This is a genomic window from Alistipes sp. An116, from assembly GCF_002161005.1.
Lineage (GTDB): Bacteria > Bacteroidota > Bacteroidia > Bacteroidales > Rikenellaceae > Alistipes > Alistipes megaguti.
In genome coordinates, this window is the sequence record NZ_NFLR01000003.1 from 115,343 (window position 1) to 173,013 (window position 57,671).

The following is a 57,671-nucleotide window of genomic DNA, read 5'->3' on the forward strand; positions in this document are numbered from 1 at the left end:
CAGTTCGCCGCTGAGCTGGCTGCGTTCTGCAAAGCCTACAACCTCGATGGCGTGGCTTTCGACGACGAGTATGCGGAAAAACTGGGCGACGATTTCGACTATGCGAGTCATCCCCTCCTCGCTCCGAACGACTGGAGCCGTCTTTCCCGCCTGCTCTACGAGACTAAACTGGCCATGCCCGACAAGACCATCATCGGCTATCAGGTCGGCAAACTGGACAAGCGTCTCGTATCGATCGACGGCGTTGAGATGGGCGAGTGTCTGGATATCGTCGTCCCGGATTATGGCCGCACGCCTTATGTCTATCCGGGCATGACCAAGATGGATTGCGCCGGAGGTTCTTATGAACTGATGTTGGGCAAGGGCAGCACAAGCGGCAGTGGATACGGTTACACCATGTATTTCGGCCTTGCTCCTCGCTATTATTCGTCCAACAATCAGCTTTCGCGCTTCGGCAAGGGTTCTCCCACCCACTTCTACAAGAACAACGACTTGACGCGATATCCCATATCGCAGTTGTCCGATTATGTCAAGGAATTCAATTAACGACCAAGCATCGCTTTATGAAAAAGATATTTATGGCATTCGCCGCTTGGGCATGCGTGCTGAGCGGCTGTTCAGACGATGACAATGCGCAAACCGCGCCTGAAGTTGTCGACTCGATAAACATTTCGACGGAGACGATTTCCGCCGGCCCGGAGGGCGCCGATGACTGCGCTGTTGTCGTGACCAGCTCTGCCGACTGGCGGCTGACCGGACATTGCGACTGGGCTGAGCCGTCGGCCGTCGCCGGCAAAAGCGGCGATGAAGTAGTCTTTACCATCGAACCTAACGAAACCGGCGTCCGGCGCGAGGCGACGTTCAAGTTCTTCACCGGGTCGGTCATAGTGCCTCTCAAGGTGATCTCCGAACCTACCTATGTACTCGAACTGCTCTCCAAGAAAGCCGAGACCTTCAAGACCAATTCGTCGACCTATCAGGTGATTCTGAATACCAACGTGCCGGAACTGTCGCATGACATTGTGTTCGAGGACGCCGAGGAAGGTGCTGAACCTTGGATCACCTATATCGAACGCCGCGAGGGATACGGCAAGACCACGCTCAACTTCGCTATCGCTGAAAACAAGGGATACATGGCCCGTAAGGCCCGGCTAACGATCGACAGCGAAGAGACGGAGACCCCGATTGAGATCACTTTCGAACAGTCGATGGTTGAGTATTGCAACGTGGTGGCTGAAGATGCCTATTCGTTCGATTTGACCGAGCGGACGTTTAAGATCCGCATCGAGACCAGTGTCGAGTACGAATTTGAACAGGGAAAGCGCAGTGACTGGATTACGGCTGGCGAACCGGAACTTATATCGGATGAAAAAGGGCTGCGCACCGAAGAGTTGACCATTCACCTCGATGCCGCCGAGTCTTCGCGTAAAGGTACTTTCCAGATTCGTCAGAAAGACCAGATCTGGGGCGATCCGCTGGCCGAGATCACGGTGCAACAGCGCGACCCCAATGCTGTATATGCGGATATCGAAGACGATAACTTCCGGACTTGGCTCCTTGACTATGAGTGGATTGAGGAAGAGGAAGACGGTCTGTATGTCGTGACCAAAACGGGTAAGACAGAGACCACGATAGAAAACAACAAGCCGAACCGATATTACAAGTGGGAGTCGCTTAAAGGTATCGAGGCGTTCCCGCAGATTGAGGAGATTCATGTGAACAAGCATAATTTCAAGACGCTCGATATCTCAATGCTGTACAAGGTGCGCGTACTCGAATGCGAGCAGAACTCCCAACTTTCCACGATCATTTTGGGCCAAAATCCGATCTCGGAGTTCAGTGTTTATACCGGTGATACGATCGACGACTATGATTTCACCGTGCTGACTATCTCTGGCGAGAAGGTCGAAACAATCGACGTCGGCCTTGAGGATCCGGACTACGACGGACCTTATGATGATCTGGAAACGCTCGACGTTTCGGGGTGCCCTGCTTTGAAAACTCTGAACTGTATTCGTGGTGATAAACTGACGAAGTTAATCCTTAAACAGGGACAGGCGATCCCGAATCTCAAGAAAAAAGATACTACGATCATCGAGTATAAATAAGAGATTTTTATGTCCATGCAATCGCACAAACATACTCTGTGCGATTGCATGGACTTTTATACGTTTAGCTTGTCAATTTATGGGATGGCTCTCCCTTGCGCCGGGTTCCCTCGCTCTACTTCGCGATGGGTAGACCTGCCATTTGCCGGCTCGTTTCTTCACCACACGGTTGAATTGCGTGCAGAGGTCTGTCGTCTCGTAACTCCGTGCTCCCTTCTTGCGACAGGACGCTCCATTCGGGCCGTTGGGCTTCGTAGCCCTTTTTCACTTGAAGCGGCATGTCGTCTGCCGGGAGACCCTCCGTCGCACACTCATCGGGGAGCCTGCAGGTTTCGAGACCGCCCTGTGCCGCTCATGACGGCACAGGTACCGTAAAGGATCGTTCTCAAGGTTTGATGCGAGGCGTCGTCAGACGTGTTATTTTTCCAGAAGATTCAGTGCCTCCTGGACCACCAGACGCTCGTTGCCCGGCGTGTAGCCCGTGTGGGTGTAGATTGTTTCGCCGTTCTTGATAATCATCACGAACGGAATCGAGGTCAGGTTGAGCGCCTTGAACAGCACCTTATTCTGGTCGAGCAGCACCTCGTAGGGCCAACGTTTGCCCTTCACCAGCGAGCGAACCTTGGCCGTGGCTCGCGAATCGTCGGTCGAGACGGTTATGATGCGGACCTTGTCCTTCCACATCTCCTCGATGTCGTACAGGGCATCCAGCTCGGACTGGCACGGCTTGCACCACGTGGCCCAGAACGAAACAATCACCACGTCGTCCTTCAGCACATCCTTCATCAAAACCTCCGTACCATCCAATTGCTTCAATGTCAGGTTCCCCGGAATGTTCTGGCCCATGGCCAGGCTTGCGGCCAGAATCAGCACGCATGTGAACAGAATCTTTTTCATGGTTGTTTTGTTTGTCTTTGAGATTATTGATTTCGATTCGAATCTTTTCGAGACGCAGCCGTTCGAGTTCGGCGAAGAGTGCCGTGGCCGAACCTCTGCCGTCGGATAGTTGTGTGTAGAGCCTTTCGAGGGCCTCGACTGTGGCGGAGAGCTCTGGATGGGTGTCAACCTGCCGTTCGAGTTCGACAAGAAAGCTGTCCTGCATGGTAAAGGCCTCCTCGCCGTGCTCCTTCAGTGTCTGACGGAACAACTCCGGAACTCCGGCAAGGAGCTCGGGCGTCGTGACTGCCAGTACCTCTTTCCAGATCCAGCTCTGGCGCCGAGCCATTTCGCTCGGTGAGGCCGTCAGTCCGTTGTCCCGCAGCAGGGGAATCGAGAAGCGTCCTTTCGCATCGGTGATCATTCCGCGGATGATCCACTCCAATATTTCGTTTTGAAGCGGCATCCCACGTGATTGCCGGGCCATTTGTGCGTAGAGTTGTTGCGTTTCGGCCAGCATGGCCTCATAGAGCGCCACGGCCGGAATCTCCGTATCGCTTCCGGTGAGATGGGAAGCCTCCTCGCTCATGAAGCGATTCCACATCCTCATGCGCTTCCGAAGGTCGCGAAACTCCCGGGCCAGACGCTTCTCCGTCATGGGCTCCGGGGTCGGCCTGAGCTGTTTCGGAGCACTCCCGAAGGCCTCCTCCAACGTCTCTTTGATGTTATCTATCAGGCAGTTGTGGCGCCGGGCCTGTGCGTCGGACAGCAACTGCCGCAAGGTGCGGTAGGAATCCGAATGTCGGAGGCTGTGGCGCAGGGCTTCCTGCTCCCAACTCCCGGCTCCGAGGTTGATACGGACGAATGTCGGCATATTCCGTGCCGGGATACGTTGCGTATGGACGGTAAGCCGATCCGCCGAGGCGTCGTAGGAGATTCCATACGGCGTTGTAAGTGGGATCACCTCTTCACCGGGTACCGTCTGCAACGGCATTCGCCGGTGGTGTCGGTTGTATTCGGCTACGGCCTGTTGCAGCACATCGGCATACTCCTCTGGGAGGGTCGAGCCCACGACTACTTCGATCGGGGACTCTTTTCCGACTTTCGGTCTGTCGGATCCGATCTCCTCTCCGGTATTGCCGGCTGTCAGATAGAAACTGATTTCGAGCGGCAGCGCCCCCGAAGACATCAGGATTTCCGTGCTACGCTCCGGGGATTCCACGTGGTACCAGACGCTGATCCGCACGAGTGTTCCCCCGGCAGTTGGCTCAACTCCCAACAGCGATTCATGCCCGTAGCGTTGGTTGCGCAGGATTCCTTCGCTGCATTCGTACCACGGCCCCGAATTATAGAGGCATTCGTGGATGTCGACCAACAGCCGTTCCGATCCGGCAATCCGTGCCAGAGGCAGGGGAGTCGTCCCGAACTTCCGATTCCGGAGCGTGTCTGCAATCCGCACCCGGGCCATGCCCGTTGCCGGATCCGCTTCCAACAGGAATGGCGGCAGGTTCGGCAGCACACGATTCCGCATGCCGGCACCCCGGTCGAGTTGGACCGTAAGCCGGAGTTCGCACGTCGGGATTTCAATCCAGATCCCGTCTCCCGAGGCGTAGACCGGCAATCGACCTCCGCAGAGCTGTTGCAGGGTGTCCGCTGTGATTTCCCGTAGTGTCGGGGCTTTCGCTTGTCGCTCTCCGACGGCAAGAGTCCGGTGCGGAACCATCCCCAGCAGGGACAGCAGTGCCGCATATCGTAGAATGGTCCGTTTCATGCTGCCTCCGTATTTTCATCCCGGGAGGCGATCCGTTCGCACACTCCGTTCCAATAGGGATTGTTCGACATCGCGAGGTGGTGCCGGAGTTGTTCCATCCGTTGCCGGCACTTTACTCGCAAGGTGATACTACGCGCAGGGTCGCCGGAAAAACAGTCAAGAGCCGTCAGGTAGGATTCGGCCATGACTCGACGCTCCTTCGTCGGTACTGCATCGAAGGCTTCACCCAGAAAGAGCCTTTCGAGATCCGCCAGATAGGCCTCCACCGTATAGTCTCCGCCTGTCAGAGCCATCTCCTCCACCAACGCAAGCCTGTCGAGCAGCGACTCCGCCAGACCTTCCCGCAACTCGGCCTCGAGAGCCGGTTTTATCCAGGCCGGAGGCATCACCACATAACGGGCGAAGAATGTGAGTGCTTTGCGTTGCTCGTCGGCATCCACCGGACGGTAGATTTCCGCCGGACGGTCGAATACGCGCCGACGTCCGCCGATATGCTGTGACACCTGTCCTGCATAGTTTTTGAACTGTGCTCTGACCGCCTGAAGGATCAGCGTCGTGTCGCACATGCCGGGGCGCGGAGTCGCCATTGATTCCAGAGCCCGCTGCAGATGGCGCATTCCCAGTTCGATCGTCTCCAACGGGCGCCGGCCGATATCCTCGGCCATCACTTGTGGGTCACGGATGTTGTGCTGCGGCATGTAGCGATAGCGGCGATCGGCATACATTGCCGTGCCCCGTCGTGACAACGAGTCGGCTACCGTACGTTCGTCGCAATCCGGCCAGCAGCGGTAGCCCCATTCAATGGCCGCCCGGTCGTAGGACCCCAGTCGCGGGATCAGGTCCTCGGCGGCAATGCCGTCCTCGGGTTGTGCCGCGTGGTTCAGACGCAGATAATCCATGATCGACGTCCCGGAGGCCTCGCGATGCATCAGTTCGGCATCGCGGAGCTGTTCCGTTCCGAAAAGCGTGCTGCCGTAGAAGTTGTGTTCCAGCCCCAGTACATGACCAATCTCATGAGTGAGTACCCATTCGAACATCTTCTCTTCCATCTCCGGGCTCATCGGATACACGTCACCCATCTGTGCGATGTGCCATCTCTGCATGAGGTTGAATGAGGATCCGAAGATCCGGATCAAGACACACAGCACCTCGCCGTTGCGAAGATCCGTTTGGGTATGACCGTAGGCGTTCTCGTTCGGAGAAGGCGTAAACTTGATCCACGACAGACGTCCGTTGTCGGGCGTACACGTCGGATCGTCGGCATCGGCCTCCCGCACTTCGATTGCATCGCGGAACCCCGCCGCTTCGAGGATTTGTGCCCAATTGGCCGCAGCCCGGCGAGTCGTCTCCTTCCAGCGCTCGGGGAAATCCTGGTCGAAATAGAGTATGATCTTTTGTCGGGGAACCACTTTTTCGCCTCGGATGTAGCGATCCTTGTCTTCCGGTGCCGGTTCTAGATGCCATCGTTTGACGATTCCCGAAACGATGAGTTCGCAGCCGTTGGCCGCCACGCTGCGGCCCGGGATCTTGAAGTAACCGACCCGCCGGTCGAAGTAACGCGCCGTCATTTTCTCAAGGGGCAACAGCGACAGACTGGCGCCGATCTGCCAGCGCGTCGTGTCGATCGTACGTCCCGGGAACGGTAGCGAGGTGTACGTGCGGGTCGAACGGACGATCATTCCGCCGGGAATCTGACGGATCTCGCTGAATCCTGGATCGCGGTCGATGCACATGCCCAGTTTAAGCATGAACGAGGCGGACTGTAACCCGAAAAGCTGGTCGTCGGTCAACAACGGGTCGACATTGATCGTTACGCTGCCGGCGTCGTTCCGGAGTATCGGCAGCCAGTTGCGCGTATTCCAAGTGCGGGCTTCGTTGTAGAGGCGGGCCACAGACGTCCCGTCGTCGGGAAGCTCCATCCCGACGGCCTGTTCCAGACGGACCATTCCGTTGTCTTCGACAAAGCGGAGGATCATCGGTCCGAAGCGGTCGCCCTCATAGCCGTATTTCGTATCCTTGTCCATCTTGCCCGCCGTGTTGAGCAGCGTTACGAAAAGACTCATGGCACGGCCCAGGACCGAATCGGGAAGTTCCCAGCGATACCCCGTCTCCGAGTGGTAGAGCCTTCCCAGCCCCTCCGTCCCTGTTATTGCGATACCACCGGTCACAGACTCTCCGGAAGATGGCGCGGACGTTGTTGCCGCCATCATTTGAAGCGGCAACAACGTTCCGAGCAACAGTTGTAATATCCGGTTTGTCATGTCAGATTTCATCCCGGAACGAGAAGAGCATGTCCACGACATTCTTGAATCCACCGTTGAATTTGTAGATGACGGGCTCCTTGGTCTCAGCGTTGATCTCGACCTCACCGGCTGCCGTCAGGTGGATCTCCACGAGCGTCGCATTGCCGTCGCCATCCTCCTGGAGTACCCCCAGGTGACGGATGATCTCCTTCGTCGAAACCGCTTCGGACGAACTGTTTACGTCATAGGCTATATCCTCGTTGTCCGATTTGAGTTTCATCATCTTGATGGCTCCCTCTTCGGGGTCGGTCTCGTAAACCACCTCCACGGCCGGAGTGGCCTGCGTGAGGTCCACCCGATAGATCGTGTTGCCGGCAGCGTAGAAGAACATCCGCTCGAAGTAGCTCGATGTGGTCACCTGCCATTTGCCATCCGTGCCGACCGTGGGCGTACCCTTGCCCGTAACCTCCCATTTGGCGTTGCAGACGGCCATGTTCTCGATGTAGATGTTGGTCAGGGCGTCCGGACAGAACTCGAAGACCGAAATCTGCTGGCCGACGTGACCAATGGCCATGATCGTCAGGTTATGGTCGCCCGAGGCACAACCCATGTAGTCAAGGACGAAGCCGCCCGGAACGTCGGTCTCCGGATTGAAGGCGTTGGGCACCGATCCCGCTTCGATCGACTCGATCTTTGCGCTGCGGTTCACGTCGTTCTCATCCAGGTAGCGGTCATCCTGCGATCCGGCTCCGTTGGCGATCGACTTGCGCGTGTTATAACCTTCGCCGAGGGCCGTATTCGCGTAGCTCAGAAACCGATTGCCTCGGCCGTCGTAGATCAGGCAGTGCGAGGTCGAAGCAAAGCCGATACCCTTGACTTCGTAATTGTCCCCGCCGCCCAGCTTGTCAGAAAGCTCGATCGGGTACATCAGAGCCAGTTCATCCGGAAGGGCATACCATAGTTTTCCGTTGTCCACGATGGTGAAGTTCTTGCGGTTGCCCTTCATGATCTGCGGATTGCCTGTCAGATTGCCCTTGACCTTCTTCTCATAGAGCAGACGCCAGTAGTTGTAGTTGTGGTTTTCGAGTGTTGCACCTTTCAGAATGTAGGGTTCCTGATTGCTCGTGAAGACCCCCAGAAGGATCTCATAATTCGGGTTCAACTCCGTGACGGCCGTCGTGCGCAGGAAGTTATGCATGCCCAGCCCTACGGGCGATCCGATCAACGAGCTCCCCGTTTCCCGCTTGTAGACGTCCGTCGTCATCTCGCGGGCATATCCTTCGCCGTCCACACACCCCAGGACGGCCTGCCCGTCGACATTCTGCAACAGGAACCAGCTCTGGTTGAACTTGAAGATCGGCTTTACGGTGATCTCTTCGTAGGTGATGATGTCTAATGTCGTGTCGGTGACCGCCAGGCGCAGTACGATGGGCTGTGTGTCCGACGACGTGACCGTTAACGTGTAGGTGGGGTCGTGTCCTACGACCTCCCACGACAGCGTACCCGTTTGACGCTTCCATTCATAGGCGAGGTTCTCCGTACCCGTAGTGATCGTCTGCGTGATCGTCGGGGAGATCACCACGGTGTTCGTCATCCCTTCCTTCGGAGTCGTGTAGCTGTATTCGCTCGTCGTGATGACGATATCGTTGATCTCATGGTAGTCGTAGTTGCCTTTGTCTTCGTAGCACGAACCCAGCAACAGCGACATGCCGATTGGAATCATTAAGGATTGAAATCTCATTTTCATGGTTGATTCGGTTTATTGCAGCGGGAAGCTGATTTCGATTTCGCTCTCGTCATCGTCGCCGTACAGCGGGTCGTGGTCCTCCCTGTACTTGTTGTATTCCCGGCGGAGTGTGAGTTGGCTGTCCTGACTCTTGGCGATACCGTCGAGCGTCGTCTTGAAGGTCTCCATCATGAAGAAGTATTTCGATGTGCTGTAGGAACCCCACCAGGCACTGTCCCAGTTCGCAGGATAGATGTTGAGCGTCACGTTCAGCGAGCAGATCAGATTCTCCTCGCGTCCCAATCCAAACTGATGGGCTGGATTTGACGTTTCGGAGCTCACCTTCATGATTCCGCTTTTGGTGACATTCCGGGTTGACACCTGCTCTTTCGTCGGGCAGGTCACCCAGACCGTAGCTTCGCTCTGGGCGGCCGACACCGGGAAGGTGTAGGGGTTCTCGAAGCGCACTTTCACCTCGAAGGGAGTCGTCTTCGAGGGGGTGCCCTGCATGCAGAAGGTCAGCGGTTCGGTCAGCAGGCGGCCGATGAGCTGGGCCGTTATCTTGCACTCCTTTTCGGGGGTCTTCTCGTCGGCGATGTAGGCATTCAGATAGTCTTGGTCGTTGAACGTGCAGGAGGCTACCGTCACATACTCCAGACGCGGAGCCTCGTCGTAGAACGCAATGTCGTTCTCCTTGCAGCCGACTGCCGCAAGGAGCAGGACTGCGGCCGTTGTTATCGTTTTGATATTCATTTCCTTAGTTGTTGTTTCCGAATGTGTACTCGTTGTCGGGGAGCGGCATCTGATAGTGCGTCGTCATGTCGTCCTGAGGTGTCGGGCAATTCGAGAAGGTTTTGAAATTCAGCCGCTTGTAGAAGAAGAACAGCTGGCCTTCGCCGTAGAACTCCTTCACGTACTCCTTCATCAGTTCGTTGATGCGCACGGTTTGGCCCGTCACCTGACCGTAGATCTGGCGCGTGTCGATCTGGTCGAAATTCCGGGTTTGAGTCGAGTTGTTCTGACCCGTGCGCGTGACGATCACGGCATTCAGGTACGAAGCGGCGGTTGTGGCATCCGGTTCGCACTCGGCAGCGATGTAGTACATCTCGGCCAAGCGGATCAACGGCTGCGAGTTCAGGCCTGAGTAGTTGTCGCGCGATGACGACCCGTTCTGACTGTACTTCTGGCTGACCTTCTTTATGCGGCCGTTGTCCGAGACGTTGCGGAAGGTCTGGAACCGACGGTCGCTTGCGCCGCCGCTCGTGGTTTCATACCACGTCTCGACGGTGGCCTGGTAGGCGCTCAGGATGTTCGAACTGCTGGCATCCACGAAGATCGGATCGACAATCTGGTAGTAGTCGTAGATGTAGAGTGCGAAGATCTGTTCGGTCGGCATGATCGGCGAGACCGTAATCGAACTGTAGGTTGCCAGAGAAAACTTGCCGCTTTCGATCACGGATCTGGCATATTGCAGCGCCAGGGCCTTGCTTTCGGCATCGCCCTTGTAGCAGTAGGCGCGGGCCAGCATGGCGCGGACGGCCCAGACGTTCATGCGCATCTGGCGCATCTCCGTGAAGGCGTCGACCGTATCGTCGTAATTGAAGATTTCGCTGTCGTGGCCGTCGAGCAGCTTCTCGGCCTCGAGCAGGTCGGCAATGCAGAGATCCAGCACCTCGCGGGCCGGGAGAATCGGCGTGGCCTCGTTGTTGAAGGCCGTGCGGTAGGGAATGGCCTTGTCGTCGGGGTTCTGCGAATAGATCGGGCCGAACAGGCGCAACAGGTCGAAGTGCAGGAAGGCCCGCAGACCCAACGCTTCACCCTTCATCGTCTCGTAGTAGTTCGGCGTGGTGATGACGTCCCGCTTGGCATCGACGAAGTAGAGGAAGTTGTTGATGTTGGCGATGATGTTGTACATCTTCGAGTAGATCGTGTTGACGGTGGTCTGATAGGTACCGTCGTAGGCGTAGAGTGTCGTCCAGTCATAGATCTCCGGGGCACTCTCGTAGCGTCCTGCGAGCATGTCGAGGTACGAATAGGTCAGATTCTGGGCATATAGGTTCTCGGTCCCCATGAGCAGATAGAACCCCGTCAGGGCATCCTTGAATCCCGTTTCGCGGGCAAAGAGGTCGTCCTGCTCCACCGAGGTCTTCGGTTGTACGTCGAGCCACTCCGCGCAGGAGGTCGATCCCGCCAGAAGCGTTGTCAGAATCAGTATGCGGAAATAAAGCCTTTTCATGTGTGTCGTCATGCGTTAGAATACAATGTTAAGCGATAGGGCAAACTGACGCGAGAACGGATAGACCGTACCGCGTTCGCGTTTGATCGTCGAGACGTAGAAGACGTCCTCCATCGTGAAGCCCCACTTCATCGAGCTGATCTTCAGCTTCGAGAGGAACGGCGTGTTGTTGCGGTCCATGCGGTAGGTCAGCGAGAGCGAGCCCATCTGCAGCGTATTCTCGTCCATGACGAAGCGCGAGGTCTGCATCGTGTTCGAGCCGCTCGACGAGTTGGTCAGACGCTTGTACTGGGCCAGGTCGCCGGGGTTCTGCCAGCGTTCGGTTAGCACGCGACGGTCGGCGTTGTAGCGCAGGTCGGCATTCTCGACCTTCGAGACGAGCGTCTCGTTGTACATCTGGCCTCCGAACTTGTACGAGAAGGCGAGGTTTGCGCCGAAGCCCTTGTACTGGAACGAGGTGTTGATCGTACCCTGCCATTTGGGCTCCGTGTCGCCGCACAGCACGGCATCCACCGCATCGTAGACGCTCGTGATCAAGCCGTTGCGCTTGAGCAAGATTTCGTCACCGGTTGCAGGGTCGATGCCCAGCGACGGCACGGCCCAGATCCCCGTCGTCGACTGTCCCTCGACATAGCGCGGCAGCGGCGAGATGGTTTCGGCCGAGGCGTTGATTTCGTTCTGGTGTTGCAGTGCCTGCGAGATCTCTTTCAACTTGTTCCTGTTGTGCGAACCGTTGACCGAGATCACCCAGTAGGACTGTGTGGCGTCGTTGCGGTAGGGGATGACGGCCAGGTTCAGCTCGACACCCTTGTTTTCGAGCGTACCCATGTTCTCGGGGTAGGAGGCAAAGCCCAGCGACGGTGCCAGCGTGATCTGCGCCAGCGAGTTCTTCGTATTCTTGATGTAGTACTCGGCACGGGCGGTTAGGCGGCCCTTGAAGGCCGACAGCTCGATGCGCGTATTCCACGTAGCGGTCTGTTGCCATTTCAGACGGTCGTTACCCAGAGCCACGAGTTCGATACCCGTGGCATCCGACGAGAGGTAGTAGCGCATCAGATTCGAATAGGAGTAGACCTGACGCGACTGATAGGGAGCGAAACCCTGGTTGCCGGTGATACCGTACGACATGGCGAATACCAGATCGTCGAGCCACTTCTTGTTAGCTTTCTTCATGAACTCCTCGTTGGTGATGTTCCATTTGAAGCCGGCCGACCAGAACGGTGCGAAGCGGTTGTCCTTACCGAACTGCGACGAGCCGTCCATACGGATGTTGGCATCGAACGAGTAGCGGTACTTGTAGGAGTAACCCAGAGCCAGAACGCCGCCGATGCTGCGCGACGTATTCTCCGAACCGGTCATGTTCTCGTCGTATTTCTTACCGAAGAGAATGTGGTCCATCTGGTCGTTGGGGAAACCGGTCACCTTGGCACCGTAGGCCTCGTTGCTGGTCTGTTCGACCGCATAACGGAGGTTGGCCGTGATGTAGTGCGTGTTCTTGATGTTTTTGTTGTACATCACCGTGAAGTCGACGGCGTAGTTGAACGACTCGGACTGCGTACGGGTGAAGTCACCCTTCAGCGCGGGGTCCGTCACATCCTTGAAGGCGGTGTGGTAGCCCGGGCGGAAGACTTCGGCCTTGCCGTTGTTCTTGCTCACCGAGACGTTACCCTGCAGGATCCACTCTTCGCTGGGGCGGTACTCGAGTTTGAAAAGTTCGCGGACGGTGAAGTCTGTGTTGCGGTTCAGGCTGTGGAACGTCGTATTGTAGAGCGGGTTGGCCACCTCATAGTTGTTGCCGTCGCCGCTGTAGAGCATGTTCCACGTCTGCATGATCTTGTTGATGTTGCCGTTTTCGTCGTAGGGACGCAGATAGGGGTTCAGCTGAGCGTATTCGCTGAACGAGCCGTAGGGGCTCTCGGTACCCACGGCGTTGTCGGCCGTGATGCTGTTTTTGAGCAGGAATTTCTTGAATCGGTAGCTCAGGTCAAGCGATGCGGTCTGTGTGCTTCGCTTCGAGCCCTTCATCACACCGGGGGTCTCATTCAATCCGGCGTAGAGTTTGTAACGCAGTTCGTTCGATCCGCCTTCGAGCGTCACGGCATGACGCTGCTGGACCGACGTGCGCAACGGCTGCGAGAGCCAGTAGGTATCCACTCCGCGTTTCACCTCGCGCAGACGCGACTGGTAGTCCCGCTGCGAGGCCAGATCGTTTTCGGCATACAGACCGGCGATCTTCTCCACATAGATCTTCTCCGAGGAGTTCATCAGGTTGTACGACGACAGGTCGGGCATTTCGACACGCACGTTGCCGCTGTAGGTGACGTTGATGGCGCCGGGTTTGGGGGCGAGTGTCTCGATGACGATCACACCGTTCGAGGCCTTCGAACCGTAGATGGCCGTTGCCGATGCATCCTTCAGGATGGTGATCGAAGCCACGCGGTCGGGGTCCAGGTCGGCCATCGTCTGCACGTCGATTTCGAAACCGTCGAGCAGCAGCAGCGGCTGGTTGGGATAAGTGTCGTATTCGCCCTGCAGCGAAACCAGACCGTCACCCGTTGCCGTACCGCCGGGCAGAGTCGACGTACCGCGCATGCGCATGTCGGGCAGCGCATTGGGGTCCGAACCCATCTCGAAGTTGTCCATCACGCGGAAACTCGGCTCCATGGCGCTGATGGCCTTGGCGATGTTCGTGGTGGAGTATTTCTTGATGTCTTCGCCCTTGATGGTGTTCACCGAACCGGTGTAGCCCTCCTTCTTGCGGTTGAAGATACCCGTTACGACCACCTCTTCGATTTCGGTGTCGTTCTCCAGTACGACTTTGAGATTGGCCTTGCCGTTGCGGGGTTTGACGGGGATCTCCTGCTTTTTCATACCGATGAACGACACGTCGATGATGATGTTGGGGCGGTCGTCGAATTCGAGTTTGAATTTACCGTCCGTGTCGGTGGAGATACCGATGGTCGTACCGTGCAGGACGACCGAGGCTCCCGGAACGGGTAATCCGCCCGTATCGGTTACCACGCCAGTGATCTGTACCCGGGTTTTCGTATCCGCGGCCCGGAGCTCGGAAAACGACAGCAGCATCGTTGCCATCAGACTGCAGAGAAGCATCACCGAGCGCAGTCCACCCATTGGTCTCATACTGTTGCGAGAATGGATTTTTTCCATTGAAAGGGTTAGAGATAATGTTTTGTTATACATTTTTCCGGAAAAGAACGGGCCCCTCCTTGACAGGGGCTCCGTTCTGATTTTACCGCTGTTGGTCGGGACCGAACTGACAGATCGGGTGAATTGATCCGCCGTATTCATCCCACCAGGAAGAGGTGGCATTTACATAACTTTCTTCTACACGTGATGTGGTGAAGGTTACGGTTTTGACAACGGCTAAAGAACCATAATACATGCTTTCTACGGTCGAAGATAACCATCTGTCGGACAAGGCATCACCCGAAGCGTCCCAAACATCATACCTACCGTCAATTAATCCATCTTCATCCGAATGTAAGAATACGATGTAGGACTGATCGCTCGTATATTCCTTGTAAAGATTGCGGATAATGTTCCAGTTTGTTTTAGCTGCGTTGATGTTATCCTCTTCTACGAATGTTTCTGAGGCTATGGTAGTATCGCCGAATCCGGAATCCTTTATTTCAAGTGTGGTGCTGAATGGAATTCCAGTGACTGTGGTTGTTGCAGGATAGCCTCCTTCGGGATTCTCCAAAGTGTATGTTTTGGTCTGGAATTTTACACCTGTCATGTATTCGGTAAGTTCGATCAACTCTTCGATGGCCGGAACATACCAGTCCACACCGTCACGTTCAGCCAACTGTTGTGTCCAACCGGCAACTTCACAGGTAGTCGTCCAATTTGCTCCAGCGATTGCCTTCATTTTTTCGAGGTTTTCTTTTCCGCTGTTGCGTGAGCCGGGAAGATTGCTCATGTCGTAGAATCCGGTCGTATAGGTTTGTTTGTCGTTGGTATTGTAAACGGTCAGACTGAAGGCCTTGCCGTTCATTCCGCTTTCGTCTACTTGATAGATGATACCTACGGTTTTGCCGTTGACGATGTACGGATCCCCCACCTTGTAGGCAACCTGCTGTTTGACGGTGAACTGTTTTTCCAGCTCGCCCGCCTTGACCGTGTAGGTGTGTTCGCGCAGACCGGCATCGAGCGGCGTACCCGAAACGGTGATGGTCTTCTTCTCCTTGTCGACCGTGATGGTGAACTCCTCCATTGCCGTCGGGTCGACTACCTCCCAGTCGGTCTGGTTCGTCAGCACCGCGATGGTTTGTGCCGTACCTTTCGAGTCGATCTGAATCGACTCGGGATCGAGCAGCAGCGTAGCCTCCGTACCCAACTGGGTCACCGTCAGGGTGGCCGAGGCCTCGTTGCCGTTGCCTCCGCAGGAGAGTTTCACCTCGGCGGTACGGGTCGTCTTCGTCGTGCCGTTCACCTTGACGGAGACAGCCTTCGCCGAAGCATCATAGTCTGCGGTCAACCACGCTGCTTGAGTCTCGGTTTCCAGATCCTTGGTCGTGATAGTCATGTTCGAGAACGAGCACTCGACCGTTACATATTTTGTCTCGGTCTCATCTCCATTGTTGAACACAACGCTGTTCGTATTGAGTGAGATTGAAGCCTGCGGAGCTGCCGTTTGGGTGATTTTTACGTCAGCCATAGCCTCAGAAGGATTATCGACTGCATGGAACGTCAGCGAAGCTTCGCGGTCTGAAAGTCCCGTCCAGTTGTCGAACTCCAGTGAGAAATTGCGGACATTGCTCTTGTTGCCCTCTTCGGTCGTTTCTTTGAGCGTTACCCACTGTGCAGCGGTTATCCATTCCCATGTGAATTCTACGTTGCCGGCAACCGAGAAGGTCAGCGGTTTGCTCTGGTCGTAGGTTGCCACCAGACCTTCTTCGGGGGCGTTGATGATGATCGTCGGCTTGTCGGCCATTTGCGTGATGCCGATGCGCTTCCTGATGACGGTGTTGTTCGTTCCTTCGCCGCTCACGATCTCCAGGAAGGCCGTACGCGATTCGGACGTATCCTCGTTGAAGGTGCACGAGAGGGTCAGCACCGTAACCGTACCCTCGCCGGTCGTCTCTTCGCCCACCTCATAGGTGATCCAGTCGCAGCCGTCGATGGTCACACGTGTCTGCTTGTCGGGCGTCAGTGCGCTTGTCGAGGGTGCGGTCTGGTCCTGCGAGTAGGTCAGCGTGAGTTTGTTGTTCGTGGCCAGACGGATCTCATACTCCGTGTTGCCGCCGTCGGGGTCGTTGCTGATCGTGACGATCGGGTTGTCACCCATCAGGTCACTGTTCAGGATGTTCAGGTAGGTCTCGCTATTGGCCTCCTGCGTGACGGTGATCGTCTGCGAGGCGGTGTTCGAGCCGGTGCCGGCCGTGATCACGATCCGAGCCGTGTAGGCGGCCTTGTCGTAGTTGATCTTCGGGGTTACGGTCAGCGTATTGCTGCCCTCTTCGCGTGTTACGTCGCAGATCTGCGAGTCTCCCGTGACTTCGAAGGTCCAGTCGGCGTTGGATTCGATCGTAACGGTTTTTGCCTCCGTGTCGAACGCCTTGAATGCAAGGGTGTTCTGCGGAACATTCACGACCGGCGGAGCGACGGTGTCGTCATTCGAGCATGAGCTCATCCCGGAGAGCAGGCCCAGTGTGAGGACCATACTCCAAACGTGTAGGAATCGTTTCATAAATGTGGTTTGGTTTTGGTGAATAAAGGGGTTTCATATTTCCCTTCTCAGGATGGAGACAGAGATCATAGGATAATCGAGAGGCTGACGTTGACGCCCGTATGTTCGGGCACATAGCGGCAAATACCTCCCGAGCAGACTTCGCCGGCACGGTAGCGGCCGAACGATACGGCGGCACGCAGGAATTTGTGGGCATAGCTGACGCCGGCATCGAAGTAGTGGATGTTGTCGCCGTAGCTCTGGTAGTTGCACATGTCGCTTACGTAAACCATCCAGCGCGGGGCCAGACCCAGTTCGAGGAGGCCCATCATCCAGCGCTGGTCGTCGAGCGAATCGCTCCAGGCATGCTGTACCTCGGCACGCAGCGACGTTTTCGGGGTGATCTGCCACAGCACGTCGCCGACGATGATTTCGGTGTTCATGCGCATGTCGCCGAAGCCGAAACGGCTGAATTCATTCTGTCGCTGGTAGGCGAAGACGAGGATCGTTTTCCAGTCGGGGCCCCACTTCTTTTCGAGTTCAAGACTGGTTTCGGCAAAGGCCAGGTCTCCGCCCATGCCCATGAACTTGTAGTGGCTTCCGGACCGCTCCATGTCCTTGTACATCGAGGCATTGATGGCGAAGCGCAGCGGTCGGCGCGGATGGCCGCCCACGGGAATTTCGCCGAAGAGGTCGATCTGGCCGCCGGTTTCGCCGCCGTAGCCCAACACCTTGTGGGGGAACAGCGAGCAGAGGGCATACTTGTGCTGCTTGGTCAGCGCCGGGATGTAGTTCAGGTCGACGCTCTGGGTCGAGGCGTCTTCCTGATGCCAAGGCATGTTTTCGATCGAGCGCCAGACGGCCGACATCCCGAAGCCCGGCAGGTCGAACCCGGCGTTGAGCAGCAGGGCCTGGCCCGTCCCCCGATCGGTCGTATAGCGGGGATCGATGCGGAGGCTTTCGCCCTTGTGGACATATTCGCCGCCGACGGAGAAGGCGCCCTTCGAGAAGTCGAGCCGTCCGCTGAAGCCATTGACAATGGCGGGGTAGTCGGGCCGGTTCTTCGAGACATCGTCGCGCAGCACCCATGAGCCGCCCAGTAGCAGCAGGGCCTCGCTCTGCGGGTCGATCAGTTCGAGAAGCGACAGCTCGGCATCGGCACCGTAGACCCATGAATCGGCGAAACTCATGAACCGTCGCGGCTTGCCGACAACGAATTTGGTCGAGAGCCAGCTGGTCGGACGCCAGTGCAGATTACCGCCCAGCAGCGAGGTGTTGATCCCCATTTCGCGCTCTTCGTAGGCCCGCAGCAACAGTCCGCTGCCGAATTGCTCGACATAGGTACCGAGCGTCACCTCCCATTGCGAGTTGGACCAGGCGGCAAATCCGCCCCGCAGGCCGTTGCCTTCGAGCAGCGGATCGTAACCGATCATCGGTTTCTCGAAAATATCGTATTGGAGGCCGAAGCGAAATCCCTTGATGGTATACCCCAGATTGACGTACGTGTTGGTTCCGCAGGTCTGATCCAGCTCATTGATGCCCAGTGCGGCATCCTTCATATAGATACCCCACGAGGATTCGATGCTGCCGCTCAGCTTTCCCCAGTCTCGTTTGGGCTTCTCCGCTGTTATCTGTTGTGCGGCAACCGGGAGGGTCGCACACAACAGCAACAGAGAGGCCGTGATGTTTCTTGCTTGCATGTTCTCCCGGGCCGGCTAATAACCTTTGATCTCTCCGACCTTGGCAAACTGTACGTTCACGCACAGTCCGTCGGCGTCATCCGTGACGAAGGCGATCACTTCGCAGTTGGCCGTGTTGGCCAGTGCCAGATTCTGGACGTCGAACGTCGTCGTGTAGCAGACCGGATTGTTTGTCCTGAAACTCTTCGACTCGCCCTCAATCGACGGGGCATAGGCACGCATCATGCGATACATCTCGGTCCTACCCATCGTCTGCTGTTCGGCCATGATGCCATTCTCGGCCAGAGCCACGACGAGTTTGCCCGAGAAGTCCTTTTTCGAACCCACGGTGACCTTGACCGTAATGGTCGAACCTTCGAGCGTGCTTTCCAGCGCGATGGCTACATCCTTCGGTCCGTTGATGGCCATGGCTCGCAGTTCATCGGCCGTGAGCGTGTCGTGGTTGGCCGCTTTTTTGTTGCGGTTGATGAAGACTTTCGGGGCGACCGACTTGTTCAGCCCGAAGTATTCGCAGAAGTTGTCGGCAAACTGACGCGTCGTCAGGCTGTAATAGGTCGAGTAGATGCTGCTGTTGGAGTTGTGGATGCTCAGGGGAACGACCAGCGGCTGTGCATCCTTGCGCAGTTCGTCGATCAGCTTGATGACGGTGGGACAGTACTGGCAATTGGTCTTGGTGACGTCCTCGAGCAGTACGCGGTTGGTGAACGTGTAGCTCGACGAGGCCGTTACGGCGATGCTGTTGTCGACGTCAAGCCCGTTGAACTTTGCGGTGATCTGGACCGGAGCCAGCGAACCCTTTGTCGAGCTGTAACGGTTGCTCTGGAGCTGTTCGCCGTTGGCGAAGAAGGTGCCCTGGGCCGTGACATCGTAGCCTTCACGGGTCTTGAGCGTGAGCACGGTGAAATCACCGCCATCGGCGTAGATAGCGGTTTTCGAAGCCTGGAGCGTGATGCCATTGACATCTTCGCCCGATACGGCCGTGATGGTTATCGTGTTGGAGGTGACCCCGTCATAAACGGCTTTGAGCGTATAGCTTCCCGGGGTGGTAGTGGTGAATTCGGAGGTGGCAAGCGATTGATCGTTAGCGAAGAGTTCCGCTTTTGCCGTGACGTCCTCCGTGCCGTTATAATGAACTGTAAGAACGATTTTGTCCTCGCCGTCAGCCAGAAGGGATTGTTTGCTGACGGTCAATGCCAGAGTAGAGGTTAGAGGATCCTGTTCCTTTCCGTTACCGGACGAACATCCCCCCCCCACAAGGTCATTCCAGCCATGATGCTGAACAATAGAGAGTTAAAGAGCCTTTTCATGTTAATTTGGGCGATTTTGATTGATTTGTTTTGTGGATTTTCTGTTATTGGATTGGTAGATAAAGAAACGTTTGCGAATAATCCGAGCCGAGGAATCGAATAATCCGGGTTTATGGGAGGGCCCTCTATAGTTTCCGATATTGTCACGGAAATCCCTGAAGGCTTGTCTGAATTCCACTTTCGTTCTGTAGAAGCCGGTATTGATGACCTCCTTGCGCGGGAATCTCCAATGTCTTTCAATCAAATTGAAATTTGGGAGTGGGGTAGCAGGAATGTCTGCCTGATTTTCGTCCCGTCCACCCATTCCTTGAGTTTTTGTTGTGATAATAATGGGCATAGTCGGAACTGCCGGCTGAATTTCGTTGGAGTTTACGCAAAACTTCCATTTTTGATGTTAACCATTGAATCCCCATGCTGAAGTGATCCAAACTTATTTCATTTTTCATTCTCTTAAAAATCGTATCAAAATGTTATAGCACAGCGTACAAATAGAATTATTCCTTATATTATGGGCGACCAAACTCATATAGAGATATGTTGTGTGTGGTAAAGATACGAAAAAAATAGGACATTACCTCATCTTTCCAAGGAAAAATGTGGTTGCGCCGGTTTTGGCTGACAAAAACACAAACTTGCCTCGGTTAAACCTTTATTCCTCCCTTGGGCCGTAATTGCGGTTTTCGGGATTCGGTCTTTGCCTCTTCCGAATCATCCCGAAGCCGTTTGCGGGCGATCCAAAAGTCGTTGAGATCCTTGTAATCGCAATAGAGTTGCGCGTGATCGACCATCCGGCTGCGAGGACACCGACGGGTCAGTTCGGCGAGGGTGCGACGTCCCGTCTCGTTCAAGGGCACCCGAACGGTAATGGGTCGATCCCCTTGGTTTTTCGGGGAATGTACTCGATGGCTCCGTCGATCATGTTTCGGCGGGTCATCTTGTAGAGGTCGCTTTCCGGTACAACTCGAAACGATGCAGGCAGCATACCAACACCCAAACCATTGTTCCCCTTTTGTTCCCACACGGGCTTATTCGCCAGCTCTTGAAATGGGATTGAATACGCTTGAACATTATCCTCCTTGCAATATATCGAAATAGATGGAAAGCGATAAGTGTTTGTCGGGGAATTATTTTTAATATTGAAAAGCAGCATTTTCTGCGATTTGAAAACCAATAATAGTACAAAACTAACTTTTGCGACAGATTTTAGGTCAAACAATGCAGATAATCGTAAAATAGTCCTATTTTTATGCAGGATTAGGGTTGTTATGGACGGGTTTCCTGCCACGAATAGGTAAGCGATAAATGGAAATATATAAACAAGAAAGGAGAACTTATACAATGAAAACGATAATCTTATTCGCAATGCTGGCAAGTCTTGTTTGCATGAGTTGCACCCACAAGCGGCAGCAAGCTCAACAGGAAGCAACACCAGATAAAGAGTTGTTTGTCATGGAGAGTAGCGATACGGTAGCAGGCATCCAAGATGCATCGGTAAATAAATCTTCCATCACTTACGACACTCCGGAATGTTATCTTTGGTATGTTATGGATTTGCCGGATGAATATCAGGATAAACCGATTTCCATGTGGACGGAGCGTCCTATTTATGGGGAAAATCTACATCTTATCAATGTGTTCGTATCAAATCCGACATCGACCTCGCTGATGTATGGAAGAGGTTGGGCTGTAGAACGATGGAATGGGAAGGAATGGGTTATGGCTAAGACAAAAGGTGACATCGCTTGGTTTGATGATGGTTTTAACAAACAGAAAGCACCTTTATTGTATTGCTTTAGTTTGCCTATTGACAGGTATTATCATCTTTCCAAAGGAAAATATCGCATAAGCAAATCGTTTTATGCGAAAAGGGAAGAGATAAAATTGAATGCAGAATTTGAAATCAAGTGATTTATGAAACGAGGTTATCAAGTATTTACGTAATTAGAACAGTTGCTAACTTGATGTATTATCTTTGCAATCCTTGCTGCATATTCTCAATTTCCAATCATACTTGCCCTCTGCCGCATCGCCAACCTCTTTGAGTGTAAGGCGATGTTTTATTTCATCAAACGGCTACCGGCTCTCCGCATAGTCACAGACCCATGCGCCGACCATATCCTGCCCCGAGGCTGCTGTTTGCGTATAGGCATCATCGCGGGCGGAGTTGACCGTGTAGAGCAGATTTCGAGCCGTTGATTCATCCGGAGTCTGCTGCTTGCAGAGCGCCTCGGCCTCGATGAGATACATCTCGGCGGCACGCATGAAACACATCTGCGAAACACCCGGGAGAGCGGATTTCCGTTTTCCGGAACAGCCCGGAAGAAAAATGCCGGCCGATGGTGAATCGGCCGGCATTTTTTTGCGATTGGCATCCTCCCGCTTGAAACGGATCGGGTTATATTTCGGAGAAGAGGTTGAACTGGTGCAGCAGCGTGAAGGCGAAGAATCCGCCGATGATTGCGCAGAGAAGTCCCAGCAATCCGTTGAGGACGCGCGGGGAGGGTTTTGCGGGCCGGTTTTCGAGGCTTTGGATGTATTCGCGGAAGAAGAGATAGAGCGCCGGGACGACGCTGCAGGCCATCAGATAGTCCTCCGGGATGCCGAAGAAGTAGACCTTCGAGAGGCCGATCAGCGCCCAGTGGCAGAGGAACATGGCCAGGACGATGTTGATGCGCTCGGAGAAGGCCAGCATCACGCCGATGGTGAAGACCGCCACCGAGCAGGGCATCACCGGCGAGGTGATCTCTGGGAAGGTGCGTCCCAGGGCCAGCGAGCAGAGCGGATAGAGGAACGGCATGACGAAGAGCATCCGGGCAAAGCGGGCATGGTGGCCGGTTCGGGCCAGCGAGGCGTGTTTGACGATGAGGTCGTAGAGCCAGATGCACCCCATGATGGCCCAGAACAACGCCTGGGGACTGTGATATTGTCGCGGCTCGCAGTAGACGAGGAAATAGACCCCGGCGATCCAGAAGTTGAGCAGCGCCATGTAGAGCTTCATGGCGATCCGCACGCCGTGCGACGGACGTCGAACGAGCAGCGTCGTGAGCAGCACTCCGATGCCGGTCAGCACCAGTTGTGCGGGCCATGTCGCGGCGTTATAGGCGGCTATCGTACTCCAGAAGGTCTCCATCGGTTCGTGCTATTGCGGATTGTTTATCGGGGTTTCGGATTCGCCGGTTGTCCGGGCGTTGACGATCCCCGTTGTTTTCGCCCGCTCTTCCTCGTTGTCCGCAGGATCCTCCTGGGGTTCGGGATCGTTGCCGTTCGGCTCCGCGGCGCTCCGCCCGGCCCGGCGCCGGCGCGTGAGCGAGAAGGCCTTCCGCTTGAAGACGAAGATCGGCAGCGTGGCTCCGGCGGCCAGCAGGGCGATGACGCTCAGCGAGACCGTGGCGTTCAGAAAGAAAAGCTGCATGTATTGCATGCTCTGTCCCGGGTCGTTGAGCGACTGCAGGAACATGATCAGCGAAAAGACGGTTTTGTAGGCGTAGATGCCCGGGACCATGGGCAGCAGCGCCGGGATGTAGAGGACCGTCATCGGGCAGCGGACGCCGCGTCCGAGCCAGAGGCTTCCGAATCCGATGACCATCGCGGCACAGAGCGAGGCCGAGGCGATGTCGATATCGGCATAGTTCATCAGACAGTAGCGCAGGGCGTGGCCCACGGCGGCCAGCAGGGCAATGCGCGGGAAGGCGCGCATCGGCGGATCGGAGATGGCGCCGAATCCGATGGCGGCCACGGCTGCGAAGAGCCCGTCGAGCAGGATGTCCACGGCGATCATAGCAGGCTGTCTTTAACCATGAGGAGCGTCGCTGCCAGACCGATGGCGATGCAGATGATGAGCAACAGGGCGTTGATCAGGCGGCTGCATCCGATGAGGATGTGCCCTTCGACGATGTCGATCACGCCGTTGATCAGGGGGACGCCGGGAACGAGGAACAGCACGCTTGTGGCGAGGGCCGTTTCGGCCGTGCAGTCGAATCGCAGGGCTGACGAAGCGCAGAGCGAGGCCATGAATGCCGCGACGATGAAGATCAGGAAGTGGTTGACGCCGTGGGCCTGCATGCGCTGTTTGGCGGCATAGCCGACCAGCGTCGAGGTGAAGACGATGGCCATGGCCGTCCAGTCGCCGCCGAACAGGCGGCAGAACGAGGCGTTGGCCAGCCCCACGGTCAGCAGCACGAAGATCGGGTCGATCAACGGTTTGGCGGTCAGTTCGTCGTAGCGGCGGCGGATCTCGTCCAGTGGCAGCCGTTCGTCGAGGGCGTCCCAGCTCAGGGCGCTCAGGTCGGAGTTGCGTTCGAAGCTGATCGGCAGCGAGGGAATGCGCACCACGCGGGTGATGGCCTCGCCCGACTCGTCGTCGCGCACCGTGAGGATCGTGCTGCGTTGGAAGCTCGACAACTGGACGTCGACCCCCAACGAACGGCCGATGCGCTGTGAGTTGCGGATGGCGCGGGAGGTGTGGACTCCCGACCCGAGCAGATAGGTCGCATATTCGGCGATAAAGTCGAGGATTTCGGTCAGTTCGTGCCTGGTTTTCATGATAATCGCAAAAATAATCTTTTTCAGATAATTCTGTTCGTTTGTTGCGAAAAAAAATGCCGCCTCTTCCCGTTGGCAGGGGGAGGGCGGCGGTCGGAGCGTTCTTCGGGAGCCGGAAGGGGTCGTATGGCAGACGACACGCGGGGTTACTCATCTAATCTCGTAAGGTTTCTCCGGCTCCCGGGAACGTCAGGCGGTGTGTCGTCGGAATCGCGCGGTGATGTCGGTCATCCGTCCGCAGCGATCGACGCGGTAGAGACGCTGGTTGGTGGTGGGTGCGGTCAGCGGGCCGCGGGCCTCGATCCAGGGTCCGAGCTTCACGTAGTCGAACGCCTCGGGGATGAATCCCTCGGGCAGCTGCGGCCGCCCCGAGTACCAGCCCACGCGCAGCGCGGGCCACGTGCAGCACACCCACGCGGCCAGCCGGGCCACCTCGAGCGGTGCGGCATCGCCGCCCATGAAGCAGAGGCAGGTGACCGAGTGTCCGTAGCGGTCGAGCAGCGCCGCGAGCTCCCGCTCGTCGAGCTGTCGCCCCGCATCGCGCTGCAGGTGGGGGCTGTGGCATCCCGGGCAGCGGTTCGGGCAGCCGGTGAGGTTGACGGCCAGCGTCGTCTCGTCGGGGATCTCCGCGAAGACGATGTCGAAGTTATGATAGCGGAGCATCGGTCTGCGGTTTGTGGGCGTAGAAGCGGCGCGAGGCCTCCTGCTGGCGGGCCGCCGAGAAGTTCGAGACGCGTTTCATGTAGCCGATCACGCGCGTGAGGTAGTCCAGATCGGTCGAGTGGCACTCGGGGCACGCGTGCAGGTAGCGCTTGTCGATGTGTCCGCAGTGGTTGCAGACCGTGTTCGGGATGTTGAACGTGAAGTAGTTGCACCCCTCGCGTGCCGCCACGCGCAACAGCTGCCGGTACTGCTCCTGCGAGAGGTGGTCCTCCAGATTGAGGTGCAGGGCCGAACCGCCGGTCAGGTGGTCGATGTAGCGGTGACCGTGGAGGCGGAACTTGTCGACGATGTTCAGCGACGGATCCTCCACGACGTAGAAGTACGAGTTGTAGCAGTCGCGCGGCACGGCGTATCCGTCCTCGCGATCCCACTTGGCGTGCTTCACGCCGACGTTCTCGGCCGGGATCATCTCGCAGTTGAACATCAGCTCCTTCGTGCGGTACTTGCGGTTGCAGCGCTCGATGAGCCCCAGCACCTCCTCGACGAACGAGGCGTAGCGGTCGTTGTCCGAGATCTCCAGCCCGAGGAACTCGGCCGCCTCGACCAGTCCGTTGACGCCGACGGTCAGATACTGCCGCGAGAGGTTGATGTAGCCGGCGTCGAACAGCGGCAGCATCCCCTTTGCCTGCAGCGTCTTGAGGTTTTCGTTGTAGGCCGTCTGGACCTTGTGCACCAGGTCGACCACCTCTTCGAGGAACTTCAGGTAGTGCATGCCGTTGCGCGCGGCGTACTGGATGCAGCGGTTGAGGTTGACGGTCAGCACGCTCTTCGAGCCGGTCGAGACGCCCCCGGCGCCGAGCGTGTAGCTGAAGCCGTTGTCCTGGATTTCGTTGCGCAGGCGGCAGCACGACGAGAGCGAATCGGCGTTGTCGCTCAGGTAGGTGAAGAACGAGTGTCCCTCGGCATACATCTGCGCCGTGAAGTCGCCCCATTCGCGGTCCATCACGTCTCCCTCCTTCGAGAGCAGGGCCATCGTCTCGACCGGGAAGGTCAGCACGGCCTTCGTACGCTCGCGGTTGAACCACCGCATGAAGCGCTTCTGCAGCCACGAGAGCGACTCCCAGTGGGGTGCCGATCCGTCCGGGAAGCGGAATTCGCCGAACAGCGACTCGAAGTAGCAGCGGTCGTAGTAGGCGATGTTCCAGAAGACGGCCTGGAAGTTGCGCGCCCCGGTGGGCTGGTTGATCGAGTAGACGATCTGCTCGAAGCAGTCGGTGATGACCTTGTCCAGCGTGCGGTGCTTGCGCGAGAGGTCGACCACCTCGTCGGCCCGCGTGTAGTAGTCCTCGCCGTACTCCTGCTCGATGAAGTAGTTCATGTACATGAGGAACTCGGGGGTGGCGCAGGCCCCCGACAGCATCGACGAGACGATGAAGACCATGTTGACGAATCCGCCGCAGAACGACTTGAGGTTGGTCGGGCGCGTCGAGTTGCCGCCGATGGAGATCGTGCCGCCGAGCAGCCACGGATACATCGTGATCGAGGCGCAGTAGTTGGCCATCGACGTCTCGTCGTTCTTGTAGATGAAGTGGTTGTTCAGCAGGTGGAGGTACTTGTCGGCCAGCTCCCGGCCGTACATTTCACGGATGCGGTCGGTGAGCAGGCGGCGGTTCAGGCGGATGAAGTTCTGCTTGGGCAGCTCGCCGATCAGCGTGGCGATGTTTTTGTTCTCGACGTTGGCGTTGGCGTCGAATTTCGACCCCGTGGCGGGGTTCGAGGCGGCGCAGTAGTCGGTCAGGAAGCGGAGCTTTTCGCGCTCCTCGCGGTCTTCGGTGTGGCGCTGGCGGTAGAGCATGTAGCTCTTGGCCACGGCGAAGTAGCGCTCGGCCATCAGGGCCACCTCGACCTGGTTCTGAATCTCCTCGACGGACATACCGTCGGCGACGTGCACGCGGCTCAATACCGACGTGAGGTCGTCGTCCGTAGCATACCCGCCCACCGAGAGAAAGGCCTTGCTGACGGCCCGTTTGATCTTCTCGACGGAGAACGCCTCGCGTTTCCCGTCGCGCTTGACAATGCAGAGTTCCGAAATGCCCATACTGGTTCCGTAGTTAAAAGGTTGTGCCATCGCTTCCGGCCGACGGTCGACGCCCCGGGCACGTTGCGGACCAAACGGCCCGAAAACGATGCGCGGCAGCCGCCTTGTCGGCATCCGGAGTCGTATGTATTATATAAAGTGTAAAAAAATGTTGCGGCGTCGTCCCACGTCCCGAGGACTACGGCCTGTCCGGCAAGGCAGGTCTTCTGACTCGCTCCCGCCGCACGCCTTCCCGTTCCTGCCGGAACAGTGGCAAAGAGTGTACAGCCTTTTGCGGAGCTTACAGCTACGGGCATAGTCCCTGATTTGCACAGGAGTTCCCTTTTGATCCCGGGCCGGCAGCCGCCGGCTGGGAACCTTGCTCGGGAACAAAGATAGGAATTGTTGCGGGGTTTGCAAACGCCGGAGGCTTTTTTTAATGAACAATGTATCAACATCGACGCAATCCCGAGAAAAATTCCTACCTTTGCCGCGGTATGAAAGCATCGCTCAAAACGGGATATGCCGCGTGGGGACCCGACACGCTGGTCCTCTTCTGGCTCGGCGTCTGGTGGGTGTGCAACCTCCTGCAGGCGGGGTTCTCCCAGCTGGCCAACGACGAGGCCTACTACCACATGTTCGCCGAACACCTGGCGTGGGGCTATTTCGACCACCCGCCCATGACGGCACTGCTGGTCTGGCTGGGCGAACACCTCGCCGGTGGTGAACTGGGCGTGCGCCTCTTCTTCACGCTGCTGCAGCCGCTCTATCTTTGGGTGCTGTGGCGGCTGATCCGCCCGGCGGATGCCTCGCGCCGTGACGCCGCATTGTACTGCATGGTCGCCGCCTCGACGCTCATGCTGCAGCTCTACGGCTTTATTGCCGTGCCCGACGGTCCGCTGCTCTTCACGACGGCGCTCTTCCTCGGGGCCTTCCGCCGCTTCACCGAGGAGCGGCGCGGCGCCTGGCTGTGGCTGGGGGTGACGATGGCGCTGATGGCCTACAGCAAGTACCACGGGGCGCTGGTCGTCCTCTTCGCCCTGGCGGTGACGCCCCGCCGGCTCTTCCTCCGTCCGGGACTCTATCTGGCCGGTGCCGTGGCCCTGCTGCTGCTCGTGCCGCATCTGCTGTGGCAATATCACCACGACTGGGCTTCGTTCGCCTACCACCTCTCGGGCCGCAATGCCGTCTTCCGCGTGAGCTACGTGACGGATTTCCTCGTCAACATGCTCGTGGTCTTCAACCCCTTCTTCGTGCCGCTCTGGGTCCAGGCCTGGCGCAAGACCCGCTGTCGGACGCCCTTCGAACGTCTGCTGCGGCTGCTGCCCGTGGGTTTCATCGGCTTCTTCCTGCTCTCGTCGCTGCGCGGATACGTCCAGCCGCAGTGGGTCATCGTCTCGACGTTCGGGCTCCTGTGGCTGCTGTTCGACTATGCGCGTCGCCACCCGCGCACGCGTCGCTACGTCATGCGGGCCGGCGGCGTCACGCTGGTGCTGGTCGTCGTCGTGCGGCTGGTGATGATCTTCAACCCGACCGATCTGCGCTTCGAGGTCTTCCACAACCCCGAAAGCTACGGCGCCATTGCCCGCGAGGCGCACGGCCGTCCCGTGATCTTCTGCGACGGCTACGCCATTGCGGCCAAGTATGGCTTCTACACCGGCGGCGAGGCCTATTGTCAGCCCAATATCCGCTACCGGACCCATCAGTGGCAGTTTCGTGACGACGATACGCGCTTTGCGGGACGCGAAGTGTTGGTCGAGTGTCCACGGCAGGCCGACACGCTCCCCGGTGTGCAGACCATCCAGTTGGCCAACGGCCGCACCTTCTCGTGGTTCGTCGACCGCTCGTTCCATCCCGTGCGGCGGGTCGACATCGCTTTCAGCGGACTCCCCGAACGGGTTGCTCCGGGCGAGGTGCTCGACCTCGAACTGCGCATCATGAACCCCTATCGTTATGAGATTCGCGTCGGCGAGGGTCCGATCGGACTCCATATTCTCTGGAAGCACGGCCGCTTCCGGGTCGAGGAGTTCCCGACCGGGGCGCGCTTCACGCTCGGCGCCGGAGCGACGCTGACGCTCCCCGTGCGCTTCACGGTCCCGGAACAGTTGGCCGGCGAGCAGTTCGACGTGGGCTTCGCCCTCTGCCGGACGGGCTATACGAATTGGTTTAACGGCAAACCCGTTTCGACGCGCGTCGACGGGTTGAACAAACGACTATGATCGAACAGTTTCTGAAATTCTGTGTAGTCGGCGGCTCCGGCGTATTCGTCGATTTCGGAATCACCTACGTCTGCAAGGAGTGGCTGCGGCTGAACAAGTATGTGGCCAATTCGGCGGGTTTTCTCTGCGCCGCCACCACGAACTACATTCTCAACCGGGTCTGGACCTTCCACAACGAGAATCCCGACATTGCGGGGCAGTATCTGCGTTTTCTGGGTATTTCGCTCGTCGGTCTGGCGATTAACAACGCCACGATCTATCTGTTGCACGGGCGTTTCAAGCTGAACTTCTATCTGGCCAAGCTCTTCGCCATCGGTGTGGTGACCTTCTGGAACTTCTTCATGAACTACTTCTTCACCTTCTGACGGCTGGGCCATCTGGCCGTCGGCCTGGCACCCGGTCCGATTCCGACCGCCCCCCCTGTACCAAAAAAAGCCCCGGAACATCTCCGAGGCTTTTTCAGGTTTATCGTACGTCGGGGAATTCGGAACCTCTATCGGAGGCCGACCAGACGGCACTCCTCCGAGAGCGACTCGGGGGTGCGGATGAAGGCCGTCCAGCAGATCCGGAGCCAAAGGTAGAGCAGCAGCCAGAGATTCAGCTGCCAGCCGTAGAAGAACTCCATGACCGGTAGCGGGCAGATCACGTCGACGGGCATGACCACCACGACGACGAACGTGGCCCAGTAGACGATGCGGTCGAGCAGGTTCAGGGCGCCGCCGCGCTTCATGCTCCAGTACCAGAACTGATAGGCGATCAGCGTGATGACGTAGGTGTGGCCCTCGCTCGAGTTGCTGAAGAGGATGACGTAACCCATCAGTACGGCCAGCGCCGCCAGCCGGAAGAAGGGCTGCCTCCACTTGCGGTAGTTGGCCACCAGCCCGACGGCCAGGGCGGCCAGCACGCCGATCTGCACGGCCATCTGGTAGCGCAGCAGTCCGAAGGGACGCAGGTAGAAGAGATTCATCCACGTGCGGGTGCTCTTGTGTTCGGTCAGGGCGGCGACCCACTTGCCGTAGTAGGCGGGGAGCTCCCCGAAAGGCATGTTGACGGCCGGGGCGACCAACAGCACGACCCCGATGCCGAGGGCATAGCCGACGTTGCGCCAGAAGTGGGGGTAACAGAGCAGCAGTCCGAACTGGAAGATGCCGTAGACCTTCGTGAAACCGGAGATCATCATCAGCAGGACGGCCCAGAACCCCTTGTCGCGTTCGAGCAGCGAGTAGGCAAAGAGGAACATGTATCCCACGGCGACGTTGTATTGGAACGAGAGCTGCGTGCAGGCCAGAATCAGGAAGGTATAGAGAAACGACTTGCACTTTTCGTCGCGCGTGAAGCGGCCCGGGAGGGTGAAGATCGCCACGAACCACATCGTGAAGTTGAAGAGGTTCCAGACGAAAGGGCCCAACCAGGCGGGCAGGTAGGCGAACGGTGCGAAGAGGATGTTGAACAGCGGGCCGTAGAGGTAGTAGTCCAGCTGGGGCATGGCCTGCGACCAGCTTTCGCCGTAGGGGGCGATGTGCTGCCAGAAGAGCTTCGTCGATTCGGCGAAGATCATGAAGTTCCTGTGGCGTCCGCGGGCCACCTCCGAGAAGGTGAGCGCCAGGACGATCAGCATGCCGAGCAGGTAGAGGTTCCGCGGGTTGAGGAAGAAGCTCCGGATGCGCTGCCAGAGGGAGCGTTCGACTCCCGGTTCGACGTTGAGCGTAGTTTGGGCCATGCGCTGCGGGGATTACTGTCGTTTGCGGATGCGGCGGAACGGGAGTCCCAGCACCCCGAAGAAGGCTTCGCGGAAGATGCCGCCCGACATCTTCGAGACCCCTTCGCAACGCTCGACGAAGATGATCGACACCTCGTGGAGCTTCAGACCGAGCCGCCAGGCCGTGTATTTCATTTCGATCTGGAAGCCGTAACCCTTCATGCGGATGGCGTCCAGATCGATGGTCTCCAGTGCGCGGCGCGAGTAGCAGACGAATCCGGCCGTGGCGTCGCGCAGCGGCAGACGGGTGACCGTACGCACGTAGACCGAGGCGAAGTAGGACATCAGCAGCCGCGACATGGGCCAGTTGACGACGTTGACCCCCTTGACGTAACGCGAGCCGACGACCACGTCGTAGTCGCCCTCGACGGCGGCGCGGTAGAGGCGGACCAGATCGTCGGGGTTGTGCGAGAAGTCGCAGTCCATCTCGCAGATGTAGTCGAAGCCGTTCTCGAGACCCCAGCGGAATCCGGTGAGGTAGGCGGTTCCGAGGCCCTGTTTGCCCGAGCGCTGGAGCAGATGGAGCGTTCCGGGAAACTCCTGCTGGCGCTGGCGGACGATGTCGGCCGTGCCGTCGGGCGAACCGTCGTCGATGACGAGCATTTCGAAGGGTTCGGGCAGCGAGAAGACCTTGGAGATCATCTTCGAGATGTTCTCCTTTTCGTTGTAGGTCGGGATGATGACGAGTTTTCGCATGAGTGTCTGCGTGAATGGTTTGGTAAGACAAATATACGATTATTTTCCGAATTCCGTTTTTTGTCGCCGTTATTTTGCGATTCGTCGCAGCGAGCGCACGAAGCGTCGGTCGTCGTCCGAGACGCGCAGCGACTCGACGATCTTCTGCAGCGACTTGTTGAAGGTCCACGCATCGAGCGGACAGGCATCCGCCAGCCAGCGGCGCATGCGTTCGGGGAAGCGGACATAGCAGACCGAAACGGCCCACGCCACCCCCATGCGGGCGTAGTAGCCCTCGTGGTGGAACGCCTCGAAGCGGCGCAACAGCGCCTCGAGGTGCTCCGCGTCGATGAAGTTGGTCGTGGCCATCACCACGGCGAAGCGCTCATCGTACTCGCGCGGAGAGTCGAAGTAGGGCTGGATGAAGCGCCACATGGGCTCCCGCTCCGCGGGGCGCAGCTTCCAGCAGAAGCAGTCGCACAGCGCCCAGTTGTCGATCTTCGGGACGAAGCGGGCCACCAGTTCGAGCTTTTCGTCGACCGGACAGCGGACCGCACCGATGACCATCCCCTGCAGCATGCGCTCTTCGTGGTAGGGGCAGTTGTCGTCGCGAAGCACGTCGCGCCACGTATCGCTGCGGGCGATTTCGCGGGCCAGGGCCCGCAGGCGGGGGATGCGGATGCCGATCGAAGGGCCGATGCCGGGGATCAGCGAGGCGTTGAAGTCGCGGTAGGCCGGGTCGGCCATCGCAAGGAGCTGTTCGCGGATTTTCATGGATTGCGGAATTTTGGGGTCAGACCGATGAAGAACGAGGCGTTCAGACGCGGCATCGGGCGCCCCAACACCGACTGGTACTCCTCGTTGAAGAGGTTGTAGATGCACCCCTTGAGCGAGAGCGTCAGACGGCGGAACTCAAGGCTCTTCTCCAGTGCCAGGTCGTTCATCACGTAGGCCGGCACGCGTCCCAGCGCGCCGAGGGCGTTGTTCGACATGGTGAAGCGCTCGCTGTACCACTGCCACTTGTAGCTCAGCACCCAACGGCGCCACGCCACCCGTGCCGTGAGGGCCCCCGACCAGACCGGAATGTAGACCAGCTGGCGGCCCACCGATTCGTCGGCCTCGGAGAACTTGTCTCCGCGGTTGATCGAGCGGGTCCAGGCCAGGTTGCCGTCCGCCGAGAAGCGCCACCCCGAGGCGGTCGAGGTCGAGGCCGTGATCTTGCCCTCGGCGCCGTAGCTGTGGACGCGGCGGATGTTGATCGGCGTATAGACCCCCTGCTTGGCCGTGGCGATCCAGAGGATCCAGTCGTCGATGCGCGAGTCGAAGAGCGTGGCCGAGAGGCGGAGCGAGCTGCGCCGGCTGCGGAGCGTCGACTCCACGCCGGCATCCCACGTCCAGCCGCGTTCGGGGTCGAGATCCGGATTGCCGCCCGGCTGGAAGTAGAGGTCGTTGAGCGTCGGGTAGCGGTAGTTGCGGGCCGCCGAGGCCTTCAGCACGACATGGCCGCGTTGGGAGGCTTGCCAGTCGACGAACAGCGCCGGGATGAGCGGCGTCGAGCGGTCGCCGTAGAGCTCCCATCGCAGGTCGACGGCCACCCCCAGTCGCGGTACCGGACGCCACTTGGCCGAGGCGAAGGCCGAGAGCTCGAACCGCTCCTGACGGTAGAGCGTGTCGGCCTGTCGGCCCGTCGTGGCGTCGATCACCGAGCGGTCGCCGCTGTGAACGCGGTGCTGGTGGCCCGAGAGGTTGGCCGCGAAGAGCCACCGCTCGTTCGGCGCGTATTCGGCCTCGGCCCGGATGAAGAGGGTGTGGATCCGGCTCCGGGCGTCGGTCACTGGGATGAAGTTGCCCGCCCCGTCGGGGTCCGACTCCATGCGGTAGCGCAGATCGTCGTAGGTGTAGCCGGCGCGGGCCCCGACCTTCACCCCGCCGAAGAGGCGGTCCCACGAGACGACGGCCCGCAGCGTGCGTTCGGCCTGCGAGTTGCGCTTTTCGCGCGAGGTGTTGCGGTCCGACGACAAGAGGGCCAGCCCGCGGTCGGTATCGAGATACCAGGCCGCCAGCGAGAAGCGGTCGCCGCGATCCGACGTGTAGTAGAGCTCCTGCAGCAGGTGCAGGTCGCGGAAGGCGCCGTTGCGGTTGCGTACGAGCGGGTAGTAGCTTCCGACGATCTGCCCGTCGGCATCGGTCGTGAACTGTTTCGAGTCGTAGTTGCGGTAGCGGAAGTCGTTCTCCGAGGTGCTGGCCAGCAGTCGCGTCGAGGAGCTCCAGCGCCGGCCGCGGTAGCTCAGCTGCAGAAATTCGTCGAACGTGGTGAACGACCCGATGCCTTGGATGTAGCGCAGCGAGAGCCCCTCCCGGTCGGGTTGGCGGGTGGCCAGCGTGATGGCGCCGCCCAGACCGCCGCCGGTGATCCCCACCGAGCTGGCCCCGTGGTAGATCGCCGCGCGGTCGACAAAGTAGGAGGGGATGAGCGAGAAGTCCACCTGTCCGAGCATCGGCGAGTTGACCTTCATGCCGTTCCAGGTGACCTGCGTGTGGGAGGGGGCCGTGCCGCGGAATGAGGCCGTGGAGAGCGTCGCGCGGCCGTAGGACTTGATGAAGAGGGTCGAGCCGGCGCTCAGGGCGTCGGCCAGCGACGAGGAGATGTTCTCGCGCAGGATGGCGCTGTCGAGGACGGTGCGCTGCACGCCGATCTCCTTCATCGGGCGGCGCCCGGCGATCTCGACCTGCTCGATGGCCACGGTGCGGGCCGTGGAGTCGCGCTGCGCCAGGACGTTCCCCGTGCAGAGCAGTGCGGCGAGTATGACGGCAACGCTCCTCACCGCCTCGCTATTCGGTTCGGGTGACGGTGCGGTAGCAGCCCACGCCGCATACCTCGGTCGAGATTTCGCCCACGCCGTTGCCGGCCGTGCAGTTCACGCCGGTCTGGATGCGGATGAAGTCGATCTGCCGCAGGTCGACCGGATTCCCCTCCCCGTCGACGGCATTGGCGATGCGGAAGCGGTTCTTCGACCCGGCACCGTCGATCGTCGACGAATTGTCGGCGTATCCCCAGGCGAAGGACTGCATGTCGTAGATGCCGGTTTGCTTGTCGGGGACGACGTTGTCCGGAAGGCGGGTTCCCGTGTAGGTCAGCTCACCGACCCAGGCCGGAATGTAGCTCTGCGTATGGATCGTGCGTTCGACCGTTCCGCTGCCGCCGCGGTTGTCCGTCCAGGCGACCGAACCGTCCTCCTGCGCGATGTAGGTGACCTCGTAGCCGCGCGTGACCCGGGCCTCCTCGCTTCCCTTGAGCTCGTACCAGGTCTCGCCCGCGGGCGAACCGTCGCCGTTCGTGTCCTGCGCCACCGAGACGATGCCCGGCTCCGACGAACCGTTGAAGGAGTTGCCCGTGACGTAGAGGTCGTACTCCGCACCGCCCGAATTGGGCACCGGCTCGTCGAATCCCAGGATGATGTATCCACCCCAGCCTCCGAGCGAGACAAATCCGTAGGTGACGGTTTCGGTGCCGGAGTCGGGCTCACCGCCCCGAGTCAGACGGGCCGAGGCGTAGGCGGCGGCCGCTTCGGGGGTGGTGATCGGCTCCTGCGGGAAGCCGGCCAGCGTGCTGTTGATGAACTGTCCCGGAGCCGGGGTGTATTCGAGGACCTTCGAGGTGGGGAACTCCTCGCGGACCGTGGTGATCGTCTCGCTCGAGTTGCAGGCCGTGGTCGCGATCAGGAGCCACACGCCGTGTTTCAGGGATATCTTTTTCATGATCGGATGTTTGTCTGGTGGTTCAGAGTCGTTTGAAACAGAAGTTGCCGGGGATGACCCCCACGCGGAGCGTATCGACGGGCTGCCCTTCCGCCGTGAAGCGGTAGACGACACCGTTCTGCACGTAGTCGATGGCGTCGGCGACGTAGACCTCGCCCGTGTCGGGATCGATCCCCAGCCCGTAGTAAAGCGTCCCGGCGTAGGGGAGGAAGGGCTCCGCCGGAAGACTTTCATCCTGCGTGGACATGCGCCATACGTCGCGGGCGATGAAGTAGAGGCGGTCGTTGGCCGCGTCGAGCGTCAGCCGCGACGGCGGACGGTCGGCCGGCAGTTCGAAGCGACGCTCGACCTCGAGCGTCGCGGCGTCGATCCGCCACAGGGCCGGGGCTTCGCCTGACCGTCCGTCGGTGGCGGTCCAGAGCTTGCCGTGACGGTCCAGCACGAGCGAATTGGGCTGCCAGCCCACGGTCAGCGAGTCGACGAGCCGTTCGGTGCGGGTGTCGATGGCCAGGATCTTGTTGTCGTACGACCAGCAGTTGACCAGCACGCGGTCGCCCGAGAGGACCATCTGTTCGGTCGAGCGGTGGCCGTTCATGTCGATGCGCGAGCGGATGCGGTTGGTGCGCGGGTCGACGACCGTGATCCGCGGATCGTAGAGGTCCGAGATGTAGGCCGTCTGCTCGTCGACGAAGAGGATCTGTCGCGGCGAGACCACCTCCTCGATGAGTCCCGTGATGCGGAACGTGTCGGGGTCGATGACGTAGATCACCCCCGAATTGTTGACCACGACATAGCCCTTTCCGTCGTGAAGAGTCATCGACTGAGCCACGTCGCCGAGTTTCATGCCGTTGGCGCGCAGGAAGACGGTGTTATCGAGTCGTCGCGACTCGGGGTCGTAGTACGACAGCGAGGCGTTGTCCCACATGAAGTTGCCCTCGCAGGTGATGAAGAGACCGCGGCCGCGGAGGTCGAACGCCTCTTCGGCCTGGGGCCCGTACTCCATGCAGGCGCCCGTGGAGAGGGCTCCCGTCAGGAGCAGAAGGCTCCGCAACAGCATATGTCGCAGTGCGTGTTTCATCCGTCCGGTTTGGTTTTTGAAAGCCCGGGCCCGGGCCCGGGCCCGGGCGGAGGGCGGCGTTCGGCGGAAGGGGTGAAGATTCGCGTCGAACCCCATTCACCGCGGGGTTTTCGGACCGGAATGCCGCGGCAGGTCTTCTGACTCGTTACCGGTCGGGCGCCTTCCCGCCCCGTGGGGCAGTGGCCGAGAGTGCCGGACCGTACACGTAACTTACAGCAGCGGGAACTGTTGCCGATTTGCACGGCATTCCCATTTAATCCCGGACGGTCGACTCCCGTCCCGGAACCGCAGCGCGACAAAAGTACGCTTTTTTCCGCGGAACACCATGCTGTTTTCGACAAAAAGGTTATCTTTGTGAAAAATAACCGGATGAAGTTGCTTGTTGTCGATCGTGTGAAGGGGTTTTCCGCCGAGTTGGAGGAGGCGTTTTGCCGGTTGCTTCCGCAACTCTCCCCGCGGCTTGCGGCGCCCCTCGAAGAGCGGGTACGGCAGATGCTGGCCCATCCCACAACGGCACTCTTTGTGGCTCGGGAGGCCGAGGCGCCGGAGGCCGCGATGACGGCCGGGCCGACGACGCCGACCTGTGCGGATGATTCCGTTGCGCGCGGCCGGATCGTGGGCATGCTGACGCTGGTGTGGTATGACGCGCCGTCGGGGCGCAAGGCCTGGATCGAGGATGTGGTGGTCGACGCTGCGGCCCGCGGCTGCGGAGCCGGACACGCGCTGGTCGGGGCGGCGCAAGGCCTGGCCCGCAAGATCGGGGCGGAGCGGTTGATGCTTACCTCCAATCCCCGCCGTACGGCGGCACGGGCCCTCTACCGGAAATGTGGATTCAACGAGGCGGAGACTACGGTTTTCGTCTCCAACATGGATAAGGGATGAAAAAGTTTGCAAAGATTCTGACCACGATTGTGGTGGTCATTCTGGCGATCGCACTCATCGTGCCGTTCGCTCTGCGGGGCAAGATTGCCGACATTGTGAAGAAGGAAGCCAACGGGATGCTTACGGCCACGCTCGATTTCGAGAAACTCGACATCAGCCTGCTGCGCCACTTCCCCAACGCTTCGGTCGAGCTGAAGGGGCTGACGCTCGTCGGCGCCGAGGAGCCGTTCGTCGGCGACACGATCGTGGCCGCCCGGCGCATCTCGGTGGTGGTGAATCTCCTGTCGCTCTTCGGCGATGGCGGGTATGAGGTGACGAAGGTCATCCTGGCCGATCCGGCGCTGCACGCCCACAAGATGGCCGACGGCGCCGTCAACTGGGATGTGATGAAACCCTCCGAAGAGGAGCCGGCCGCCGAAGAGAAACCCTCCGAAGAGGGCGGCTCGTCGTTCCGCCTTTCGGTGCGCGACTTCCGCATCTCGGGAGCCGTGATCCGCTACGAGGATGATTCGACGCGGATGAGCTTCTCGACCGATCCGCTGTCGTTGCGCCTGCGCGGCGACATGTCGGCCGAACGCACGCAGCTCGATCTGCGTCTGAAGACCGAACGGACGAATTTCGTTTCGGGCGGTATTCCGTTGCTGAGCAATGCCGAGGCGGAGCTGGTGGCCGACATCGACGCCGATCTGAAGAACATGCACTTCACCTTCTCGAAGAATACCTTCCGGCTGAACGCCATCCAGGTGGGGCTTGACGGCTGGGTCGAGATGAAGGACAACGCCGTGGCCATGGACCTCAAGGCCGGTTGCGACGGCGTGCAGTTCAAGGATGTGCTGTCGCTCATCCCGGCTTTCTATACGCGGGAGTTCAAGAATCTGACGGCCGGCGGCGAGTTGGATCTTTCGCTTTGGGCCCGCGGCCAGATGCGCGACTCGCAGCTGCCGGCCTTCGAGTTGAAGACCTCGGTGCGCAACGGCAGCTTCCAGTATGCGTCGCTGCCGAAGGCCGTTACGGACATCAACCTCGAGGCGCGCATCGCCAATCCGGGCGGCGTGATGGACCGCACGGAGATCGACCTCTCGAAATTCGGCCTGCAGATGGCCGGCAACTCACTTGCGGCCACCTTCTATGCCACCAATCTGGCCAGCGACCCGACGTTCCGGGCCACGGCCGACGGCAAGATTGATCTGGGAGCCGTCAAGGAGGTCTATCCGCTGGAGAAGGGGATTGAACTCGAGGGTGTCATTACGGCCGACGTACAGCTCTCGGGCCGCATGTCCGACATCGAGAGGAACCGTTACGAGTCGCTGGGCGCCAAGGGAACGTTCGTGCTCGAGCAATTGGGGCTGACGCTCGAAAACCTGCCGCCGGTTCAGATCCGTCGGGCCGCGGCGACGATCACCCCGGCGGCGATGACCCTCGGCGAATTCGGCCTGACGGTCGGACGCAGCGATCTGTCGGCCAACGGCCAGCTGAGCGGTTATCTGGGTTATCTGCTGCGCAGCGAGGAGCTTTCGGGACGTCTCTACGTGAAGTCCGAACTGTTGGATCTGAACGAGATCATGGCGGCGCTTCCGGGCAGCGAGTCGGACGATGCCGCCGCCGAGGAGGAGCTGGCGGAGGAGGCGGCCGAGGCTGCCGATACGACGGCTTCCGCTCTGGAGATTCCGCGCAACCTGCGTCTGTCGCTCAATACCGATCTGAAGAAGGTCCTCTTCGAGAAGATGACCATCGAAAACATCACGGGCGAGATGGGCATGGCCGACGGTACGTTGTCGCTCGACGGCCTGCGGCTGGGCATCTTCGGAGGCAAGGCCTCGGCCTCGGGAAGCTACTCGACGGCCTCCGATCCGAAGCGTCCGGCCCTGAAACTCAAGGCCGACTTTGCGAATGCCTCGTTTCAGCGTACGTTCGAGGAGCTGGAGATGGTCAAGCAGTTAGTGCCGATCTTCGAGAAGACGGGCGGCAACTATTCGCTGTCGCTCGATCTGGCCACGGCTCTTGATGCGGCTATGTCGCCCGACCTCGCTACGCTCAACGCCTCGGGCGAGATCCGCTCGGAGAATATCAATATCCAGAACATCAAGGCTTTCGAGGCGATGGCCGATGCGCTGGGCAACGACAAACTGCGCAAGATCGAGGCCAAGGATGTGAAGATCCGCTTCGAGATCCGCGACGGCCGGGTGAACACTTCGCCCTTCGATCTGAAGATCGGCGACGTAAACGTCAACCTTTCGGGTTCGACGGGGCTCGACCAGACGATCGACTACCAGGCCAAGGTGGCCATTCCGGGCGGCGGTGTGCTGCAGAACGTGGCCGTGAATATCGGGGGAACGTTCACCTCGCCGAAGATCACGCTCGGGGTGAAGGAGGCGGTTCAGGAGGCCGTAACCAACGTGGTCAACGAGCAGATCCAGAAGCTGACGGGCAGCGAATCGCTCTCGGAGGAGATTGCCAAGCAGGCTGAGAATCTGCGTCAGGAGGCCCGCAACGCGGGACAAAAGCTGATCGAGGTGGCCCAGCAGCAGAGCGACAAACTGGTCGAGGAGGCCTCGAAGAAGGGGGCGCTGGCCAAACTGGCGGCCAAGAAGGCCGGCGACAAGCTGGTCGAGGAGGCTGAGAAGCAGGCCGAGAAACTCACGGCCGAGGCCGAGAAGCAGATCGAGAAACTCACGGCCGGCAAACAATAGAGCGCCCGGTCGAAAGTCCGATACGACAAGGGGTGCTGACACAATGGTCAGCACCCCTTTTTTGTCGGATGGTTGGGCCGGCCTTATCGCCGGATGTAGGTCTGCAGCACCTCGACATACTCCGCGAAGGCGTCGCGTCCGGCGTCGGTGATGCGGCATACGGTACAGGGCATCTTGCCCCGGAAGGTCTTCTCCACGTCGATGTACCCTGCCCGGGCCAGTTTGTCGAGCTGCACGGAGAGATTGCCGGCCGTGGCGCCGGTCTGTTGTCGGAGAAAGGTGAAGTCGGCGCTTTCGACCCCGATGAGGACCGACATGACGGCCAGCCTCAGTTCCGAATGCAGCAGCGGATTCAACTCTCGGAACATGGCGTTATTTTTCGTGACGGGTCCGGTAGTTGATGATGTGGCCCGGGACGACCATCATCCCGACGAAAAGCAGGGCGAAGATCAGGATCTCGTTGCTCATCATCGTCGTATCGATCTCTGTGGTGCGGGCCAGTTGTCCGAGCCGGAAGTCGTACAGTGCGAAGAGCACCGAGCCGGCCATGCCGAAGAATCCGGCTGCGGTGTAGACCTTCGAGCGGACGATCAGCCCGGTCGAGGCGGTGCCGACCGACATCGTGAGGGTGATCAGGGCGAAGAGGCTTGGGTGGTAGCTCCAGCCGTGGAGGAAACTGAAGAGGAAGATCGGAATGAGGGTCAGCGAGCAGACCCTCCACAGCGAGTGGATGATGCGGTCGATCTCGGTGCGGGGCTCTGAACTCTTTTTTTCGGGGAAGAGACGCATCAGCAGGCAGCCGATGACCGGAATGAGGAACCACGTCAGGCTCCATGCCGGGTCGGCACCGGCGATGTTGAGGGCGTAGTTGAGCAGCGATACGGCTACGGTCGTGTAGCCCCAGATGAGGAACGGGCGTCCCGAGTGGCGTTCGAGTCGTTGGCGGGTGCTGCGGATCATGCGCGTGATGAGTTCGAGACTCTGCTGCGCGTCGAGTTGTTTTTCGTCCATGTCGGTTGTTTTTTGAGGGTTTTCGGGGGTGAATGAACCGCGGAAGTCGACCGTGTATCGGTGCGGCAATCCGTGGCGGGAGTTTTCGTGCGGCGGCGTTTTGTGAGCGGCTACTCCTTTTCGTCGCCGAAGAGGTAGAAGAGCAGCGCGAGCAGCAGTTGCAGTCCCCATCCGGCGATGACCCACAATACCCACCAGTAGTGGGGTGAGGTCAGCCGGTTGACGACGGCCAGAAAGGCGCAGGTTACGGCCCAGACAATGACCTGTCAGGCAAATCCCCGGGCAAAATGGCGGCGTGCGGTCGCTCTCCCGGCGGTGGTCTCTTCCCTGGTGTGGATCTCCCTTTGCTGAGTCTCCGTGTGGTTGCAGGTTTTCACGGTCTTGTGTTTTTTGGGTGTTTCTGACGCCCCGGCTTCTCAGGACGGAATCTTTTTCCTCTCTCCTTTGTTTGCGAATATAAAGTAGTTTATTTTATAAACCAAATTTTCGTACTGAAATTTTCGAACAGTTCGATCGAGAGTCCGTGTAAACAACAAGAAGACGATGCAGGAGTGGCGGAGAGCCGATTGAGCCGGGTGCGGCCGAACGGGTGGCTGGACCGATTGGGGAGTCCGGCCCGGTTGTGACGGACGAGGCCTGCCGCTACACCTCGAACCGATACCCATCGGCCAGCAGCGGCTGCCACTCGGGGTGGCGGCGGATATAGTGGACGATGTACGAACACTCGGGGATGATCCGATCGCCCCGCCGGCGGAACTCCTCCAGCGTCGCCTCGACCAGCTGACGGGCGATGCCTTGTCCTTCGAAGGCCGCCGGCACCTCGGTGTGGGTCAGGCGGTAGCCTTGCGGCGTCGCCTCATAGTCGATCAGGGCCCGGGCGCCGTTGCCCAGGTCGAATTCATAGCGGCTCGCGGCCCTGTTGTGGATCAGTGGATAGCGTTTTTCCATCTTTTTTCGGTTTTGGATGCTCCGGAACGGATCAAATTCGGTTCCGAAATCGTATTTTTGTCCTCCGTATGGAACGGATTTCCGATTTGCTGCTCGACTGGTACGCCCGCGAAGGGCGCGATCTGCCGTGGCGCCGCACACGCGATCCCTACCGCATCTGGCTCTCGGAGGTGATCCTCCAGCAGACCCGTGTGGCGCAGGGCTTGGCCTACTACGAACGCTTCACGGCGCGTTTTCCCGACGTCGCGTCGCTGGCCGCCGCCTCCGAGGACGAGGTGCTGCGCCTCTGGCAGGGGCTCGGCTATTACAGCCGTGCACGCAACCTGCTGGCGGCGGCCCGTGAGGTGGTCGAGCGCTTTGGCGGTACGTTTCCCCGCCGCCTCGACGAGGTGCGTTCGCTGCGCGGCGTGGGCGACTACACGGCGGCGGCCATCTGCTCGGCAGCCTACGGCGAACCCTGCGCCGTCGTCGACGGCAATGTCTACCGCGTCCTCTCGCGGTTGTTCGACATCGACCTGGCAATCGACTCCACGGCCGGACGCCGCGCCTTTGCCCGTCTGGCGCAGGAGCAGCTCGATCCGTCGGCCCCCGGGCGTTACAACCAGGCCATCATGGACTTCGGAGCGCTGCAGTGCACCCCTTCGGCGCCGCGTTGCGACTGCTGTCCGCTCTCCGGCTGCTGTCTGGCTCTTGCCGCCGGCACGGTTGCCGAACGCCCCGTCAAGCAGGGCCGCACCCGCATCCGCGACCGGTGGTTCCACTACCTGCACATCACTTCGGGCGACCGTGTCCTGCTCCGCCGCCGCGAAGGGCGCGATATCTGGCAGGGGCTCTACGAGTTCCCGATGATCGAGACGCCGGCTCCGGCCGATCTGCCCGATCTGTCGGACGATCCCCTTTTTGTCGCACTGCTGGGCCCGGCACCGTGGCGGCTGCTGCGCACCGTGGCTCTGCCCGTGCACCAGCTTTCGCATCAACGCATCCACGCCCGCCTCTACCGCATCGAGGCCCCCGAACTGACGCCTGAGGCCGCGACCCTGGCCGTACCGACATCGGAACTCGGCGACCACGCCCTGCCGCGGCTGCTGGACCGCTACCTCTCCTTGCCGGAGGCTATCTGACCAGATAGGCGATGTAGGCGGCGTAGATCACCAGAAACAGCGCTCCCTCCCAACGGTCGACGGCCCGGCGCCGGAAGGTGAAGGCCGCCAGAAAGAGCAGCACGGCGCTCAACAGCACGACCAGCAGGTCGACGAGCGTGATGCCGCCCATCGTCAGCGGATTGATCGTGGCGCTCAGACCCAGAATCAGCAGGATGTTGGCGATGTTCGAACCGATGACGTTTCCGAGGGCCATGTCGCTCTTGCCCTTGATGAGCGAGACCACCGACGAGGCCAGTTCGGGGAGCGACGTGCCGCCGGCCACCAGCGTGATGGCGATCACCGACTCGCTGATGCCCATACGTCGGGCCAGCGCCGTGGCGCTGTCGAGGAACAGCTCGCCGCCGAAGATCAGTCCGGCCAGTCCGCCGATGATCATTACGGCCATGAGCCATCCGGCCATCGGCCGCTTCTGCGGCTGGCTTCCGTCGGCCGGGGAGTCGGCCGGAGCGGTGCGGCCCGTGGCGCGGATGGTGTAGGTCATCAGCAGCAGGTAGATGACGAGCATCAGGATGCCGTCCAGTCGTCCGATGCGGTCGACGGCCCCGGCCTTGAACCAGCTGTCCATGGCCAGAACCAGAAGCAGCAGCGAGGTGGCGACGCCGAACGGAATGTCGCGGCGGATGTTGCCGGCCGTCAGGGGCAGCGGGCGGATCAGGGCGCAGAGACCCAGAATCAGAAAGACGTTGAAGATGTTCGACCCGACGACGTTGCCGATGGCCACGTCGCTCTTGCCGGCGATGGCCGAGAGGACCGAGACCACAAGTTCGGGCGTCGAGGTCCCGACGGCGACGATCGTCAGTCCGATGATGAATTCCGGCACGCGGAAGCGTTGGGCCAGGGCCGCGGAACCGTCCGTGAGGAAGTTGGCGCCGGCCAGAATCAGCGCCAGTCCGATGATCAATAGCAGTATATCCATTTTCGAGCGTGTGATTTTGCGGATTTCTTCGGTCCGCGTCCCCTTAGGCGAGCAGCAGCAGGCTGACGGCCATTACGGCCATGCCCGCCACCACGCCGTAGATCGAGGTGTGGGCCTCGCCGTATTCGCGGGCCGCCGGGAGGAGTTCGTCGATCGAGATGAAGACCATGATGCCGGCCACCCCGGCCAGGATGCACCCCATGAGCGTCGGTGAAAGGAAGGGCATCAGCACCAGATAGGCCAGCAGCGCCCCGACCGGTTCGGCCAGTCCCGAGAGCAGCGACAGCCGGAAGGCCTTCGCGCGGTCGCCCGTGGCGTAGTAGACCGGAATCGAAACGGCGATTCCCTCGGGGATGTTGTGGATGGCGATGGCCGCGGCGATGGCCACGCCGAGCGTGAGGTTGTCCACGGCCGAGGTGAAGGTGGCAATTCCCTCGGGAAAGTTGTGGATGCCGATGGCCAGGGCCGTCATGACGCCCATGCGCATCAGACGCGGGTTGCGCGGACGGTGGTCCATCTCCTCGATGAGGTGCGCCTCGTGGGGGTTCTCGAACGAGGGGACCAGGCGGTCGATGATGCCGATCAGCAGGATGCCGGCGAAGAAACTCGCCACGGTGATCACACCGCCGAGGCGCGTGCCCCATTCGGCCGTGAGGGCGATCTCCGCCTCGTGGAAGAGCTCGACCAGCGAGACATAGATCATCACTCCGCCCGAGAGTCCGAGCGAGAAGGAGAGCAGGCGTTTGTTCGTACGCCGGGCCAGAAAGGCGATGGCGCTTCCGATTCCGGTGGCCAGACCGGCGCCGAGCGTCAGCAGCAGCGGGACGAGTATCGGATGGTTCTGCATCGTGAGTGCGGTTTTTGGAGGTTGCGGCCGGCCCGACACCAGACGACCGGCCTCCTTCGGGGGGCGGTCGTCAGATAGTGCGGTCCGTCGGTTTCAACCGCAAAGATAGTGCATTCGTCGGGAAAAGACGATCCCGACGAATCGGTATTTCTTATAGAGGTATCATTCTGGCTGATTGCCGGATTTCGGCGGGCAGGCGGAATCCCGGGCGGAATCCCGGGTGAGCTTCGGGCGGGCTGCGGGTGAATTTCGGGGAAACTCCGGCCCGACACCGCTCGAAAACGGGTGACCGCGGGTGCCGATGCAGATCGCCCGTCCGTGGAAGTGTGATTCGTCGGGTCGCGGTCTGTTGCACGGGCGGTCCGCGAGCGAATGTTGAAAAAAAAATCGGGAAAAGGTTTGCACGCCCGCCGAAAAACCCCTACCTTTGTAGACAATTATAGCGAAATCCGAATCCTATGAATGGCAATCCCCATATCCCGATGGCGCAAATGTGCTGGCAGCAGGATTATTGGTCGGGGTTCCACTCTCCGAAGGATGCGGATTTTCTGGTTTTTTAGGGTAACTGTTTCGGTTGCCCTATTTTTTTATGCGATCGGGTCGATGAAAACATTTTACGAGAATGCCATGATCTACCGCGGGGGGCGCTTCGAGAAGGGGCGTCTGGTCGTGGAACAGGGTCGTGTGGCGGCGGATTGCGAACCGCAGCCGGGCGATAGCCGGGTGGATCTCGGCGGCCGGTACCTCGTGCCGGGGCTGGTCGACGTGCATGTCCACCTGCGCGAACCGGGTTTCCCGCAGAAGGAGACCATCGCCACGGGTACGGCCGCAGCGGCTCACGGAGGCTATACGACGGTCTGCTCGATGCCCAACCTGAATCCGGCCCCCGATACGCCGGAGCACCTCGAGGAGCAGCTGGCGCTGATCCGCCGCGATGCCGCGGTGCGCGTCAAACCCTATGCCTCGATCACCATGGGGCAGCGTGGATGCGGCGAACTGGTCGACTTTGCGGCGCTGGCGCCCCACGTGGCGGGATTCTCGGACGACGGGCGCGGCGTGCAGTCGGAGGAGCTGATGGAGGAGGCGATGCGCCGGGCGGCGGCGGTCCGCAAGCCGATCGTGGCCCACTGCGAGGTCGACGAACTCCTGCGCGGCGGCTATATCCACGACGGCGTCTACTGCCGCGAACACGGCCACCGCGGCATTTCGTCGGAGAGCGAGTGGCGGCAGGTCGAGCGTGACATCGCGCTGGCCGAACGGACCGGGTGCCAGTACCACGTCTGCCACGTTTCGACGAAGGAGAGCGTCGAGCTGGTACGGCGCGCCAGGGCCCGGGGCCTCAGGGTGAGCTGCGAGACGGGTCCCCACTACCTGCTGCTTTGCGACGAGGATCTGCAGGAGGAGGGACGCTTCAAGATGAACCCGCCGCTGCGCAGCCGCGAGGACCGCGAGGCGCTGCTGGCCGGCATTGTCGACGGCACGATCGAGGTCATCGCCACGGACCACGCCCCGCATACCGCCGAGGAGAAGTCGCGCGGTCTGGAGCGGAGCGCCATGGGCATCGTCGGGCTGGAGACGGCCTTCCCGCTGCTCTATACCTATCTGGTAAAGCGGGGCGTCATTACGCTTGAGCGCCTCGTGGAGCTGATGTCGGTCAATCCGCGGCGGCTCTTTGCGCTCGAGGGGGGAATTGCCGAGGGGGATCCGGCCGACTTCACGGTGCTGGACCTCGACATGCACTATGCAATTGATCCCGCTACGTTCCTCTCGAAGGGCCATGCCACGCCGTTTGCCGGCTGGCAGGTCGATGGCGGCGCGGTGCTGACGGTGGTTGGCGGCCGCACGGTTTACGATACGCTGACAACGAAATCAAACAGATAAGGACAGACAAGGATGAAAGCATTTACGAAAAAGATCGTCCTGGAGGACGGCCGCGAGTTTTACGGATACGGTTTCGGATCCGACCGCGAGGCCATCAACGAGATCGTCTTCAATACCTCGATGGTGGGGTATCAGGAGATCATGTCCGATCCGTCGTACACGGATCAGATGGTCGTGATGACCTATCCGCTGATCGGCAACTACGGTATGGCCGATGAGGATTACGAGACCAAGACGCCGACCGTCGGCGGCATGATCGTCCGGGAGTACAACGACCTTCCGTCGAACTTTCGCTACACGAAGACGCTCAACGAGGTCTTCGAGGAGTACGACATCCCGGCCATCTCGGGAGTTGACACCCGGACGCTGACGCGCATCATCCGCGACGAGGGCAGCCAGAAGGTGATCATCACCTCGGCCCAGACCCCCCGCGAAGAGGCGCTGGCACGGCTGCACGCCTATGAGATGCCCCACGACATGGTCGCACGCGTAAGTTGCAAGAAACGCTGGCTGTCGCGCGTGGCCAACCACAAGTACGACGTGGTGGCCATCGACTGCGGCATCAAGTACAACATCGTGCGGCAGTTGAACCACGTGGGCTGCAACGTCACGGTGATGCCCTACAATTCGACGCTGGAGGAGATCCTTGCCTTCCATCCCGACGGTATCCTCTTCTCGAACGGACCCGGCAACCCGGAGGACGTACAGCCGGTCATCGAACTGATCCGCCGGCTGCGGGGACGTCTGCCGCTCTTCGGCATCTGCATGGGCCATCAGCTGATCTCGCTGGCCTACGGTGCGCGGACCTTCAAGATGAAGTTCGGCCACCGCGGCGCCAACCATCCGGTCAAGAACCTGCAGACGGGCAAGATCGAGATCACGAGCCAGAACCACAGCTATGCCGTGGACATCGACTCGCTGAAGGGTACGGGGCTGACGCTGACGCACGTCAATCTGCTCGACGGCACGGCCGAAGGGGTGGAGTGTGCCGAGGAGCGGGTCTTCTCGACGCAGTATCACCCGGAGAGTGCCGCCGGTCCGCAGGACAGCACCTATCTGTTCAATAAGTTCACCAAAATCATGGAGGAGTACAAACATGCCTAAGAGAAAAGATATCAAGAAGGTGATGGTGATCGGGTCGGGCCCGATCGTGATCGGTCAGGCCGCGGAGTTCGACTACGCGGGTACGCAGGCCTGTCTGGCCCTCAGGGAGGAGGGCTACGAGGTGATCCTCGCCAACTCGAACCCTGCCACGATCATGACCGATACGCATATTGCGGACAAGGTCTACATGGAGCCGCTGACGCTCGAATATGTGGCCAAGATCATCCGCTACGAGCGTCCCGATGCCATCGTTCCGGGACTGGGCGGACAGACGGGTCTGAATCTGGCCGTGCAGCTGGCCAAGAAGGGTATCCTGAAGGAGTGTCAGGTGGAGATCCTGGGCACGTCGTTCGACTCGATCGAACGCGCCGAGGACCGCGAACTCTTCAAGGAGCTGTGCCAGTCGCTGGGCGAACCGGTGCTTCCGTCGGAGGTGGCCTCGACGATCGACGAAGGGGTGGAGATTGCCGCGCGGATCGGCTATCCGGTGGTGCTGCGTCCGGCCTTCACGCTGGGCGGTACGGGCGGCGGCTTCGCCGATGACGAGGCGCAGCTGCGCGAGATGATGCGCAACGCCTTGGCTCTCTCGCCCGTGCATCAGGTGCTGGTCGAGAAGAGCATCAGGGGCTACAAGGAGATCGAGTTCGAGGTGATGCGCGACCACAACGACACGGCCATCAGCATCTGCTGCATGGAGAACATCGACCCGGTGGGCATCCATACGGGCGACTCGATCGTCGTGGCCCCGAGCCAGACGCTGACCAACAAGGAGTTCCAGATGCTGCGCGACTCGGCGCTGAAGATCATCCGCGCGCTGAAGATCGAGGGCGGCTGCAACGTGCAGTTCGCGCTGGATCCACTGTCGTTCAAATACTTCCTCATCGAGGTGAATCCGCGCGTGTCGCGTTCGTCGGCCCTGGCCTCGAAGGCCTCGGGATACCCGATCGCCCGCGTGAGTGCGAAGATCGCCGTGGGGCTGACGCTCGACGAGATCCGCATTGCCAATACGCCGGCCTCGTTCGAGCCGACGCTCGACTACGTGGTGACGAAGATCGCCCGCTTCCCGTTCGACAAGTTCTCCGACGCCTCGAACAAGCTCGGCACGCAGATGAAGGCCACGGGCGAGGTGATGTCGGTCGGCCGCACGATGGAGGAGTCGCTGCTGAAGGCCGTCCGCTCGCTTGAGACGGGCGTCTGCCACATCTACCACAGGAAATTCGATTCGTGGTCGAACGACGACCTGCTGGACTATATCAAGATCGGTACGGACGACCGCCTCTATGCCATCGCCCAGCTGATCCGCGGCGGGGTCGACCTGGCGCTGATCTACGACAAGACGAAGATCGACATGTTCTTCCTCGAGAAGTTCAAGAACATCGTCGAGTTCGAGAAGGTGCTCCGCGCCCATCCGATGGACATCGAGACGCTGCGCGACGCCAAGCGCATGGGCTTCAGCGACAAGTATATCGGCCAGCTGTGGGGGCTTTCGCAGCATGAGATGTACCGCCTGCGGGAGAAGAACGACATCTTCCCCGTCTACAAGATGATCGACACGTGCGCCAGCGAGTTCGACTCCTACGTGCCCTACTTCTACTCGACCTACGAGCACGAAAACGAGTCGAAGGTGAGCGACCGCAAGAAGATCGTCGTGCTGGGTTCGGGCCCGATTCGCATCGGACAGGGTGTCGAATTCGACTACTCGACGGTTCACGCCATCTGGTCGATCCGCGAGGCGGGCTACGAGGCCATCATCATCAACAACAACCCGGAGACCGTCTCGACGGACTACACGACCAGCGACAAGCTCTACTTCGAGCCGCTGACGGTCGAGGACGTGATGAACGTCATCCATCTCGAAAAGCCCGAGGCGATCGTGGTGTCGCTGGGCGGACAGACGGCCATCAACCTGGCCGAACCGCTGGCCGAACTGGGCGTGCCGATCATCGGCACGGACTGCGAGGCGATCCGCAACGCCGAGGACCGCGGTTGCTTCGAGCACATCATGGAGGAGCTGGGCATCCCGCAGCCGGAGGCCGAGGCCGTGACGGACATCGAGGCCGGCGTGAAGGCGGCGGCACGGATCGGCTATCCGGTGCTGGTCCGTCCGAGCTACGTGCTGGGCGGCCGCGCCATGCAGATCGTCTCGAACGAGGAGCGGCTGCGCCACTACCTGCAGACGGCCGTGGAGGTGAATGTGGACCAGCCGGTGCTGGTCGACCGCTACATCCTGGGCAAGGAGCTGGAGGTCGACGCCATCTGCGACGGACGCGATGTCTTCATTCCGGGCATCATGGAGCATGTCGAGCATACGGGTATCCACTCGGGTGACTCGATCAGCGTCTATCCGACCTTCAGCGTCAGCCAGCGCGCCAAGGAGAAGATCATCGACTACACGGTGCGGCTGGGTCTGCGGATCGGCATCGTGGGTCTCTACAACATCCAGTTCATCGTGGCGGGCGACGACGACGTCTACGTCATCGAGGTCAACCCGCGTTCGTCGCGTACGGTACCGTTCCTCTCGAAGTCGACCGGGGTTCCGATGGCGCACATCGCCACGCAGGTCATCCTGGGCAAGTCGCTCCGCGAACTGGGTTACAGCGAGGTCTACGGCCGCGAGAAGGAGCGCTGGTACGTGAAGGCTCCGGCCTTCTCGTTCGCCAAGATCCGCGGCATGGATTCCTACCTCTCGCCGGAGATGAAGTCGACGGGTGAGGCGATCGGCTACGACGACAAGCTGACGCGGGCGCTCTACAAGGCGCTGCAGGCCACGGGCATGCACGTCTCGAACTACGGAACGATCTTCGTGACGATCGCCGATCAGGACAAGCCGCAGGCGCTGCCGCTCGTGAAGCGCTTCTACGACCTGGGCTTCAACATCGAGGCGACGACCGGCACGGCGGAGTTCCTGCGCGAGCACGGCATCCGCACGCGCACGCGCCGCAAGCTGAACGAGGGAAGCACGGAGATTATCGACGCCCTGCGTCAGGGACATATCAGCTACGTGATCAACACGATCGACATCAACCAGCACAATACGCGGCTGGACGGCTATGAGATCCGCCGCACGGCCGTCGAGAACAACGTGACGGTCTTCACGGCCCTCGAGACGGTGAAGGTACTGCTGGACGTGCTGGAGGAGATCACGCTGCGGGTTTCTACGATCGACGCCAAATAGGAGAGCGCCATGATGACGGACAAATCGGAAAACGGGACGATGTACAAGCGGGGACTCTACCGCATCGAAGAGAACGAACGGCTGACGGAGTCGGTGTGGCGCATGACGCTCGAGGGTGACACGCAGTGGATTACGGCTCCCGGACAATTCGTCAACATCGCCCTCGAGGGGCACTATCTGCGGCGGCCGATCTCGGTGTGCGACTGGGACGACGAGCGGATCGTGCTGATCTATAAGGTCGTGGGTGAGGGTACGGCGCAGATGAGCCGCATGGAGGCGGGCGAGGAGCTCGACCTGCTGACAGGGCTCGGAAACGGCTTCTCGACGCGGATCGACGCCCGGCGTCCGCTGCTGGTCGGCGGCGGAGTGGGGGTTCCCCCGCTCTACGGACTGGCCCGCAAGCTGCTCGATGCGGGCAAACCGGTCGGCGTGGTGCTGGGCTTCAACACCGAGTCGGAGATCTTCTACGAGGAGGAGTTCCGCCGTCTGGGGTGCAGCGTCACGGTGGCCACGGCCGACGGTTCGCGCGGCGTGAAGGGCTTCGTGACGACGGCCATCGCCGAGGAGAGGCTCGATTTCGACTACTTCTATGCCTGCGGGCCGCTGCCGATGCTCCACGCCCTGTACAACGCCGTGGAGCAGGACGGACAGCTTTCGTTCGAGGAGCGCATGGGGTGCGGATTCGGCGCCTGCATGGGCTGCTCGTGCAAAACCCGGTACGGCAACAAGCGCATCTGCAAGGAGGGACCCGTACTGGAGAAAGGAGAGATCATATGGTAGGGAAACAGACGATACAACCCGGCATCGCCGCCGGGGTCGACACGACGGTGGAGCTGTGCGGCGTGCGGCTGGACAACCCGGTCGTACCGGCCAGCGGCACGTTCGGCTACGGCAACGAATTCAAGGACTTCTACGACATCAACATCCTCGGGTCGTTCTCGTTCAAGGGAACGACGCGCGAGGCGCGCTTCGGCAACCCCACGCCCCGCATCGCCGAGTGCACCGAGGGGATGATCAACGCCGTGGGGCTGCAGAACCCGGGCATCGACGCCGTGATCCGGCACGAACTGCCGCGGCTGCGGAGCTTCTTCCGCAAACCGGTCATTGCCAACATCTCGGGCTTCTCGGTCGAGGAGTATGCCTACTGCTGCGAGCGGATCGACAAGCAGGAGCAGGTCGGGATCATCGAGGTGAACGTCTCGTGCCCGAACGTGCGCCACGGCGGCATGTCGTTCGGCACGAGCCCCGAGGCGGCGGCCGAGGTGACGCGCGCGGTGAAGGCCGTGACTGCCAAGCCGGTCTTCATCAAACTCTCGCCCAACGTCACGGACATCGTTGAGATCGCCCGGGCGTGTGAGGAGGCGGGGGCCGACGGCATCTCGCTGATCAATACGGTGCTGGGCATGCGCATCGACGTGGCCCGCAGACGGCCCGTAATCGCCAATACGATGGGTGGGTTCTCGGGCCCGGCGATCTTCCCGCTGGCCGTGCGGATGGTCTACCAGGTGGCCCATGCGTGCCGGATTCCGGTCATGGGGTGCGGCGGCGTGCGGTCGGCCCGCGACGTGATCGAGATGATGATGGCCGGCGCGACGGCCGTGCAGGTCGGCGCCGCCAATCTGGTCAACCCCTACGCCTCGAAAGAGATCGTCGAGGCACTGCCCGGCGAAATGCAGCGCCTGGGCATCGAACGTTTGTCGGATATAATCGGAATAGCTTGAAAAACAATATGGAACGAGACGTAATCATCGCCTGCGACTTCAAGTCCGCAGAGGATACCTTCCGCTTCCTCGACCTCTTCCGGGACGAGGCGCGCAAACCCTTTCTGAAGATCGGCATGGAGCTCTACTATGCCGAAGGCCCGTCGATCGTGCGCGAGATCAAGCGCCGGGGACACAAGATCTTCCTCGACCTGAAGCTGCACGACATTCCCAATACGGTGAAGAAGGCGATGGCGGTGCTGTCGCGTCTGGATGTGGACATGTGCAACGTCCACGCCGCCGGTACGATCGAGATGATGCGGGCGGCCCTCGAGGGGCTGACGCGCGAGGACGGGACGCGCCCGCTGCTGATCGCCGTGACGCAGCTCACCTCGACGAGCGAGGAGCGCATGCAGCGCGAACTGTTGATCGGCGCCTCGATCAACGACACGATCGTCAAGTATGCGCAGAACACGCGCGAGGCGGGGTTGGACGGTGTGGTCTGCTCGCCGCTCGAAGCCGGTATGGTTCACGAGGCGTGCGGCCGTGACTTCCTGACCGTCACGCCGGGCGTGCGCTTCGCCGACGGCGACGTGGCCGACCAGGTGCGTGTGACGACTCCGGCCCGGGCCCGCGAGATCGGTTCGGATTTCATCGTCGTCGGACGTCCGATCACGGCGGCTGCGGATCCCGTGGCGGCCTATCGCCGCTGCGTGGCCGAGTTCGTCGGCGAGTAGCCAGAAGGCCGGAGCTGTGGGGGGGGGAAAAAAAAGGAAAAAAACATGCCCTCCTCTTCGCCCGTATGGCAGGGCCGGAACGTTCCGGCGGCCGGAGAATTGAAAACGGAAAACACGGAAAAACCATGAAACCCGTAAAATTGTTCTATCTGAAGACGTGCCCCTTCTGCAAGAAGGCGCTGCGTTATATCGAGGAGGCCAAGGCGGCCCATCCGGAACTGGCTCCCGTTGAGATCGAGATGATCGAGGAGTCGGAGGAGCCCGAGGTGGCCGACCGGTATGATTACTACTACGTGCCGACCTTCTACGTCGACGGCGTGAAGGTCCACGAAGGGGGCATCTATCCCGACGAGGTGGAGAAGGTCCTGCGTCAGGCCCTCGAATAGGGACGGTCCGGGCGGCACTCCGGGAGCGGGCGTGCGGCCGGGTCTGCATGGGAAAAACAGAAAAACGAGCAGCATAAAAAAGTTATGGAAAAAGCTATTGCAAAGGATTTGCTGTCGATCGGCGCGGTCTTCCTGCGCCCCGAACAGCCGTTTACGTGGGCCAGCGGTATCAAGAGCCCGATCTATTGCGACAACCGTCTGACGCTGACGGCTCCCGAGGTGCGCAAGCACGTGGAGGCGGGCCTTGCGGAGATCGTCCGCACGAAGTATCCCCAGGCCGAGGTGTTGATGGGAACGTCGACGGCCGGCATCGCCCATGCCGCCATCACGGCGACGATTCTCGACCTGCCGATGGGTTACGTCCGCTCGGGGTCGAAGGACCACGGCCGCGGCAACCAGATTGAAGGCCGGCTGGAGAAGGGCCAGAAGGTGGTCGTCATCGAGGATCTGATCTCGACGGCCGGATCGTGCATCGAGGTGGTCAACGCCCTGCGTGAGGCCGGTGCCGAGGTGCTGGGCGTGGCGTCGATCTTCACCTACGGGATGAAGAAGGGGTTGGACCGTCTGCGTGAGGCCAATGTCGTCAACTACAGCCTCTCGAATCTCGACGCGCTGGTCGAGGTGGCCGCCGAGGAGGGATACATCAAGCCCGAGGACAAGGAGCGTCTGCTGAAGTTCCGCGACAATCCGTCGGACGAATCGTGGATGAAACACTAAAAATAGCACACATGCGTCATCTGATTGATCCTACCGATCTGACGGTCCAGGAGACCGAACAGATCGTGGCTCTGGCCGAGGACATCATCGCCAACCGGGCCAAATACAGCGAAGCCTGCAAGGGCAAGAAGCTGGCCACGCTCTTCTACGAACCCTCGACGCGTACGCGTCTGAGCTTCACCTCGGCGATGCTTGAACTGGGCGGCCGGGTGATCGGCTTCTCGGACGCCAATTCGTCGTCGGTGTCGAAGGGCGAAACGGTGGCCGATACGGTGCGGGTGATCCGCTGCTTTGCGGACATCATCGCCATGCGCCACTTCAAGGAGGGTGCGCCGCTCGTGGCATCGCAGTATGCCGGAATCCCGGTGATCAACGCCGGCGACGGCAGCCACTCGCACCCGACGCAGACCCTGACGGACCTGTTGACGATCAAGCGCGAAAAGGGCCGTTTCGACCACATGACGATCGGCTTCTGCGGTGACTTGAAGTTCGGGCGTACGGTCCACTCGCTCATCAAGGCGCTGTCGCGCTACGAGGGGATCAACGTGATCCTGATCTCGCCCGAGGAGCTGCGTCTTCCGGACTACATGCTGCAGGAGATGCAGGCCAACTCGCGCATCACGTTCCGCGAAGTGCGCACGATGGAGGAGGTGATGCCCGAACTGGACATCCTCTACATGACGCGCGTGCAGAAGGAGCGTTTCCTGGACGAGGAGGAGTTCGACCGCGTGAAGAACAGCTTCGTGCTCAACCCCGAGAAGCTGCGTACGGCCAAGAAGGACATGACGATTCTTCACCCGCTGCCGCGTGTGAACGAGATCACGCGGGCGGTGGACAACGATCCGCGTGCGGCCTACTTCCGGCAGGTGGAGAATGGCAAGTTCGTGCGTATGGCGCTGATCCTGACGCTGCTGCGCTGGGCCGACGAGAACCGGCCGTTTGCCCGTACGCCGGTCTTCAACGAGGAGTACATCGTCAACGAGATGGTCTGCCCGAACCGCCGCTGCATTTCGGCGACGGAGGATGTCGACCAGCTGTTCCGGCGGATGCCCGACGGCACGTGCCGCTGTGCCTACTGCGAGGCCAAGGCCCGTTGACGGAGCTGAGGAGGCGGAGGGTCATTCCGACCGTTCCGCAAGGAAATTTCACCCCGGGAGCCGACGGCTTCCCGGGGTGTTTCGTACAATCGGAAAGAAGGAGGTTCGATTGTCGAAAAAATGTCGATAGAATCTCTCCGGGAATTTTGAAAGTCGGCCGAAAAGCGCTACTTTTGTAACGATGTTTTAACAGTTAGGTTAATCCCGATGATACAAGACTGCCTCTCAGACTGCTGCCGGCGAAACGTCGCTTCCGACGGGCGCGAGCGGAAGAAACAGCAGGTTCGGGCCGCTGCGTTCTATTCGGCGGTGTCCCGACAGCAGCCGTGTGCGCAGTCCCGGGGACGGCGAATGGCCTCCTGCGGACTTCTCGGATAGATACCGGACCGCCATGACATACGATGTCGTGGCGGTCTGCCTTTTGTTTTTGGATGATTTTGTAATTCGATAAGACCATGAAAGTAGGCGTTATTATGGGCTCCGTGAGCGATTACGAGGTGATGGCCGATGCCGTCCGCACGCTCGAATCGTTCGGCGTGGAGTTTGAAAAACGGGTCGTCAGTGCCCACCGTACCCCCGATTTGCTGTGTGAATATGCCAAGACGGCCCGCTCGCGCGGCCTGGGTGTCATCATCGCCGGTGCAGGCGGCGCGGCTCATCTTCCGGGCATGGTGGCTGCCATGACTACGCTGCCCGTAGTGGGTGTTCCGGTCAAGTCACGGGCTCTGAACGGCCTGGACTCGCTGCTGTCGATCGTGCAGATGCCGGCGGGCGTTCCCGTCGCCACGACCGCCATCAACGGCGCCAAGAACGCTGCGCTGATCGCCGTGTCGATCCTTGCGCTGCAGGACGAGGCGCTGGCCGCCCGGCTCGAAGCCTTCCGCGCCAAACAGACCGCCGATGTCCTGAAAGCCGAACTCGACTGATGAAGACCATCGGAATTATCGGGGGCGGCCAGCTGGGGCTGATGATCGCCGAACAGGCCCACGTGCTGGGCGTACGGGCCGTGGCGCTCGATCCGGCGCCGGATGCGCCGGCCTTCCGCGTGTGTGACGACCACATTGTGGCGGCCTACAACGACGCCGAAGCGCTCGAACGGCTCTGCCGCATGAGCGACGCCGTGACCTACGAATTCGAAAACGTGCCGGGGGATATTCTCATCCCGCTGAGCGAAAAATACAACATCCCGCAGGGCTACCGCCCGCTCTACGATTCGCAGGACCGCTTCCGCGAGAAGACGAACGCCCGCGACCACGGGCTCCGCACGCCGGGCTTTGCGGCCGTCGACGATGAGGCGTCGCTGCGTGCCGCCGTGCGGGAGCTGGGCCTTCCGGCCGTGCTGAAGACCCGCACGCTGGGCTACGACGGCCACGGACAGATGGTGCTCCGCCGCGAGGAGGATATCGAACGGGCGCTGCCGCTGCTGACGGTGCCCTGCATCCTGGAGGAGTTCATCGCCTTCGACTCGGAGGCCAGCATCGTCATGGTGGCCGACCGCGAGCATGTCGTGAGCTTCCCCGTGGGGCGCAACATCCACCGCGACGGCATCCTCGATCTGTCGATCGTTCCGGCGGCGGCCGATGCGGAGGTGCTCGGACGGATGAAGGTGCAGAGCGAACGCTTCATGCGCGACTGCGGCTACGAGGGGATTCTGGCCATCGAGTATTTCATCCGCGGGCGGGAGATCTTCTTCAACGAGATGGCGCCGCGCCCCCACAACTCGGGTCACTACACGATCGAGGGGTGCACGACCAACCAGTTCCGCGAACTGGTGCGCTATCTGGTGGGCGAGTCGCTGCAGGAGCCGCGTCTGGTGGCCCCGACGGTGATGAAGAACATCCTGGGACAGGATCTTGAGGCGGCCCGCCAGGTGGAGCGGGAGCATCGTCCGAACGTTTACGTCCACCTCTACGGCAAGACCGAGAGCCGCCCCAAACGCAAGATGGGGCACATCACCTTTGTCGGCATGACGGGTGAGTCGTACGAAAA

At 60.1% G+C, this 57,671-nt stretch carries 45 protein-coding genes, 2 pseudogenes and 2 riboswitches (2 of these 49 running past the window's edge); of the genes and pseudogenes, 19 read left to right on the top strand and 28 right to left on the bottom strand.

Annotated features, from left to right (window positions below):
- On the top strand, positions 1-546 hold the 3' portion of the coding sequence (locus tag B5E60_RS02935) for a BT_3987 domain-containing protein (RefSeq protein ID WP_239403205.1). The gene continues 858 nt to the left of window position 1, outside the view; only the last 546 of its 1,404 coding nucleotides appear in the window; its start codon lies off the left edge, out of view; it ends in the stop codon at positions 544-546.
- Between the two features lie 17 nt (positions 547-563).
- Positions 564-2,108 (top strand): BACON domain-containing protein, encoded by a 1,545-nt coding sequence (locus B5E60_RS02940; RefSeq protein ID WP_087309399.1) that lies wholly within the window; start codon positions 564-566, stop codon positions 2,106-2,108.
- Between the two features lie 417 nt (positions 2,109-2,525).
- Here B5E60_RS02940 and B5E60_RS02945 read toward each other — a convergent pair whose 3' ends face one another.
- The 10 genes and pseudogenes from B5E60_RS02945 to B5E60_RS14405 form a co-directional block, all read right to left on the bottom strand.
- The gene (locus B5E60_RS02945) at positions 2,526-3,005 is read right to left on the bottom strand and encodes a TlpA family protein disulfide reductase (protein ID WP_087309400.1); all 480 of its coding nucleotides are present in this window, start codon (positions 3,003-3,005) and stop codon (positions 2,526-2,528) included.
- A 1,746-nt stretch (positions 3,006-4,751) separates the two neighbouring features.
- Positions 4,752-6,923, bottom strand: a complete 2,172-nt coding sequence (locus B5E60_RS02960) for a zinc-dependent metalloprotease (protein WP_162611588.1) — start codon at positions 6,921-6,923, stop codon at positions 4,752-4,754.
- Positions 6,924-7,017: 94 nt separating this feature from the next.
- Entirely contained in the window at positions 7,018-8,745 is a 1,728-nt protein-coding gene (locus B5E60_RS02965; protein ID WP_087309404.1) for a PKD-like family lipoprotein, read from the bottom strand.
- Between the two features lie 12 nt (positions 8,746-8,757).
- The gene (locus B5E60_RS02970) at positions 8,758-9,477 is read right to left on the bottom strand and encodes a hypothetical protein (protein ID WP_087309405.1); all 720 of its coding nucleotides are present in this window, start codon (positions 9,475-9,477) and stop codon (positions 8,758-8,760) included.
- 4 nt (positions 9,478-9,481) lie between these two features.
- Positions 9,482-10,960: a RagB/SusD family nutrient uptake outer membrane protein gene (locus tag B5E60_RS02975; RefSeq protein WP_087309511.1), complete on the bottom strand. Its 1,479-nt coding sequence runs from the start codon at positions 10,958-10,960 to the stop codon at positions 9,482-9,484.
- A 15-nt stretch (positions 10,961-10,975) separates the two neighbouring features.
- Positions 10,976-14,101 (bottom strand): SusC/RagA family TonB-linked outer membrane protein, encoded by a 3,126-nt coding sequence (locus B5E60_RS02980; RefSeq protein ID WP_239403190.1) that lies wholly within the window; start codon positions 14,099-14,101, stop codon positions 10,976-10,978.
- Between the two features lie 109 nt (positions 14,102-14,210).
- The gene (locus B5E60_RS02985) at positions 14,211-16,670 is read right to left on the bottom strand and encodes a BACON domain-containing protein (RefSeq protein WP_087309407.1); all 2,460 of its coding nucleotides are present in this window, start codon (positions 16,668-16,670) and stop codon (positions 14,211-14,213) included.
- 65 nt (positions 16,671-16,735) lie between these two features.
- The gene (locus B5E60_RS02990; RefSeq protein WP_143260640.1) at positions 16,736-18,349 is read right to left on the bottom strand and encodes a DUF6029 family protein; all 1,614 of its coding nucleotides are present in this window, start codon (positions 18,347-18,349) and stop codon (positions 16,736-16,738) included.
- A gap of 15 nt (positions 18,350-18,364) precedes the next feature.
- A complete protein-coding gene (locus tag B5E60_RS02995) occupies positions 18,365-19,540 on the bottom strand; it encodes an Omp28-related outer membrane protein (RefSeq protein ID WP_162611589.1) in 1,176 nt (391 codons plus the stop codon).
- A gap of 934 nt (positions 19,541-20,474) precedes the next feature.
- Positions 20,475-20,602 (bottom strand): annotated as a pseudogene (locus B5E60_RS14405) (recombinase); the annotation flags it as partial.
- Between the two features lie 392 nt (positions 20,603-20,994).
- Here B5E60_RS14405 and B5E60_RS03010 point away from each other — a divergent pair.
- A complete protein-coding gene (locus B5E60_RS03010; RefSeq protein WP_143260642.1) occupies positions 20,995-21,564 on the top strand; it encodes an immunoglobulin-like domain-containing protein in 570 nt (189 codons plus the stop codon).
- Between the two features lie 165 nt (positions 21,565-21,729).
- Here B5E60_RS03010 and B5E60_RS13910 read toward each other — a convergent pair whose 3' ends face one another.
- The 6 genes and pseudogenes from B5E60_RS13910 to nrdD all read right to left on the bottom strand — a co-directional run bounded on the left by B5E60_RS13910 (position 21,730) and on the right by nrdD (position 26,959).
- Positions 21,730-21,903, bottom strand: a complete 174-nt coding sequence (locus B5E60_RS13910; RefSeq protein WP_204246438.1) for a hypothetical protein — start codon at positions 21,901-21,903, stop codon at positions 21,730-21,732.
- Positions 21,904-22,051: 148 nt separating this feature from the next.
- Positions 22,052-22,786, bottom strand: coding sequence for a DUF6064 family protein (locus B5E60_RS03020; RefSeq protein WP_087309412.1), 735 nt, complete (start codon positions 22,784-22,786; stop codon positions 22,052-22,054).
- A 168-nt stretch (positions 22,787-22,954) separates the two neighbouring features.
- Positions 22,955-23,434 (bottom strand): annotated as a pseudogene (locus tag B5E60_RS03025) (threonine/serine exporter family protein); the annotation flags it as partial.
- Entirely contained in the window at positions 23,431-24,198 is a 768-nt protein-coding gene (locus tag B5E60_RS03030; RefSeq protein WP_087309414.1) for a threonine/serine ThrE exporter family protein, read from the bottom strand. The pseudogene B5E60_RS03025 and the gene B5E60_RS03030, both read right to left, overlap by 4 nt.
- A 189-nt stretch (positions 24,199-24,387) precedes the next feature.
- Positions 24,388-24,861 carry an anaerobic ribonucleoside-triphosphate reductase activating protein gene (nrdG, locus tag B5E60_RS03035; protein ID WP_087309415.1) on the bottom strand — a complete coding sequence of 158 codons (474 nt, stop codon included), beginning with the start codon at positions 24,859-24,861 and terminating at the stop codon, positions 24,388-24,390.
- Positions 24,845-26,959, bottom strand: a complete 2,115-nt coding sequence (nrdD, locus tag B5E60_RS03040) for an anaerobic ribonucleoside-triphosphate reductase (RefSeq protein WP_087309416.1) — start codon at positions 26,957-26,959, stop codon at positions 24,845-24,847. The genes nrdG and nrdD overlap by 17 nt, the downstream gene beginning before the upstream one ends.
- A 179-nt stretch (positions 26,960-27,138) precedes the next feature.
- Positions 27,139-27,335: riboswitch (cobalamin riboswitch) on the bottom strand.
- A gap of 100 nt (positions 27,336-27,435) precedes the next feature.
- Here nrdD and B5E60_RS03045 point away from each other — a divergent pair.
- Together B5E60_RS03045 and B5E60_RS03050 are read left to right on the top strand one after the other, a co-directional pair.
- Complete coding sequence (locus tag B5E60_RS03045; RefSeq protein ID WP_087309417.1) at positions 27,436-29,157, top strand: ArnT family glycosyltransferase; 1,722 nt, start codon at positions 27,436-27,438, stop codon at positions 29,155-29,157.
- Positions 29,154-29,522, top strand: a complete 369-nt coding sequence (locus B5E60_RS03050; protein ID WP_087309418.1) for a GtrA family protein — start codon at positions 29,154-29,156, stop codon at positions 29,520-29,522. Before B5E60_RS03045 ends, B5E60_RS03050 begins: the two co-directional genes overlap by 4 nt.
- A gap of 128 nt (positions 29,523-29,650) precedes the next feature.
- Here B5E60_RS03050 and B5E60_RS03055 read toward each other — a convergent pair whose 3' ends face one another.
- The 6 genes from B5E60_RS03055 to B5E60_RS03080 all read right to left on the bottom strand — a co-directional run bounded on the left by B5E60_RS03055 (position 29,651) and on the right by B5E60_RS03080 (position 36,428).
- Positions 29,651-30,877 carry a glycosyltransferase family 87 protein gene (locus tag B5E60_RS03055; RefSeq protein ID WP_087309419.1) on the bottom strand — a complete coding sequence of 409 codons (1,227 nt, stop codon included), beginning with the start codon at positions 30,875-30,877 and terminating at the stop codon, positions 29,651-29,653.
- 12 nt (positions 30,878-30,889) lie between these two features.
- A complete protein-coding gene (locus B5E60_RS03060) occupies positions 30,890-31,612 on the bottom strand; it encodes a polyprenol monophosphomannose synthase (protein ID WP_087309420.1) in 723 nt (240 codons plus the stop codon).
- Between the two features lie 69 nt (positions 31,613-31,681).
- On the bottom strand, positions 31,682-32,365 hold the full coding sequence (locus B5E60_RS03065) for a DNA alkylation repair protein (RefSeq protein WP_087309421.1): 684 nt from the start codon (positions 32,363-32,365) through the stop codon (positions 31,682-31,684).
- Positions 32,362-34,416 (bottom strand): TonB-dependent receptor plug domain-containing protein, encoded by a 2,055-nt coding sequence (locus tag B5E60_RS03070; RefSeq protein WP_239403192.1) that lies wholly within the window; start codon positions 34,414-34,416, stop codon positions 32,362-32,364. Before B5E60_RS03070 ends, B5E60_RS03065 begins: the two co-directional genes overlap by 4 nt.
- Before the next feature lie 7 nt (positions 34,417-34,423).
- On the bottom strand, positions 34,424-35,350 hold the full coding sequence (locus B5E60_RS03075) for a hypothetical protein (protein WP_087309422.1): 927 nt from the start codon (positions 35,348-35,350) through the stop codon (positions 34,424-34,426).
- 22 nt (positions 35,351-35,372) lie between these two features.
- Positions 35,373-36,428 (bottom strand): YncE family protein, encoded by a 1,056-nt coding sequence (locus tag B5E60_RS03080; RefSeq protein ID WP_087309513.1) that lies wholly within the window; start codon positions 36,426-36,428, stop codon positions 35,373-35,375.
- A 110-nt stretch (positions 36,429-36,538) separates the two neighbouring features.
- A riboswitch (cobalamin riboswitch) is annotated at positions 36,539-36,733 on the bottom strand.
- A gap of 64 nt (positions 36,734-36,797) precedes the next feature.
- On the opposite strand from B5E60_RS03080, the gene B5E60_RS03085 reads away from it, so the two are divergent.
- Positions 36,798-37,310 carry a GNAT family N-acetyltransferase gene (locus B5E60_RS03085; protein ID WP_087309514.1) on the top strand — a complete coding sequence of 171 codons (513 nt, stop codon included), beginning with the start codon at positions 36,798-36,800 and terminating at the stop codon, positions 37,308-37,310.
- A complete protein-coding gene (locus tag B5E60_RS03090) occupies positions 37,307-40,000 on the top strand; it encodes an AsmA-like C-terminal region-containing protein (protein ID WP_087309423.1) in 2,694 nt (897 codons plus the stop codon). Before B5E60_RS03085 ends, B5E60_RS03090 begins: the two co-directional genes overlap by 4 nt.
- Before the next feature lie 83 nt (positions 40,001-40,083).
- Here B5E60_RS03090 and B5E60_RS03095 read toward each other — a convergent pair whose 3' ends face one another.
- From B5E60_RS03095 to B5E60_RS03110, 4 genes are all read right to left on the bottom strand, one after another.
- Positions 40,084-40,368, bottom strand: a complete 285-nt coding sequence (locus B5E60_RS03095) for a winged helix-turn-helix domain-containing protein (RefSeq protein ID WP_087309424.1) — start codon at positions 40,366-40,368, stop codon at positions 40,084-40,086.
- A 4-nt stretch (positions 40,369-40,372) separates the two neighbouring features.
- Positions 40,373-41,011, bottom strand: a complete 639-nt coding sequence (locus B5E60_RS03100; protein ID WP_087309425.1) for a hypothetical protein — start codon at positions 41,009-41,011, stop codon at positions 40,373-40,375.
- A gap of 110 nt (positions 41,012-41,121) precedes the next feature.
- Positions 41,122-41,271, bottom strand: a complete 150-nt coding sequence (locus B5E60_RS14140; RefSeq protein WP_446697990.1) for a 2TM domain-containing protein — start codon at positions 41,269-41,271, stop codon at positions 41,122-41,124.
- A 382-nt stretch (positions 41,272-41,653) separates the two neighbouring features.
- Entirely contained in the window at positions 41,654-41,959 is a 306-nt protein-coding gene (locus tag B5E60_RS03110) for a GNAT family N-acetyltransferase (protein WP_087309426.1), read from the bottom strand.
- 68 nt (positions 41,960-42,027) lie between these two features.
- Here B5E60_RS03110 and mutY point away from each other — a divergent pair, with 68 nt between their 5' ends.
- On the top strand, positions 42,028-43,080 hold the full coding sequence (mutY, locus tag B5E60_RS03115) for an A/G-specific adenine glycosylase (protein WP_087309427.1): 1,053 nt from the start codon (positions 42,028-42,030) through the stop codon (positions 43,078-43,080).
- Here the strand turns inward: mutY and B5E60_RS03120 are convergent.
- Together B5E60_RS03120 and zupT are read right to left on the bottom strand one after the other, a co-directional pair.
- The gene (locus tag B5E60_RS03120; RefSeq protein ID WP_087309428.1) at positions 43,073-44,038 is read right to left on the bottom strand and encodes a calcium/sodium antiporter; all 966 of its coding nucleotides are present in this window, start codon (positions 44,036-44,038) and stop codon (positions 43,073-43,075) included. The genes mutY and B5E60_RS03120 overlap by 8 nt on opposite strands.
- A gap of 43 nt (positions 44,039-44,081) precedes the next feature.
- On the bottom strand, positions 44,082-44,885 hold the full coding sequence (gene zupT, locus B5E60_RS03125) for a zinc transporter ZupT (RefSeq protein ID WP_087309429.1): 804 nt from the start codon (positions 44,883-44,885) through the stop codon (positions 44,082-44,084).
- Positions 44,886-45,488: 603 nt separating this feature from the next.
- On the opposite strand from zupT, the gene B5E60_RS03130 reads away from it, so the two are divergent.
- The 11 genes from B5E60_RS03130 to purK form a co-directional block, all read left to right on the top strand.
- Positions 45,489-46,766, top strand: coding sequence for a dihydroorotase (locus B5E60_RS03130; protein WP_087309430.1), 1,278 nt, complete (start codon positions 45,489-45,491; stop codon positions 46,764-46,766).
- Positions 46,767-46,778: 12 nt separating this feature from the next.
- On the top strand, positions 46,779-47,870 hold the full coding sequence (gene carA / locus B5E60_RS03135) for a glutamine-hydrolyzing carbamoyl-phosphate synthase small subunit (protein ID WP_087309431.1): 1,092 nt from the start codon (positions 46,779-46,781) through the stop codon (positions 47,868-47,870).
- Positions 47,863-51,045, top strand: a complete 3,183-nt coding sequence (carB, locus tag B5E60_RS03140; protein WP_087309432.1) for a carbamoyl-phosphate synthase large subunit — start codon at positions 47,863-47,865, stop codon at positions 51,043-51,045. Before carA ends, carB begins: the two co-directional genes overlap by 8 nt.
- A gap of 39 nt (positions 51,046-51,084) precedes the next feature.
- Complete coding sequence (locus B5E60_RS03145; protein WP_087309515.1) at positions 51,085-51,825, top strand: dihydroorotate dehydrogenase electron transfer subunit; 741 nt, start codon at positions 51,085-51,087, stop codon at positions 51,823-51,825.
- Positions 51,819-52,766: a dihydroorotate dehydrogenase gene (locus B5E60_RS03150; protein WP_087309433.1), complete on the top strand. Its 948-nt coding sequence runs from the start codon at positions 51,819-51,821 to the stop codon at positions 52,764-52,766. The genes B5E60_RS03145 and B5E60_RS03150 overlap by 7 nt, the downstream gene beginning before the upstream one ends.
- A gap of 8 nt (positions 52,767-52,774) precedes the next feature.
- Complete coding sequence (gene pyrF / locus B5E60_RS03155; protein ID WP_087309516.1) at positions 52,775-53,482, top strand: orotidine-5'-phosphate decarboxylase; 708 nt, start codon at positions 52,775-52,777, stop codon at positions 53,480-53,482.
- Positions 53,483-53,607: 125 nt separating this feature from the next.
- Positions 53,608-53,868 (top strand): thioredoxin family protein, encoded by a 261-nt coding sequence (locus B5E60_RS03160; protein ID WP_087309517.1) that lies wholly within the window; start codon positions 53,608-53,610, stop codon positions 53,866-53,868.
- A gap of 84 nt (positions 53,869-53,952) precedes the next feature.
- Positions 53,953-54,585: an orotate phosphoribosyltransferase gene (gene pyrE / locus B5E60_RS03165; RefSeq protein ID WP_087309434.1), complete on the top strand. Its 633-nt coding sequence runs from the start codon at positions 53,953-53,955 to the stop codon at positions 54,583-54,585.
- An 11-nt stretch (positions 54,586-54,596) separates the two neighbouring features.
- Positions 54,597-55,682, top strand: coding sequence for an aspartate carbamoyltransferase (pyrB, locus tag B5E60_RS03170; protein ID WP_087309435.1), 1,086 nt, complete (start codon positions 54,597-54,599; stop codon positions 55,680-55,682).
- Between the two features lie 455 nt (positions 55,683-56,137).
- Positions 56,138-56,608: a 5-(carboxyamino)imidazole ribonucleotide mutase gene (gene purE, locus B5E60_RS03175; protein ID WP_087309436.1), complete on the top strand. Its 471-nt coding sequence runs from the start codon at positions 56,138-56,140 to the stop codon at positions 56,606-56,608.
- A protein-coding gene (gene purK / locus B5E60_RS03180) for a 5-(carboxyamino)imidazole ribonucleotide synthase (RefSeq protein WP_087309437.1) crosses the window boundary here: on the top strand, positions 56,608-57,671 show its 5' portion. It continues 28 nt past the right edge of the window; 1,064 of the gene's 1,092 nt are visible here — the first part of the coding sequence; its start codon is at positions 56,608-56,610; its stop codon lies off the right edge, out of view. Before purE ends, purK begins: the two co-directional genes overlap by 1 nt.

Bases quoted from the DNA above. Each gene is read 5' to 3' on its own strand.
- B5E60_RS02940 (WP_087309399.1), top strand. From the start codon at position 564: ATGAAAAAGATATTTATGGCATTCGCCGCTTGGGCATGCGTGCTGAGC.
- B5E60_RS02945 (WP_087309400.1), bottom strand. From the start codon at position 3,005: ATGAAAAAGATTCTGTTCACATGCGTGCTGATTCTGGCCGCAAGCCTG.
- B5E60_RS02965 (WP_087309404.1), bottom strand. From the start codon at position 8,745: ATGAAAATGAGATTTCAATCCTTAATGATTCCAATCGGCATGTCGCTG.
- B5E60_RS02970 (WP_087309405.1), bottom strand. From the start codon at position 9,477: ATGAATATCAAAACGATAACAACGGCCGCAGTCCTGCTCCTTGCGGCA.
- B5E60_RS02975 (WP_087309511.1), bottom strand. From the start codon at position 10,960: ATGAAAAGGCTTTATTTCCGCATACTGATTCTGACAACGCTTCTGGCG.
- B5E60_RS02980 (WP_239403190.1), bottom strand. From the start codon at position 14,101: ATGAGACCAATGGGTGGACTGCGCTCGGTGATGCTTCTCTGCAGTCTG.
- B5E60_RS02985 (WP_087309407.1), bottom strand. From the start codon at position 16,670: ATGAAACGATTCCTACACGTTTGGAGTATGGTCCTCACACTGGGCCTG.
- B5E60_RS02990 (WP_143260640.1), bottom strand. From the start codon at position 18,349: ATGCAAGCAAGAAACATCACGGCCTCTCTGTTGCTGTTGTGTGCGACC.
- B5E60_RS03010 (WP_143260642.1), top strand. From the start codon at position 20,995: ATGAAAACGATAATCTTATTCGCAATGCTGGCAAGTCTTGTTTGCATG.
- B5E60_RS13910 (WP_204246438.1), bottom strand. From the start codon at position 21,903: ATGTATCTCATCGAGGCCGAGGCGCTCTGCAAGCAGCAGACTCCGGAT.
- B5E60_RS03020 (WP_087309412.1), bottom strand. From the start codon at position 22,786: ATGGAGACCTTCTGGAGTACGATAGCCGCCTATAACGCCGCGACATGG.
- B5E60_RS03030 (WP_087309414.1), bottom strand. From the start codon at position 24,198: ATGAAAACCAGGCACGAACTGACCGAAATCCTCGACTTTATCGCCGAA.
- nrdG (WP_087309415.1), bottom strand. From the start codon at position 24,861: ATGCTCCGCTATCATAACTTCGACATCGTCTTCGCGGAGATCCCCGAC.
- nrdD (WP_087309416.1), bottom strand. From the start codon at position 26,959: ATGGGCATTTCGGAACTCTGCATTGTCAAGCGCGACGGGAAACGCGAG.
- B5E60_RS03045 (WP_087309417.1), top strand. From the start codon at position 27,436: ATGAAAGCATCGCTCAAAACGGGATATGCCGCGTGGGGACCCGACACG.
- B5E60_RS03050 (WP_087309418.1), top strand. From the start codon at position 29,154: ATGATCGAACAGTTTCTGAAATTCTGTGTAGTCGGCGGCTCCGGCGTA.
- B5E60_RS03055 (WP_087309419.1), bottom strand. From the start codon at position 30,877: ATGGCCCAAACTACGCTCAACGTCGAACCGGGAGTCGAACGCTCCCTC.
- B5E60_RS03060 (WP_087309420.1), bottom strand. From the start codon at position 31,612: ATGCGAAAACTCGTCATCATCCCGACCTACAACGAAAAGGAGAACATC.
- B5E60_RS03065 (WP_087309421.1), bottom strand. From the start codon at position 32,365: ATGAAAATCCGCGAACAGCTCCTTGCGATGGCCGACCCGGCCTACCGC.
- B5E60_RS03075 (WP_087309422.1), bottom strand. From the start codon at position 35,350: ATGAAAAAGATATCCCTGAAACACGGCGTGTGGCTCCTGATCGCGACC.
- B5E60_RS03080 (WP_087309513.1), bottom strand. From the start codon at position 36,428: ATGAAACACGCACTGCGACATATGCTGTTGCGGAGCCTTCTGCTCCTG.
- B5E60_RS03085 (WP_087309514.1), top strand. From the start codon at position 36,798: ATGAAGTTGCTTGTTGTCGATCGTGTGAAGGGGTTTTCCGCCGAGTTG.
- B5E60_RS03090 (WP_087309423.1), top strand. From the start codon at position 37,307: ATGAAAAAGTTTGCAAAGATTCTGACCACGATTGTGGTGGTCATTCTG.
- B5E60_RS03095 (WP_087309424.1), bottom strand. From the start codon at position 40,368: ATGTTCCGAGAGTTGAATCCGCTGCTGCATTCGGAACTGAGGCTGGCC.
- B5E60_RS03100 (WP_087309425.1), bottom strand. From the start codon at position 41,011: ATGGACGAAAAACAACTCGACGCGCAGCAGAGTCTCGAACTCATCACG.
- B5E60_RS03110 (WP_087309426.1), bottom strand. From the start codon at position 41,959: ATGGAAAAACGCTATCCACTGATCCACAACAGGGCCGCGAGCCGCTAT.
- mutY (WP_087309427.1), top strand. From the start codon at position 42,028: ATGGAACGGATTTCCGATTTGCTGCTCGACTGGTACGCCCGCGAAGGG.
- B5E60_RS03120 (WP_087309428.1), bottom strand. From the start codon at position 44,038: ATGGATATACTGCTATTGATCATCGGACTGGCGCTGATTCTGGCCGGC.
- zupT (WP_087309429.1), bottom strand. From the start codon at position 44,885: ATGCAGAACCATCCGATACTCGTCCCGCTGCTGCTGACGCTCGGCGCC.
- B5E60_RS03130 (WP_087309430.1), top strand. From the start codon at position 45,489: ATGAAAACATTTTACGAGAATGCCATGATCTACCGCGGGGGGCGCTTC.
- carA (WP_087309431.1), top strand. From the start codon at position 46,779: ATGAAAGCATTTACGAAAAAGATCGTCCTGGAGGACGGCCGCGAGTTT.
- carB (WP_087309432.1), top strand. From the start codon at position 47,863: ATGCCTAAGAGAAAAGATATCAAGAAGGTGATGGTGATCGGGTCGGGC.
- B5E60_RS03145 (WP_087309515.1), top strand. From the start codon at position 51,085: ATGTACAAGCGGGGACTCTACCGCATCGAAGAGAACGAACGGCTGACG.
- B5E60_RS03150 (WP_087309433.1), top strand. From the start codon at position 51,819: ATGGTAGGGAAACAGACGATACAACCCGGCATCGCCGCCGGGGTCGAC.
- pyrF (WP_087309516.1), top strand. From the start codon at position 52,775: ATGGAACGAGACGTAATCATCGCCTGCGACTTCAAGTCCGCAGAGGAT.
- B5E60_RS03160 (WP_087309517.1), top strand. From the start codon at position 53,608: ATGAAACCCGTAAAATTGTTCTATCTGAAGACGTGCCCCTTCTGCAAG.
- pyrE (WP_087309434.1), top strand. From the start codon at position 53,953: ATGGAAAAAGCTATTGCAAAGGATTTGCTGTCGATCGGCGCGGTCTTC.
- pyrB (WP_087309435.1), top strand. From the start codon at position 54,597: ATGCGTCATCTGATTGATCCTACCGATCTGACGGTCCAGGAGACCGAA.
- purE (WP_087309436.1), top strand. From the start codon at position 56,138: ATGAAAGTAGGCGTTATTATGGGCTCCGTGAGCGATTACGAGGTGATG.